The sequence below is a fragment of the Serratia sp. TMDUHS_CL genome (genome assembly GCF_037137105.1).
In the GTDB taxonomy this organism is placed as follows: domain Bacteria; phylum Pseudomonadota; class Gammaproteobacteria; order Enterobacterales; family Enterobacteriaceae; genus Serratia; species Serratia nevei.
The window spans coordinates 229,437-284,077 of the sequence record NZ_JBBBDV010000001.1; the positions used below are offsets into that span (position 1 = coordinate 229,437).

60 protein-coding genes and 1 riboswitch (1 of these 61 only partly in view) are annotated in these 54,641 nt (G+C 59.7%); of the genes, 38 read left to right on the top strand and 22 right to left on the bottom strand.

All coding sequences use genetic code 11. From position 1 onward, the window contains the following. From WCL58_RS01100 to WCL58_RS01135, 8 genes are all read left to right on the top strand, one after another. On the top strand, positions 1-236 hold the 3' portion of the coding sequence (locus WCL58_RS01100; protein ID WP_060439745.1) for an NAD-dependent epimerase/dehydratase family protein. The gene continues 781 nt to the left of window position 1, outside the view; only the last 236 of its 1,017 coding nucleotides appear in the window; its start codon lies beyond the left edge, outside the window; the stop codon is at positions 234-236. Then, entirely contained in the window at positions 229-1,035 is an 807-nt protein-coding gene (locus WCL58_RS01105) for an MBL fold metallo-hydrolase (RefSeq protein WP_060439746.1), read from the top strand. The genes WCL58_RS01100 and WCL58_RS01105 overlap by 8 nt, the downstream gene beginning before the upstream one ends. Further along, positions 1,032-2,318, top strand: a complete 1,287-nt coding sequence (locus WCL58_RS01110) for a F390 synthetase-related protein (RefSeq protein WP_070914686.1) — start codon at positions 1,032-1,034, stop codon at positions 2,316-2,318. The genes WCL58_RS01105 and WCL58_RS01110 overlap by 4 nt, the downstream gene beginning before the upstream one ends. Further along, positions 2,315-2,932 (top strand): phosphatase PAP2 family protein, encoded by a 618-nt coding sequence (locus tag WCL58_RS01115; protein ID WP_084827675.1) that lies wholly within the window; start codon positions 2,315-2,317, stop codon positions 2,930-2,932. The genes WCL58_RS01110 and WCL58_RS01115 overlap by 4 nt, the downstream gene beginning before the upstream one ends. Next, positions 2,929-4,068: a sterol desaturase family protein gene (locus tag WCL58_RS01120; RefSeq protein WP_336850338.1), complete on the top strand. Its 1,140-nt coding sequence runs from the start codon at positions 2,929-2,931 to the stop codon at positions 4,066-4,068. Before WCL58_RS01115 ends, WCL58_RS01120 begins: the two co-directional genes overlap by 4 nt. Next, a complete protein-coding gene (locus WCL58_RS01125; RefSeq protein WP_060439749.1) occupies positions 4,061-5,143 on the top strand; it encodes a fatty acid desaturase family protein in 1,083 nt (360 codons plus the stop codon). The genes WCL58_RS01120 and WCL58_RS01125 overlap by 8 nt, the downstream gene beginning before the upstream one ends. Further along, complete coding sequence (locus WCL58_RS01130; protein ID WP_060424024.1) at positions 5,140-6,225, top strand: acyl-CoA desaturase; 1,086 nt, start codon at positions 5,140-5,142, stop codon at positions 6,223-6,225. The genes WCL58_RS01125 and WCL58_RS01130 overlap by 4 nt, the downstream gene beginning before the upstream one ends. Before the next feature lie 106 nt (positions 6,226-6,331). Further along, a complete protein-coding gene (locus WCL58_RS01135; protein ID WP_025303190.1) occupies positions 6,332-6,556 on the top strand; it encodes a hypothetical protein in 225 nt (74 codons plus the stop codon). A gap of 192 nt (positions 6,557-6,748) precedes the next feature. Here the strand turns inward: WCL58_RS01135 and WCL58_RS01140 are convergent, their stop codons facing one another. From WCL58_RS01140 to WCL58_RS01150, 3 genes are read right to left on the bottom strand one after another with little or no spacing between them, the layout of a single operon-like run. Next, a complete protein-coding gene (locus WCL58_RS01140; RefSeq protein WP_071605360.1) occupies positions 6,749-6,901 on the bottom strand; it encodes a DUF2474 domain-containing protein in 153 nt (50 codons plus the stop codon). Between the two features lie 14 nt (positions 6,902-6,915). Beyond that, positions 6,916-7,923, bottom strand: coding sequence for a cytochrome d ubiquinol oxidase subunit II (gene cydB / locus WCL58_RS01145; RefSeq protein WP_336850340.1), 1,008 nt, complete (start codon positions 7,921-7,923; stop codon positions 6,916-6,918). A gap of 2 nt (positions 7,924-7,925) precedes the next feature. Further along, complete coding sequence (locus WCL58_RS01150; RefSeq protein WP_004934615.1) at positions 7,926-9,326, bottom strand: cytochrome ubiquinol oxidase subunit I; 1,401 nt, start codon at positions 9,324-9,326, stop codon at positions 7,926-7,928. Positions 9,327-9,470: 144 nt separating this feature from the next. On the opposite strand from WCL58_RS01150, the gene WCL58_RS01155 reads away from it, so the two are divergent. The 6 genes from WCL58_RS01155 (at position 9,471) to WCL58_RS01180 (ending at position 16,633) form a co-directional block, all read left to right on the top strand. Further along, positions 9,471-10,889, top strand: a complete 1,419-nt coding sequence (locus WCL58_RS01155; RefSeq protein ID WP_060424120.1) for an aminotransferase-like domain-containing protein — start codon at positions 9,471-9,473, stop codon at positions 10,887-10,889. Positions 10,890-11,076: 187 nt separating this feature from the next. Continuing rightward, positions 11,077-12,732 (top strand): ABC transporter substrate-binding protein, encoded by a 1,656-nt coding sequence (locus tag WCL58_RS01160; RefSeq protein WP_084827677.1) that lies wholly within the window; start codon positions 11,077-11,079, stop codon positions 12,730-12,732. 48 nt (positions 12,733-12,780) lie between these two features. After that, positions 12,781-13,737, top strand: coding sequence for an ABC transporter permease (locus WCL58_RS01165; protein ID WP_048234726.1), 957 nt, complete (start codon positions 12,781-12,783; stop codon positions 13,735-13,737). A 4-nt stretch (positions 13,738-13,741) separates the two neighbouring features. Further along, positions 13,742-14,692, top strand: a complete 951-nt coding sequence (gene opp4C / locus WCL58_RS01170) for an oligopeptide ABC transporter permease (RefSeq protein WP_336850341.1) — start codon at positions 13,742-13,744, stop codon at positions 14,690-14,692. Continuing rightward, positions 14,689-15,675 carry an ABC transporter ATP-binding protein gene (locus WCL58_RS01175; RefSeq protein WP_060424013.1) on the top strand — a complete coding sequence of 329 codons (987 nt, stop codon included), beginning with the start codon at positions 14,689-14,691 and terminating at the stop codon, positions 15,673-15,675. The genes opp4C and WCL58_RS01175 overlap by 4 nt, the downstream gene beginning before the upstream one ends. Then, positions 15,665-16,633 (top strand): ABC transporter ATP-binding protein, encoded by a 969-nt coding sequence (locus WCL58_RS01180; protein ID WP_060424011.1) that lies wholly within the window; start codon positions 15,665-15,667, stop codon positions 16,631-16,633. Before WCL58_RS01175 ends, WCL58_RS01180 begins: the two co-directional genes overlap by 11 nt. A 2-nt stretch (positions 16,634-16,635) precedes the next feature. On the opposite strand, the gene WCL58_RS01185 is transcribed toward WCL58_RS01180, so the two are convergent. Beyond that, entirely contained in the window at positions 16,636-17,610 is a 975-nt protein-coding gene (locus WCL58_RS01185) for an alpha/beta hydrolase (protein ID WP_084827680.1), read from the bottom strand. 665 nt (positions 17,611-18,275) lie between these two features. On the opposite strand from WCL58_RS01185, the gene WCL58_RS01190 reads away from it, so the two are divergent. The 6 genes from WCL58_RS01190 to ompC all read left to right on the top strand — a co-directional run bounded on the left by WCL58_RS01190 (position 18,276) and on the right by ompC (position 26,087). Continuing rightward, a complete protein-coding gene (locus WCL58_RS01190) occupies positions 18,276-19,490 on the top strand; it encodes an aspartate aminotransferase family protein (protein ID WP_070914693.1) in 1,215 nt (404 codons plus the stop codon). Between the two features lie 52 nt (positions 19,491-19,542). Beyond that, the gene (gene astA / locus WCL58_RS01195; RefSeq protein ID WP_038877029.1) at positions 19,543-20,577 is read left to right on the top strand and encodes an arginine N-succinyltransferase; all 1,035 of its coding nucleotides are present in this window, start codon (positions 19,543-19,545) and stop codon (positions 20,575-20,577) included. Then, a complete protein-coding gene (gene astD, locus WCL58_RS01200) occupies positions 20,577-22,049 on the top strand; it encodes a succinylglutamate-semialdehyde dehydrogenase (RefSeq protein WP_060424118.1) in 1,473 nt (490 codons plus the stop codon). Before astA ends, astD begins: the two co-directional genes overlap by 1 nt. A gap of 52 nt (positions 22,050-22,101) precedes the next feature. Continuing rightward, positions 22,102-23,442, top strand: coding sequence for an N-succinylarginine dihydrolase (astB, locus tag WCL58_RS01205; protein ID WP_038877031.1), 1,341 nt, complete (start codon positions 22,102-22,104; stop codon positions 23,440-23,442). Positions 23,443-23,452: 10 nt separating this feature from the next. Further along, positions 23,453-24,436 carry a succinylglutamate desuccinylase gene (gene astE, locus WCL58_RS01210; protein ID WP_087763053.1) on the top strand — a complete coding sequence of 328 codons (984 nt, stop codon included), beginning with the start codon at positions 23,453-23,455 and terminating at the stop codon, positions 24,434-24,436. Between the two features lie 568 nt (positions 24,437-25,004). Continuing rightward, on the top strand, positions 25,005-26,087 hold the full coding sequence (gene ompC, locus WCL58_RS01215; RefSeq protein ID WP_336850344.1) for a porin OmpC: 1,083 nt from the start codon (positions 25,005-25,007) through the stop codon (positions 26,085-26,087). A gap of 79 nt (positions 26,088-26,166) precedes the next feature. Here the strand turns inward: ompC and WCL58_RS01220 are convergent, their stop codons facing one another. Next, on the bottom strand, positions 26,167-26,391 hold the full coding sequence (locus tag WCL58_RS01220) for a biofilm development regulator YmgB/AriR family protein (protein WP_060423997.1): 225 nt from the start codon (positions 26,389-26,391) through the stop codon (positions 26,167-26,169). Positions 26,392-26,512: 121 nt separating this feature from the next. Further along, a complete protein-coding gene (locus WCL58_RS01225; RefSeq protein ID WP_038877040.1) occupies positions 26,513-26,704 on the bottom strand; it encodes a YebW family protein in 192 nt (63 codons plus the stop codon). Between the two features lie 228 nt (positions 26,705-26,932). Here WCL58_RS01225 and lysM point away from each other — a divergent pair, with 228 nt between their 5' ends. The 5 genes from lysM (at position 26,933) to WCL58_RS01250 (ending at position 29,817) form a co-directional block, all read left to right on the top strand. Then, a complete protein-coding gene (gene lysM / locus WCL58_RS01230) occupies positions 26,933-27,379 on the top strand; it encodes a peptidoglycan-binding protein LysM (RefSeq protein ID WP_016927389.1) in 447 nt (148 codons plus the stop codon). A gap of 264 nt (positions 27,380-27,643) precedes the next feature. Beyond that, positions 27,644-27,799, top strand: coding sequence for a hypothetical protein (locus WCL58_RS01235; RefSeq protein WP_016927390.1), 156 nt, complete (start codon positions 27,644-27,646; stop codon positions 27,797-27,799). A gap of 23 nt (positions 27,800-27,822) precedes the next feature. After that, positions 27,823-27,987: a hypothetical protein gene (locus WCL58_RS01240; RefSeq protein ID WP_164491940.1), complete on the top strand. Its 165-nt coding sequence runs from the start codon at positions 27,823-27,825 to the stop codon at positions 27,985-27,987. A 107-nt stretch (positions 27,988-28,094) separates the two neighbouring features. Next, positions 28,095-29,036 (top strand): pirin family protein, encoded by a 942-nt coding sequence (locus WCL58_RS01245; protein WP_060423995.1) that lies wholly within the window; start codon positions 28,095-28,097, stop codon positions 29,034-29,036. A gap of 433 nt (positions 29,037-29,469) precedes the next feature. Beyond that, complete coding sequence (locus WCL58_RS01250) at positions 29,470-29,817, top strand: DUF1304 domain-containing protein (RefSeq protein WP_225529049.1); 348 nt, start codon at positions 29,470-29,472, stop codon at positions 29,815-29,817. A gap of 21 nt (positions 29,818-29,838) precedes the next feature. On the opposite strand, the gene WCL58_RS01255 is transcribed toward WCL58_RS01250, so the two are convergent. Together WCL58_RS01255 and WCL58_RS01260 are read right to left on the bottom strand one after the other, a co-directional pair. Then, complete coding sequence (locus WCL58_RS01255; protein ID WP_063990191.1) at positions 29,839-30,225, bottom strand: helix-turn-helix domain-containing protein; 387 nt, start codon at positions 30,223-30,225, stop codon at positions 29,839-29,841. Between the two features lie 447 nt (positions 30,226-30,672). After that, complete coding sequence (locus WCL58_RS01260; RefSeq protein WP_004927694.1) at positions 30,673-30,885, bottom strand: YccJ family protein; 213 nt, start codon at positions 30,883-30,885, stop codon at positions 30,673-30,675. 183 nt (positions 30,886-31,068) lie between these two features. Here WCL58_RS01260 and WCL58_RS01265 point away from each other — a divergent pair, with 183 nt between their 5' ends. Beyond that, positions 31,069-31,308, top strand: coding sequence for a DUF2766 family protein (locus tag WCL58_RS01265; RefSeq protein ID WP_025303170.1), 240 nt, complete (start codon positions 31,069-31,071; stop codon positions 31,306-31,308). 40 nt (positions 31,309-31,348) lie between these two features. On the opposite strand, the gene WCL58_RS01270 is transcribed toward WCL58_RS01265, so the two are convergent. Beyond that, a complete protein-coding gene (locus WCL58_RS01270; RefSeq protein WP_038877047.1) occupies positions 31,349-31,582 on the bottom strand; it encodes a YobH family protein in 234 nt (77 codons plus the stop codon). A gap of 161 nt (positions 31,583-31,743) precedes the next feature. On the opposite strand from WCL58_RS01270, the gene WCL58_RS01275 reads away from it, so the two are divergent. Beyond that, positions 31,744-31,902, top strand: coding sequence for a PhoP/PhoQ regulator MgrB (locus WCL58_RS01275; RefSeq protein ID WP_004927688.1), 159 nt, complete (start codon positions 31,744-31,746; stop codon positions 31,900-31,902). Positions 31,903-31,983: 81 nt separating this feature from the next. Next, a complete protein-coding gene (locus tag WCL58_RS01280) occupies positions 31,984-32,262 on the top strand; it encodes a YebO family protein (protein WP_060423990.1) in 279 nt (92 codons plus the stop codon). A 39-nt stretch (positions 32,263-32,301) separates the two neighbouring features. Here the strand turns inward: WCL58_RS01280 and fos are convergent, their stop codons facing one another. After that, on the bottom strand, positions 32,302-32,709 hold the full coding sequence (fos, locus tag WCL58_RS01285; RefSeq protein WP_038877053.1) for a fosfomycin resistance glutathione transferase: 408 nt from the start codon (positions 32,707-32,709) through the stop codon (positions 32,302-32,304). 170 nt (positions 32,710-32,879) lie between these two features. On the opposite strand from fos, the gene WCL58_RS01290 reads away from it, so the two are divergent. The 3 genes from WCL58_RS01290 (at position 32,880) to WCL58_RS01300 (ending at position 35,030) form a co-directional block, all read left to right on the top strand. Beyond that, complete coding sequence (locus tag WCL58_RS01290) at positions 32,880-33,182, top strand: phage protein NinX family protein (protein ID WP_038877055.1); 303 nt, start codon at positions 32,880-32,882, stop codon at positions 33,180-33,182. Positions 33,183-33,256: 74 nt separating this feature from the next. Beyond that, positions 33,257-33,493, top strand: coding sequence for a DUF4060 family protein (locus WCL58_RS01295; protein WP_004927680.1), 237 nt, complete (start codon positions 33,257-33,259; stop codon positions 33,491-33,493). 175 nt (positions 33,494-33,668) lie between these two features. Beyond that, the gene (locus WCL58_RS01300) at positions 33,669-35,030 is read left to right on the top strand and encodes an amino acid permease (RefSeq protein WP_038877059.1); all 1,362 of its coding nucleotides are present in this window, start codon (positions 33,669-33,671) and stop codon (positions 35,028-35,030) included. 47 nt (positions 35,031-35,077) lie between these two features. On the opposite strand, the gene WCL58_RS01305 is transcribed toward WCL58_RS01300, so the two are convergent. Next, complete coding sequence (locus tag WCL58_RS01305; protein WP_044031054.1) at positions 35,078-35,368, bottom strand: hypothetical protein; 291 nt, start codon at positions 35,366-35,368, stop codon at positions 35,078-35,080. A gap of 222 nt (positions 35,369-35,590) precedes the next feature. Here WCL58_RS01305 and WCL58_RS01310 point away from each other — a divergent pair, with 222 nt between their 5' ends. The 3 genes from WCL58_RS01310 (at position 35,591) to cspE (ending at position 37,675) form a co-directional block, all read left to right on the top strand. Continuing rightward, positions 35,591-36,625: an MBL fold metallo-hydrolase gene (locus tag WCL58_RS01310; protein WP_100395667.1), complete on the top strand. Its 1,035-nt coding sequence runs from the start codon at positions 35,591-35,593 to the stop codon at positions 36,623-36,625. A 682-nt stretch (positions 36,626-37,307) separates the two neighbouring features. Then, positions 37,308-37,424, top strand: a complete 117-nt coding sequence (locus WCL58_RS01315) for a DUF2627 domain-containing protein (protein ID WP_002211058.1) — start codon at positions 37,308-37,310, stop codon at positions 37,422-37,424. Between the two features lie 41 nt (positions 37,425-37,465). Next, positions 37,466-37,675, top strand: a complete 210-nt coding sequence (cspE, locus tag WCL58_RS01320) for a transcription antiterminator/RNA stability regulator CspE (RefSeq protein WP_002221949.1) — start codon at positions 37,466-37,468, stop codon at positions 37,673-37,675. Between the two features lie 52 nt (positions 37,676-37,727). Here the strand turns inward: cspE and WCL58_RS01325 are convergent, their stop codons facing one another. Continuing rightward, on the bottom strand, positions 37,728-38,444 hold the full coding sequence (locus WCL58_RS01325; protein WP_060439762.1) for a polyphenol oxidase family protein: 717 nt from the start codon (positions 38,442-38,444) through the stop codon (positions 37,728-37,730). Positions 38,445-38,606: 162 nt separating this feature from the next. Between WCL58_RS01325 and rlmA the strand changes: the two genes are divergently transcribed. Beyond that, on the top strand, positions 38,607-39,425 hold the full coding sequence (gene rlmA / locus WCL58_RS01330) for a 23S rRNA (guanine(745)-N(1))-methyltransferase (RefSeq protein WP_197757018.1): 819 nt from the start codon (positions 38,607-38,609) through the stop codon (positions 39,423-39,425). Between the two features lie 64 nt (positions 39,426-39,489). Here rlmA and mntP read toward each other — a convergent pair whose 3' ends face one another. The 5 genes from mntP to manX form a co-directional block, all read right to left on the bottom strand. Next, complete coding sequence (gene mntP, locus WCL58_RS01335) at positions 39,490-40,059, bottom strand: manganese efflux pump MntP (protein WP_004927615.1); 570 nt, start codon at positions 40,057-40,059, stop codon at positions 39,490-39,492. Between the two features lie 11 nt (positions 40,060-40,070). Further along, positions 40,071-40,254: riboswitch (yybP-ykoY riboswitch) on the bottom strand. A 218-nt stretch (positions 40,255-40,472) separates the two neighbouring features. Continuing rightward, on the bottom strand, positions 40,473-40,931 hold the full coding sequence (locus WCL58_RS01340; protein ID WP_336850346.1) for a DUF986 family protein: 459 nt from the start codon (positions 40,929-40,931) through the stop codon (positions 40,473-40,475). A gap of 54 nt (positions 40,932-40,985) precedes the next feature. Then, positions 40,986-41,828, bottom strand: a complete 843-nt coding sequence (locus WCL58_RS01345) for a PTS mannose transporter subunit IID (RefSeq protein WP_033634889.1) — start codon at positions 41,826-41,828, stop codon at positions 40,986-40,988. 15 nt (positions 41,829-41,843) lie between these two features. Continuing rightward, positions 41,844-42,644 carry a PTS mannose/fructose/sorbose transporter subunit IIC gene (locus WCL58_RS01350; protein WP_033634888.1) on the bottom strand — a complete coding sequence of 267 codons (801 nt, stop codon included), beginning with the start codon at positions 42,642-42,644 and terminating at the stop codon, positions 41,844-41,846. 55 nt (positions 42,645-42,699) lie between these two features. Next, positions 42,700-43,659, bottom strand: a complete 960-nt coding sequence (gene manX / locus WCL58_RS01355) for a PTS mannose transporter subunit IIAB (protein WP_033654424.1) — start codon at positions 43,657-43,659, stop codon at positions 42,700-42,702. Positions 43,660-44,221: 562 nt separating this feature from the next. On the opposite strand from manX, the gene WCL58_RS01360 reads away from it, so the two are divergent. Then, on the top strand, positions 44,222-45,766 hold the full coding sequence (locus tag WCL58_RS01360) for a TerC family protein (protein WP_049195011.1): 1,545 nt from the start codon (positions 44,222-44,224) through the stop codon (positions 45,764-45,766). A gap of 16 nt (positions 45,767-45,782) precedes the next feature. Here WCL58_RS01360 and WCL58_RS01365 read toward each other — a convergent pair whose 3' ends face one another. From WCL58_RS01365 to pabB, 4 genes are all read right to left on the bottom strand, one after another. After that, positions 45,783-47,369: an EAL domain-containing protein gene (locus tag WCL58_RS01365; protein WP_336850347.1), complete on the bottom strand. Its 1,587-nt coding sequence runs from the start codon at positions 47,367-47,369 to the stop codon at positions 45,783-45,785. A 268-nt stretch (positions 47,370-47,637) separates the two neighbouring features. Beyond that, the gene (sdaA, locus tag WCL58_RS01370; RefSeq protein WP_060423975.1) at positions 47,638-49,002 is read right to left on the bottom strand and encodes an L-serine ammonia-lyase; all 1,365 of its coding nucleotides are present in this window, start codon (positions 49,000-49,002) and stop codon (positions 47,638-47,640) included. Positions 49,003-49,448: 446 nt separating this feature from the next. Next, positions 49,449-50,027 (bottom strand): CoA pyrophosphatase, encoded by a 579-nt coding sequence (locus tag WCL58_RS01375; protein WP_060423972.1) that lies wholly within the window; start codon positions 50,025-50,027, stop codon positions 49,449-49,451. Continuing rightward, positions 50,024-51,397: an aminodeoxychorismate synthase component 1 gene (gene pabB, locus WCL58_RS01380; protein ID WP_336850348.1), complete on the bottom strand. Its 1,374-nt coding sequence runs from the start codon at positions 51,395-51,397 to the stop codon at positions 50,024-50,026. The genes WCL58_RS01375 and pabB overlap by 4 nt, the downstream gene beginning before the upstream one ends. Before the next feature lie 530 nt (positions 51,398-51,927). Between pabB and WCL58_RS01385 the strand changes: the two genes are divergently transcribed. Together WCL58_RS01385 and WCL58_RS01390 are read left to right on the top strand one after the other, a co-directional pair. Further along, a complete protein-coding gene (locus WCL58_RS01385) occupies positions 51,928-52,929 on the top strand; it encodes a glycosyltransferase (RefSeq protein ID WP_336850349.1) in 1,002 nt (333 codons plus the stop codon). A 70-nt stretch (positions 52,930-52,999) separates the two neighbouring features. Then, positions 53,000-53,245: a YoaH family protein gene (locus WCL58_RS01390; protein WP_185742284.1), complete on the top strand. Its 246-nt coding sequence runs from the start codon at positions 53,000-53,002 to the stop codon at positions 53,243-53,245. Positions 53,246-53,279: 34 nt separating this feature from the next. Here WCL58_RS01390 and purT read toward each other — a convergent pair whose 3' ends face one another. Then, positions 53,280-54,458 (bottom strand): formate-dependent phosphoribosylglycinamide formyltransferase, encoded by a 1,179-nt coding sequence (purT, locus tag WCL58_RS01395; protein WP_102984519.1) that lies wholly within the window; start codon positions 54,456-54,458, stop codon positions 53,280-53,282. Positions 54,459-54,641 lie beyond the last annotated feature (183 nt).

The following is a 54,641-nucleotide window of genomic DNA, read 5'->3' on the forward strand; positions in this document are numbered from 1 at the left end:
CCGTGCCGTATCCGCTGCTGCAGGCGCTGGCCGGCGGCATGGAGCTGTGGGCAAGCCTGAGCGGCAAGGAACCGCTGCTGACGCGCTATAGCGTGGCGGCGGTGCATTTTGACATGACCCTGAGCCAGACCCTCGCGATCGAAGAGCTGGGCTATCGGCCGCGTTACTCGATGGAGGAGGGGATCCGCCTGACCGGCGAGTGGCTGCGGCAGCAAGGAGGCATACCGCATGGCTAAGGTCACCGTATTTGAAGTGGGCTATTGCACGCATATCGGCTGTATGGCGCTGCGCGGCGCCGGGTTCCGGGTGTGTAAATTCCCGGCGCGCGCCTATCTGCTGGAGGTGGGGCAGCGCCGCTGGCTGTGGGATACCGGCTACGCGCATTATTTTCAGCAGCACACGCAGTCGGGGGTATTCAGCCTTTACCGCCGCATGACGCCGGTCTATTTCGATCCCGCCGAGTCGTTGGCGCATCAGCTGCGCGAAGCCGGTTACGCCGAAGGCGACATCCAGGCGCTGATCGTCTCGCACTTTCACGCGGATCACATCGCCGGGCTGCAGGATTTCAGCCACCTCGACTTTATTTGCTCCGGCGAAGGCTGGCAGCAAACCCGTGGGCTGCGCGGTTTCGCGGCACTCAAGCGCGCCTTTATTCCCGGCCTGATCCCGGCGGATTTCGAGAGTCGTCTGCAGTTTATGGAGGCTTTTCCCTCGGTGGCGTTGCCCGCGCTGCTGGCGCCGTTCGATCGCGGTTACGCGCTGCCGGGCAGCGAGGGGCAGATCGTGCTGGTGCCGCTGCCGGGGCATGCGGCCGGCCATATCGGCGCCTTTATTCTCACCGACGCCGGCTGGACGCTATTGGCCAGCGACGCCGCCTGGTCGCCGCAGAGCTACCAGACGCTGCGCGGGCCTTCGCGCCTGGCCAATCTGGTGATGGACGATGCGGCGGCGTACACCCGCACGCTGGAACGGCTCAACCAGCTGTGGGCGGGCGGCCAGGTTAACATTTTGCTGTGCCACGAGGGGGACCTGTGATCCCCTTCATGACCTTGTGGCACTATTTCCGCGCCCGGCGCCTGCGCTTTGGCGATCGTGCGGCGCTGGAGGCGCATCAGGCCCGGCAGCTCGCGGGCTTTGCCCGCCGGGTGCTGAGCAAGAGCCCCTATTTTCAGCGCTTCAGCCGCCGCCCGTTCGCCGAATGGCCGCAGATGGACAAGGCGCTGATGATGGCGCAGTTTGACCGGATGAATACCGCCGGGCTGAGCCGAGAGGCGGTGCTGGCCTGCGCGCAGCGCAGCGAGGCGGATCGCGATTTCACGCCGAAGATCGGGCGCTACAGCGTCGGGTTGTCGTCTGGCACCTCCGGGCAGCGCGGCGTGTTTGTCGTCAGCCCGCGCGAACAGCAGGTGTGGGCCGGTGGCATGCTGGCGAAGATGCTGCCGGACGGGCTGTTGGCCGGCGAGCGCGTCGCCCTGTTTCTGCGGGCGGACAATAATCTCTATCACAGCGTAAACAACCGTTGGCTGAGCCTGGCGTTTTACGATCTGCTCGCGCCGTTCAGCGAGCATCTGCCCGCACTGGAACGGCAGGCGCCCAGCATCATCGTGGCCCCGGCGCAGGTGCTGCGTGCCCTGGCGCTGGCGGTGCTGGCCGGGCAGGTGAAGCTGCCGGTCAAAAAAGCGATCTCGGTCGCCGAGGTGTTGGAAGAGCAGGATCGCCGCCTGCTGATGCAGGTGTTTCCGGCGGTCGGCGAAGTGTATCAGGCCACCGAGGGGTTTCTTGCCGCCACCTGCGCGCACGGCACGCTGCATCTGAACGAAGAGTTTTTGCATATCGAACCGCAGTGGATCGACGAGCAGCGTTTTACGCCGCTGATCACTGATTTCACCCGCAGCACGCAGCCGATCGTGCGTTATCGGCTGGACGATGTGCTGGTGCTGCGCAAGGAACCCTGCCCGTGCGGGCAACCGACGCGGGCGATTGCGCGTATCGAAGGGCGGCGCGACGATCAGCTGATGTTACCCGATGCGCAGCGCCAGCCGCAGGCGGTGTTCGCCGATGCCTGCAGCCGGACGATCGCCAATGCGTTGCCGCTGACCAGCGATTACCGCCTGATCCAGCGCGGCGAGCACCGGCTGGAGCTGATCGCCGATTGCAGCCCGGCGGCGTTGGCGCACTGCCAGGCGCAGCTGATCGCGCTGTTCGCTCGCCAGGGCATCGCCACCGATCGGCTCGAATGGCGGTTGACGGCGCAGGCGGTGTTACCGCAGTTCGATCGCAAGCGGCGGCGCATCGTGCGCCAGGCGGAGGAAGCATGAAAAAGATGCTGTTCAGGCTAGGGCACATGTTGCTCGGCTGGGGGACGGTCGGGGTGGTGTATAGCCTGACCGATCGCCTGCAGGGGGCGGGAACCCTGCTGCCGCCATCGGCGCTTGACCGGGCGATCCCGTTTAATCCGGCGGCCATTTGGCTCTATCTGTCGTTCTTCCTCATCGTCCCGGCGGGCTATTTGCTGGCGCCGCTGCAGCGAATCAAATGGCTGACGCTGGCGATGCAGTTGACGGCGCTGGGCGCCGGGGCAGTTTACCTGCTGTGGCCGACCACCATGGCCTATCCGCAGAACGAGGGCGTTGGGCTCAGCGCGCAGCTGCTGGCGGCGTTAACGCAGGTGGATTCGCCGCAAAACTGCCTGCCGTCGTTGCACATGGCGCTGACGGTGCTGGCGGTGTGGGCGCTGAGCGACGGCGAGCGCAAAGTGCGGACGGCGCTGTGGATGCTGTGGGGCGTGGCGATCGCGTTCTCCATCCTGCAGCTGCGCCGCCATTTGTTTGTCGATCTGGCCGGCGGTGCGCTGCTGGCGCTGTTCGCCGGCTGGCTGGCCCTGCGCATAGAGGCCCTACGCCGGCGCGTGGTTAAAGGAGAAGTAGGATGAGCGATCTGGCGTTGCCGATAGTGTTCATGCTGTTCATCGTGGTGGCCGAGGCGGTGGCGCTGCAGTGGGGGCGCCGTGAGCCGGTCAACTGGCACGATCTGGTGTTCAACCTGAACTCCGGCCATATTATGCTGTGGCTGTTCCGCGGCCTGGAGATCACCTGTTACGGCTACGTGGCCGCGCATTTCAGCCTGGGGCTGCTGGACGCCTGGCCGCCGCTGCTGATGTGGCTGTTCGCCCTGCTGGCGTGGGACTTCGGTTTCTACTGGCTGCATCGCCTGCACCACCGCTTCCGCGTGCTGTGGGCGGTACACGTGGTGCACCACCAGGGGGAGCACTTCAACCTGTCGCTGGGGGTGCGCAACTCCTGGTATTCGTCGTTGACGTCGATCCCGTTCTTTTTGCTGCTGGCGCTGGCGGGCGTGCCGCTGTCGGTGTTCGTCACGGTGTCGATTTTTCACTACAGCATTCAGCTGTTTAACCACAATGCGCTGACGCCGAAGCTGGGCGTACTGGAAAAAATCCTGGTCACGCCGGCGCACCACCGGGTGCACCACGTCAAGGACATGGCGTATTCCAATAAGAACTTCGGCGGCAGCTTTATCTTTTGGGACAAGCTGTTCGGCACGTTCTGCCCGGCGCTACCGACCACGCCGTTCAGCTACGGCGTCAGCGGCGATCGGCCGTCCGCCAATCCATTTTGGGCGAGTAATCTGCCGTTCCTGCGCTATTTCCGTCTGGCCTGGCGCCCGGCGCCGGGCCGGCCGCGCGACCGCCGTTCGGCGCTCAGCGTCTTCAGCGGCGCCATGCTGTTGTTCTCGCTGGTGGTCGGTTACGTCTACCAATACGGTTACGGTTACGGTTACGGCGACATCAGCTGGCCGCAAATGGCGCTGCTGGTGCTGCTGGCGTTGGGCTCGGTGGCGCTGGGCGGCATGACGGAAGGGCGGCCGTGGGCGAGCGCCGTTTGGCTGCTGATCGCGCTGGGCATGCCGCTGCTGTTTATCGGCTATCTTGGCTGGCCGCAGCGCTATTGGCATATCGCCATGGCCGCCGTGGCGCTGCATGCCCTGTGCGTGGCGCTGGGCTGGGGGCGAGTGGCCGCACCGGCCGCCGTGGAGGAACCGCATGGCTGACTTATTACCGCCGCTGCGTTTCCCCACCGATGGCGAGCAGGCGTTTCACCGCGATCTCAAGCGCGCGGCGCACGCCTGCCTGGCGGGCGATCATCGCTATGCCGATACCGCGCGGCTGGCCAAGGCCACGCTGTTGCTGGCGCTGTGCGTCGGGTTTTATGCCCTGAGCCTGATGCAGCATCAGCCCTGGGCGTTTTTCCTCTGCTATTTCCTGTTCGTGGCCATGGGCATGCTGCTCAACGTCAACGTCAATCACGATGCTTCGCATAACGCCTTCTTGCGCGCGCCCTGGGCCAATCGCCTGGTGGGGCGGTTGGTGACGCTGCCGCTGGGCGTCGATCCGGACTATTGGCGCACGCGGCACGTGGATTACCACCACGTTTACGCCAACGTCGAACACTACGATCTGGACACCGAAGAGAACGGCTTTTTCCGCCAGACGCCGTTCCAGCGCTGGCGGCCGCATATGCGCTATCAGCATCTGTACTGGCCGCTGATCGCCGCGCTCTCGCTACCCTACATCGCGTGGATTTTCGATTGGTCCGATCGGCTCAATAAAACGCCGCTGCGGGAAAAACGCGTGCTGGCGGGGCGCGGCGGTTGGGCGCTGTTCGTGCTGTGCAAATTGCTCCATGTGGCGCTGGTGCTGGTGGTGCCGCTGATCCTGTGCCATCTGCACGGCATCGGTTGGGGCTGGGTGCTGTTGGCTTACGCGCTCAGCCAGATGTTTGCCTCGCTGCTGGTGGTGTTCCTGCTGCTGGGCACCCACTGGGCGCAGGCCGAGTTTTACCCGGCGCCGGCGGGCGACAGCATGCCGCACGGTTGGTACCGGCACAATTTCGCCACCGCCTGCGATTGGCAGCCTGAGCCGCGCTGGCTGGAACACCTGACCGGCGGGCTGAACTATCACCTCACCCACCACCTGTTTCCCGGCTGGAATCACCGCCACTATCCGGCACTGGCCGCCGCGGTGGCGGAAGTGGCTCAGCGGCACGGCATGGCATATCGCTGCATCGGCTATCGCGAACTGCTCGCGCAGCAACAGCGCTTCTTGCGCCTTATGGGGCAGCCATGAAACCGCTGCGCCCGTTAGCCTATCGGCGCGATGACGGCGGGCTACATCGCGCGCTGATGCAGGCCGCCCAGCATTATTTGGCGGCCAACGGCGATCACCGCTTCGCCGACGGCGGCATGCTGGCGAAGGTGGCGCTGCTGTTGGCGCTGTGCGGCCTGTGTTACGGGTTGAGCCTGCAGCAGCAAAACGGCTGGGCGTTTTTCGCCTGTTATTTCGGCTTTATCTTTATCGGCATGTTCCTGACGGTGAACGTGGTGCACGACGCCTCGCATAACGCGTTTTTCCGTCGGCCCTGGGCCAACCGCTGGCTGAACGCCCTGGTGAGCGTCCCGCTGGGGCTGGATCCCGACTGCTGGCGCGTGCGCCACGTGTTGTTTCACCATGCCCATAACAATATCGAACATTACGACCCCGACATCGACGCCAATGGCGTGCTGCGGCAAACGCCGTTCCAGCGCTGGCGACCCTTTATGCGCGCCCAGCGTTACTATTGGCCGCTGGTGGCGGCGCTGACGTTCCCGTACTACATCTGGCTGTTCGACTGGCTGGACCGGGCGGGCCGCACCCGCGTGGCGGCGCGCATGGCGCAGCAGGGCGTGCGCGGCTGGTGCGGATTTCTGGCGGGCAAGGCGGCGCACCTGCTGCTGGCGCTGGCGATCCCGTGCTGGCTGCTGCCGCCGGCCATCGGCATCGGGCAAATTCTGCTGGTCTATTTGCTGAGCCAGATGCTTTCTTCATTGCTGTTCGTAATGTTGATCATCGGCACCCACTGGGCCAAAGCCAATTTTTATCAGGCGCCGGCGCAGGGTGCGATGCCGCACGGCTGGTATCACCATGTGTTCGCCACGACCTTCGACTGGCTGACCCGGCCGCGCTGGCTGGGATACTGGCTCGGCGGGGCGAACCTGCATTTGACGCATCATCTGTTCCCGCACTGGAGCCACCGCCATTACCCGGCGCTGAGCCGCATCATCGGCGAGGTGGCGCCGCGTTTCGGCATCGATTACCGCCTGCTGGAGCTGGAGGAGCTGTTGCGCCTGCAGCAGCGCTTCCTCAGCGCGATGGGGCGCAAACCGCATTAGCGTTGCATGTGGATTGTGCGAGGCGTTACGCAGTTCACTAATTGAACGATATTTGCCCTTCCAGTAGACTTTCCCCCTGTGAATCAACGGCCACAGGAGGTGGACTATGCGCAGCTTGCCGATTCGGTTATCGAACAAAATTGATGATGATCTGAACGATATTGCCCGGCGTCACGGGATGGAAAAAACCGAGGTAATCAAAATGGCGTTTGCACTGATTACCCTTGCCGATAAGTACTGGATGAAACAGGATGGTACTTCTCTTGGCATTGTACGGGAGAAGGGTGAACAGCTTGAAGCGGTGGGGCGGGTCGTGGAGATCTTCCCATGAACATCGAAAGCCGTAATTTGCACGATGAGGCCAGCCAGGTTTATCTGGAGCAGGTCTTGGTCTTCGACGAAATGGAGCGGCTGCGCCTGGCGCGCCAGGTGCTGTGCGGGATATTCGCGGTTAGCGTGGGCGTATTCGCCGCCCACGCCGCTCCTCTAAATTCCCAACAGCGCGGCCAGATAAGGCGCCGCGTCAATGCGACTTCATGCCCGCCGCGGTCATCAGCAGGCGGAACAGCGAGGCGACCACGAACAGCCCCAGCACGCTGGCGCTCCAGATGATCACCAGCCAACCGATGCGTTTCCACCAGGGCGCCGGCGCGGCGGTTGCCGTTTTATCTTGCATAGCGTCCTCCCTTCTCAGTGATAGCCGTGTTCATGGCTGATCTTGCCGCGGAACACGTAGTAGCTCCAGAAGGTGTAGACCAGAATGATCGGGATGATGAACAGCGCGCCTACCAGCATAAAGCCGAGGCTCTGCGGCGGGGCGGCGGCGTCCCACAGGCTGATGGCCGGCGGGATCAGGTGCGGCCAGATGCTGATGCCAAGCCCGCTCAGGCCGAGAAATACCAGCAGCAGCGTCAGCATGAACGGCGAGTAGTGCGCGCCGCGTTTCACCCCGCGTTGAATCCCCCAGGCGCTGAGCAGCACCAGCACCGGCACCGGCAGCAGCCAGAACAGGTTCGGCAGCGTAAACCAGCGGGCGGCGATTTCCGGATGCGCGATCGGCGTCCAAATACTGACCGCGGCCAGCACCAGCAACAGGATCGCCAGCAGCGGCGTCGTCAGGTGATACATGCGCGCCTGCAGGTCACCGGCGGTTTTCATCACCAGCCAGGTACAGCCGAGCAGGGCGTAGGTCACCACCAGCCCCAGCCCGCAGAACAGCGCAAACGGCGTCAGCCAGTCCAGCGCGCCGCCGGCGTAGGTGCGGCCTTCGACCGGGAAGCCGTTGATCACGGCGCCTACCACCACACCCTGGCTGAAGGTGGCGAAGATTGAGCCCCAGATGAACGCCTTGTCCCAGATATGGCGTTTCTCCGGCTTCGCCTTGAAGCGAAACTCGAAGGCCACGCCGCGGAAAATCAGCCCGATCAGCATCAGCGTCAGCGGGATCGCCAGCGCGTCGAGGATCACCGAGTAGGCCAGCGGGAAGGCGCCGAACAGCGCCGCACCGCCCAGCACCAGCCAGGTTTCATTGCCGTCCCACACCGGGGCGACGGTGTTCATCATCAGATCGCGGTCGCCGCTCTCTTTCACCCACGGAAACAGGATGCCGATGCCCAAGTCAAAACCGTCCATCACCACGTACATCATGGTGCTGAACACGATGATCACAAACCAAATCAGCGGAAGATCGATGCCCATGTTCAGCTCCTGTCGTCCAGAGTGTCGTTGACCGCGGACAGCGGACGTGCCGGGCGGCCCTCGGTATTGTCTTCTTGGTGTTCATGCGGCTGCGGCCCTTTGCGGATCAGGCGCATCATGTAGGAATACCCCACGCCGAACACCGAGCAGTAGACGATGATGAACGCCAGCAGGCTGATGCTCATGTGCAGGTCGCCGTGCGCGGAGACCGCGTCCTTGGTGCGCAGCAGGCCGTACACCACCCACGGCTGGCGGCCGATCTCGGTGGTGAACCAGCCCGCCAGCAGCGCCAGCAATCCGGAAGGCCCCATCCACAGAATGAAGTACAGGAACGGACGCGACTGATACAGCCCGCCGCGCCAGCGCAGCCACAGGCTCCACACCCCGGCGAGTATCATCAGCATGCCCAGCCCGACCATGATGCGGAACGACCAGAACACCACGGTGGAGTTGGGGCGATCTTCCGGCGGGAAGGATTTGAGCGCCGGTACCTGTTCGGTCAGGCTGTGGGTCAGGATCAGGCTGCCGAGGTACGGCACCTCCAGCTTGAAGCGGGTCTCTTCGCGCTGCATGTCCGGCCAACCGACCAGGATCAGCGGCGTGGCTTCGCCCGGCGGGTTTTCCCAGTGGCCTTCGATGGCGGCGATCTTCGCCGGCTGGTGTTTCAGCGTATTCAGGCCGTGCGCATCACCGATCAGCGCCTGCACCGGCGCGACGATCAGCGCCATCCACATCGCCATCGACAGCATCTTGCGCATCGCCGGGGTATCGCGGCCGCGCAGCAGGTGCCAGGCGGCGGAGGCGCCGACGAAGAACGCCGAGGAGAGGAAGGCGGCGGTGGACATGTGCAACAGGCGGTACGGGAAGGACGGGTTGAAGATCACCTTCAGCCAGTCGACCGGTACCACCTGGCCGTTGATGATTTCATGCCCCTGCGGCGTCTGCATCCAGCTGTTGGAGGCCAGGATCCAGAAGGTGGAGATCAGCGTGCCGAGCGCCACCATGCAGGTGGCGAAGAAGTGCAGCCCCGGGCCGACGCGGTTCCAGCCGAACAGCATCACGCCGAGGAAACCGGCTTCGAGGAAGAAGGCGGTCAGCACTTCATAGGTCAGCAGCGGCCCGGTAATGCTGCCGGCGAACTCGGAGAAGAAGCTCCAGTTGGTGCCGAACTGATAGGCCATCACCAGCCCGGACACCACGCCCATGCCGAAGTTAACGGCGAAAATCTTTGACCAGAAATGGTAAAGCTCGCGGTAGGCTTCATTGTGCGTTTTCAACCATAACCCTTCCAGCACCGCCAGATAGCTGGCTAAACCGATGGTGATGGCGGGGAAGATGATATGGAAAGACACGGTGAAGGCGAACTGTATTCTGGCGAGTTCCAGTGCATCAAGACCCAGCATGGCGCCTCCTAGGGTTGAACATAAATTAACCTCTTGAGTATAGCTGTCATTTTTATGTGAAATACTTGGCGTTAAGTTAAGCACGGAGTACAGTGACTATAATAGTGACAGTTATTTTACTTTTTCATATAACAGTTAATGGTTATGACCCGATACGAGCAGCTTGCGCAACAGATTAGAGAACAGATCCAGAACCGGGTGTGGCGGGCGGGCGACAAGCTGCCTTCGCTGCGCGAGAGCGGCAAGCGCGCCGGGTTGAGCCTGATGACGGTGGTGCAGTCTTACCAACTGCTGGAGAGCCAGGGGTGGATCGTCGCCCGGCCGCAGTCGGGCTACTACGTGGCGGCGCGTCCGCAGCCGCTGCCTCAGCCTTCGCGCGGCGAGAAGCTGTTGCTGAGCGAGCAGGTGGACATCAACGCCTTTATTTTCGACGTGCTGCAGGCCTGCAAGGATCCGGATATCGTGCCTTTCGGTTCGGCCTTTCCCGACGCCACGCTGTTCGCCCAGCCGAAGCTGGCGCGGGCGCTGAGCAGCGTAGCGCGCAAGTTCACGCCGCACAGTTCGCTGGCCAACCTGCCGCCGGGCAACGACGCGCTGCGGCGGCACATCGCCCAACGCTATGCGCTGAGCGGCATGCAGGTCGCGCCGGACGAAATCGTCATCACCGCCGGGGCGATGGAGTCGCTCAGCCTCAGCCTGCAGGCGGTGACCCAGCCGGGCGACTATGTGGCGATCGAGTCGCCGGCGTTTTACGGCGCGCTGCAGGCGCTGGAACGGCTGCGGTTAAAGGCGGTGGCGATCGCCACCCATCCGCAGGACGGCATCGATCTGGACGCGCTGCAGCAGGCGGTGGAACAGTATCCGATCAAAGCCTGCTGGCTGATGACCCACTTCCAGAACCCGCAGGGCGCCACCCTGCCGGAGGCCAACAAGCAGCGTCTGGTGGCGCTGTTGCGCGACCGACAGATTTCGTTGATTGAAGATGACGTTTACGGTGAGCTGTACTTCAGCGCGGAACGGCCGCTGCCGGCCAAGGCGCTCGACAGCGGCGGCCAGATCCTGCATTGCTCGTCGTTTTCCAAATGCCTGGCGCCGGGCTTTCGCGTCGGCTGGGTGGCGGCGGGGCGTTATGCGCAGCAGATCCAGCGTTTGCAGCTGATGAGCACCGTTTCCACCAGCGTGCCGACCCAAATGGCGCTGGCGGATTATCTGCTGCACGGTGGCTACGATACCCATCTGCGGCGGCTGCGGCGCCTGCTGGCCCAGCGCCAAAGCGCGATGCGTCAGGCGATCGCCCATCATTTCCCGCCGACGGTGAAGGTCAGCCAGCCCGACGGCGGATACTTCCTGTGGCTGGAGCTGGATCCGGCGCTGTCGTCGATGGAACTGTACCGGCAGGCCCTTTCCCGGGGGATCAGCATCGCGCCGGGGCGCATGTTCACGACCGGCGACCATTTCAACCACTGCTTCCGCCTCAACGCCTCTTTTGAATGGAACGATCGGTTTGAAGAGGCGATCAAAACCTTAGCCAAACTTATCCGGGGGCTGGCGGCGGCAGGTTGAATCGCATTTTGCACGGCGCTTCGCCCCAGAAAAATTCATAATGCTTTTTTCGGCAATGGAATGCCGGTTTCGTTGTTAGACAGCCCTCCAGCCGCCCATTACTCTGCGATAAATTTTGTCACATTTTTATCAACGGGAAGACGAGGGGCTGTGGGTGAGTGGAATAAAAAATAGGCTAAACAAACTGTTGCGTTATCGGCTGACGCCGCTGGCGCTGGTCTGCGCGCTGGGGCTGAGCGCCGGCGTGCAGGCGGAAACGCTGGCCGAAGGCATCACGCCGGCCAGCGACGCCGCTCGGGTGCCGGCCGCCGCCAAGCTGCGTAAAGACACCGTGGTGGCGGGCATCTCGGAGCCGCAGGGGATTTTCAACCCGTATCTGTTCACCAACGGCTGGGACGAGAACGTGACCGACGTGATCTTCAGCCGCCTGATCGGCCTGGACAGCCAGGGCAAGCCGGAAGGGCGGTTGGCGGAGTCCTGGCAGGTCAGCCCCGATAATCTGACCTACACCATCAAGCTGCGGCCGAATCTGGTCTACAGCGACGGTTCGCCGCTGAAGGCCGACGATATCGCCTTTACCCTGACGCTGCTGCACGATCCGGCCTATGACGGCGACACCGACATCACGCCGGCGCACATCCAGGGTGGCGCCGAGTATAAAAACGGCACCGCCGCCGGCATCAGCGGCCTGAAGGTGATCGACGATCGCACCATTCAGATCGTCACCACCCAACCGGGCGCGACTACGCTGCAACTGATCGGCGGCCCGGTGCTGTCGCGGGCTTACTACGGCAAAGACTATCAGCGCGGCAAGCTCGACGGCGTGCGCGCCTTCAACGGCAAGCCGCTCGGCAACGGCCCCTATATTTACGACAAGTACGTGCCGGGGCAGGAGATCCGCTTCCACGCCAACCCGAACTTCTATCTCGGTGCGCCGCCGATGGCGCGCTTTATCTACCGCGTCACCAACCCGGCCACCAACTTCCAGCTGTTCCAGACCGGTGAGACCGACTACGACGCCTTTACCGCCAAGCCGGACGATATCGAACAGCTCAAGCTGCTCGGCTTCGCCAATATCAACCTCTACAGCTCAAGCGATTACAGCCGCATCGACTTCAATCTCAAGCGCCCGGCGCTGCAGGACAAACGGGTGCGTCAGGCGCTGATCTACGGCCTGGATCGGCAAAGGCTGATCGCCGTGGTGTACCAGGGGTATGGCAAGGTCGCCAACCAGCCGATCTCGCCTATCTCCTGGGCCTATGACGCGAACGGCATCAATCCCTACGCTTACGATCTCGACAAGGCTGGGAAGCTGTTGGACGAGGCCGGCTGGCGAGTGGGCGCGGACGGCATTCGGCAAAAAGACGGTAAGAAGCTGGAGCTGACGCTGCTGGTGACCAAAAAGCTGATCAACGATGCGCTGGTGCCGATCGCCAAGGACAACTACCGCCGGCTCGGCGTGGTGCTGAAACCGCAGGTATTGGACTTCAACGCGCTGCTGGCGCAGCGCAAGGCGGGCAATTACGACCTGGTGTCGCTCAGCACCAGCACGTTGAACGATCCGCACGATGGCGTGCGCGATTTCATCAGTCGCGAGAGCGAGACCGGTTATCACAATCCGCAGGTAGACGCGCTGATCGCCAGGGCCAATGCCACGCTGGATATCGCGCAGCGCAAGCCGCTTTACCATCAGCTGTATCAGGCGCTGGCGGACGATCCACCGGTGATCCTGCTCGGCAACCGCGAGATTTTGAGCGCCAGCAGCGCGCGCGTCACCGGCTTTAAACCGGATATCTACAACGGCTTGGTCGGCAGCCTGCCGAACGTCAAACCGGCGCCGTAACGCCCTGACGCCGCCGCGCCACTCCGGGCGGCGGCGATGGAATTCGCGATGAGAAATTTTATCCTGCGCCGTCTGTTGCAGACGATCCCGATGCTGCTGTTGGCTTCCTTACTGATTTTTTGCATCTTCGCCCTGGCGCCCGGTGACTTTATCGACGGCAACATCAACCTGACCGCGCAACGCGCCGCCGAGCTGCGGGCGCTGTACGGGTTGGATCAGCCGTTGTTCAGCCGCTACCTGCACTGGCTCGGCCGGCTGCTGCAGGGCGATCTCGGTTTTTCGCTGCAGTATCAGATCCCGGTCAGCACGCTGCTGAACCAATACATCTGGAACTCGTTCCTGCTGGCGGCGGTGGCGATGGTGCTGTATTGGGGCATCGCGCTGGCGGTGGGGGTGATCTCGGCGATGAAACCCTATTCGCTGTTCGATCATCTGATCACCGTGGCGGTGTTCGCCGCCATGTCGTTTCCGACGTTCTTCCTGTGTCTGCTGCTGATCAAATGGTTCGCCGTCGATCTGCACTGGCTACCGGCGGGCGGCATGCTGCGCACCGGAAGCGAAGCGAGCGGGCTGGCGTGGGCGCTGGAAGTGGCGGCGCACCTGCTGCTGCCGGTGCTGGCGCTGGTGATGCTGCAGGCCGGCAGCCTGACGCGCTATTTCCGCGCCAGCATGCTGGACGTGATCCGCATGGACTATATCCGCACCGCGCGCGCCAAGGGGCTCAGGGAGAAAACGGTGATCCTCAAACACGCGCTGCGCAATGCGCTGTTGCCGATCGTCACCCTGCTGGGGTTCGAGCTGCCGGGATTGTTCTCCGGCGCGCTGATCACCGAAAAAATCTTCAACTGGCCGGGCGCCGGGCATATCCATATCGATTCGCTGGCGGCGCGTGATTACCCGGTACTGATGGGATTCACGCTGTTTCTGGCAGCCTTGACCATTCTCGGCAATCTGCTGGCGGACATTCTGTACGCCTATGCCGATCCGCGCATTCGTTTGAGGTAACGCTATGTTGGCTACGTTGTTTTTCGGCCGCCGCCGCCGCTGGCGTCAGGCCCAACTGCCCGCGCTGGCGCAACTGTCGCCGCCGCCCGCCGCGCAGGCCTGGCGACGACTGCGTCGCCACCGGCCGGCGATGATCTCGCTGGCGTTGCTGGTGCTGTTGGCGTTGCTGTGCCTGATTGGGCCGTCGCTGTCGCCGTGGCGCGACGACGCCGGCGATGTGCTGAATATCAATCAGGCGCCGAGCGGCGCGCACTGGTTGGGCACCGACTTTCTCGGCCGCGATATCTGCACCCGGCTGCTGCTGGCGGGGCGGATATCGCTGACCATCGGCCTGGTGTCGATGCTGCTGTCGGTGACGCTGGGCTATGTGCTGGGGGCGCTCGCCGGTTATTTGGGCGGCGTGGCGGACAGGCTGATCATGCGCTTCGCCGATCTGCTGATGACCATTCCCGGCCTGCCGCTGCTGATCATCATGGGGGCGATGCTGACCGAGCTCGACGTCTCGCCGGACTACCGCATCTACATGGTGATGATCATGCTGAGCCTGCTGGGCTGGCCGTCGCTGGCGCGGCTGGTGCGCGGCCAGATCCTGTCGCTGCGCGAGCGGGATTTCATGCTGGCCACCGAGGTGCTGGGGCTCTCCACCCGGCGGCGTCTGTTCGGCCATCTGCTGCCCAACACCGTGCCGATTTTGGTGGTGGTGGCCACCATGGCGGTGGCTAACGCCATTCTCAGCGAATCGGCGTTGAGCTACCTCGGGCTGGGCGTGGTGCCGCCGACGCCATCGTGGGGCAACATGATGGATGCCGCCAACAACCTGATCGACTTTCAGCGCCGCCCCTGGCTGTGGATGCCGCCGGGGCTGGCGATCTTCGTCACCGTGGTGGCGATCAATATCTTGGGCGACGGTCTGCGGGACGCGCTCGATCCGAAAATGAACGGGGTAACACGATGAGCCAACCGCTGGTGGCGTTCGATCGACTGTCGGTGTCGTTTCAGGGAGAGCAAGGGCCGGTGCGGGCGGTGCAGCAGGTCAGCCTTGAGCTGCAGGCCGGGCAAACGCTGGGGATCGTCGGCGAGTCGGGCTGCGGCAAAAGCGTGACCGCCATGGCGCTGATGGGGCTGCTGCCGCAGCCGTTGGCGCAGGTAGACGGCGGTGAAATTCGCTTTGAAGGGCAGAACCTGCTGTCGCTACGGGCATCAAAGATGGCCGATCTGCGCGGCAACCGGCTGGCGATGATCTTTCAGGAGCCGATGAGTGCGCTCAATCCGGTGTTGACCCTCGGCGAACAGCTGGTGGAGCCGCTGATTCGCCACCTGGCTCTGTCGCCGAAAGCGGCCTGGGGTCAGGCGATTCAACTCTTGACGGAAGTGGGGTTGGCGCGCGCGGAGGCGCTGATGCGCTGCTACCCGCATCAACTGTCCGGTGGCATGCTGCAGCGCGTGATGATCGCCATGGCGATCGGATGCCGCCCGGCGCTGCTGATCGCCGATGAGCCGACCACGGCGCTCGACGTCACGGTACAGGCGCAGATCCTGGCGTTGCTGCGCGAGCAGAGCCGGCGACACAACATGGCGATGATCTTGATCACCCACGATCTCGGGGTGATCGCCCAGATGACGGACCGGCTGGCGGTGATGTACGCCGGGCGCGTCGTCGAGCAGGGCACGACCCGGGAAGTGTTGGCCGAGCCGCGGCATCCTTATACTCAGGGGCTGATCGCCTCGCGGCCGGTGCCGGGCCAGCGGCTCCGCCGTCTGTATTCCATTCCCGGCCAGGTGCCGGATCTGGCGCGCTTGCCTGAACACTGTGCGTTTGCCGAGCGCTGTGCGCAGGCCTCCGCTCGCTGCCGCGATGGCATTCCGCCGCTGTACGGCACACCGCAGCGCCAGTCCGCCTGTTTCCTCAACGCGGGAGGGCGCCCGCATGTCGATTGAACCTCTGGTGGAAGTGAAAGGATTAAAGAAATATTTCCCGCTGCGCGACGGGCTGTTCGGGCGAACCACCGGCCAGCTGAAGGCGGTGGACGACGTCAGCTTCAGCATTCGCAAGGGCCGCATTTTCGGGCTGGTGGGCGAGTCCGGCAGCGGCAAAACCACCGTTGGCCGCACGCTGCTCGGCCTGCACGACAAAACCGCCGGCGAGGTGATGTTCAAAGGGCAGGCGTTGGATAGCCTGAGCAAAGAGGCGTTGCGCGCCCTGCGGCCGAAAATGCAGCTGGTGTTTCAGGATCCGTACAGCTCGCTGAATCCGCGCCTGCGCGTGGGCGACGCCATCGGCGAAGCGCTGTTGCAGCACGGCCTGGCGAGCAAGGCGGAACTGCGCGAGCGGGTGCTCGATACCCTGTCGATCTGCGGGCTGTCTCCACAGCATTACGGGCGGTTTCCGCATGAGTTTTCCGGCGGCCAGCGCCAGCGCATCGGCATCGCGCGCGCGCTGATCCTGCAGCCGGAGTTTATCGTCGCCGACGAACCGATATCGGCGCTCGACGTGTCGATTCAGGCGCAGATCATCAATCTGTTTTCCGATTTGCAGGAACGGCAGGGGGTGACGCTGCTGTTTATTTCGCACGATCTCGGCGTGGTAGAGCACCTGTGTCAGGACGTGGCGGTGATGTACCTGGGGCAGATCGTCGAGAGTGCCGACCGCGATGCGTTATTTCGCCGGCCGCTGCATCCCTACACGCAGGCCTTGCTGGCGGCGGTGCCGACGCTGGATGTGCATCGCTCGCTGCCGCGGGCAGCAAGCGGCGAGCCGCCCAATCCCGCCAACCCGCCGCACGGCTGCCGTTTTCATCCGCGCTGCCCGCAGGCCACGGCGCAGTGCCGTGAACAGGCGCCGCGCCTGCGCAGCGTGGCGCCCGGTCATCAGGTGGCGTGCCATGTGGTCGGCTAGCGTCAGGACAGGTAGTGCTTCAACGCGCGCCCGGCCTGATGGATCGCCGAATGCACCGCCGGGACGTGGGCGAGCGGATTCAACAGGCCGTAGTCGTGGATCAGCCCGTTATAGCGGGTGGAGGTGACCTCGACGCCGGCGGCATCGAGCAGACGCGCGTAGGCTTCGCCCTCATCGCGCAGCACGTCCAGCTCGGCGGTTTGCACCAGCGCCGGCGGCAAACCCCGCAGCTGTTCCGGCGTGGCGTTGAGTGGTGAGGCGTAGATGTCTTTGCGCTGCGCCTTATCGGGCGCGTAACTGTCCCAAAACCACTTCATCATGTTGCGAGTCAGGAAATGGCCTTCGGCGAACTGATGATAGGAGTCGGTATCAAACTGGGCGCGGGTGACGGGCCACAGCAGGATCTGGCAACGCAGCGCCGGTATGCCTTTCTCTTTGGCCATCAGGCTGACCACCGCCGCCATATTGCCGCCGGCGCTGTTGCCGACCACCGCCAGCCGCGAACCGTCGACGTTGATCTTCTCGCCGTACTCGGCCACCCATTCGGTGGCGGCGTAAGCCAGGTTGATCGCCTCAGGGTAGCGCACCTCCGGTGAACGGGGATAGTTGACGAACACCGCCGCCGCGCCTGAGCTGTGCACCAGATCGCGCACCAGCCGTTCATGGGTGGGGAAATCGCCCAGCACCCAGCCACCGCCGTGAAAGAACATGAATACCGGCAACGCCTCTTTGACCCTGGCCGGCCGCACCAGCTGCAACAGAATATCCTGACCTTCTACGTGAATGGTTTTCTCGCTGATCTCGACCTCGCGCAGCGGCACCTCGACGCTGCGCTGCGCGTCCTCCAAGACCCTGCGCGCCTCTTTGGGCTTCATCTGTTCCATGGGTTTACCGCCGCCGGCATTCAGCGCGTCGAGAAACGCGCGGATGTCGTGCTGGGCGTGCGGCTGGCTGAGATCGACGGTTTTCTTGGGCATGGTGACTCCTTGTGCGCAGAAGAGAAGGGGCGGTCAGGATCACAGTGTAGACGCTGGCGCACAAAGCAGGAGCCACGGTCAGCGCGGCCCTGTTTCGGGAGCATGGCGGGGGAGATCTCTGCGTCGCTGCCGCGTTGCACAATTTTGGCGCACCGCTGCACCCGATGGGGGCAAAAAGCGTGATAGCGAGCAAAGGGGGGGAAATTATTTTTGCGAGCCCGATCAGAAATCCTGAAGTTTTTCGTAATTGAATAGGATTTCGCGCGCAATGATGATTTTAGGCCTTATTTTTTAATTTATGCATTACCAATGCATAGAAAATGAATAAATATTCATTATAAGCCGTTGTTTTAACGTAAAAAATAGCAAAATACGGCAAAAATCCCGTTTTGGCACGATAGCTGCTCTACACTCTTTATCAAACGACATGTATTTTAACTGCTCGTTAACATTTACTCCCCGCTCAGGGACCGGATATACGCCATAAATAGTGAAAAACCGATTTTATGTAACAGATTTGTTTCTAAATCAGCGGTAAGGGACAGCATTTTCTCCGTCGGGAAAGTCGGTTTTGAACAACGGTTTTTTTGCATTGTGGCGGCCTAGCCGGGCTTGAGCGGTCCTTACAGTCAAAATTCAGCCTTTGCTGAGATTATGAGGTCACTATGGAACAGCCAATCGCAGTTACCCGCCAGTCTTTCGATGACTGGATGGTCCCGGTTTATGCCCCTGCCGATTTTATTCTGGTGCGGGGAGAAGGATCGCAGGTGTGGGATCAGCAGGGTAAGTCTTACATCGATTTCGCCGGCGGCATCGCGGTTAACGCGTTGGGGCATGCGCACCCGGCGGTCAAGGCGGCGCTGGTGGAGCAGGCGGGCAAACTGTGGCATCTGGGCAATGGCTATACCAACGAACCGGTGCTGCGCCTGGCCAAAAAGCTGATCGACGCCACCTTCGCCGACAAGGTGTTCTTCTGTAACTCGGGCGCCGAAGCCAACGAAGCGGCGCTGAAACTGGCGCGCAAGCATGCGCACGACCAGCACGGCGCCGGTAAAGATCAGATTGTGGCGTTCAACAACGCGTTCCACGGCCGTACGCTGTTTACGGTGTCCGCCGGTGGCCAGCCAAAATATTCGCAGGACTTTGCACCGCTGCCAGGCGGCATCACCCATACGCCGTATAACGATCTGGCCGCGGCGGCCGAGCTTATCAACGATCGCACCTGTGCGGTGATCGTCGAGCCTATCCAGGGCGAAGGCGGCGTGCTACCGGCGGAAGCCAGTTTCCTGCAGGGGCTGCGTGAACTGTGCGATCGCCATAATGCGCTGCTGATCTTCGACGAAGTGCAGACCGGCGTCGGCCGCACCGGCCACCTGTATGCCTACATGCAGTACGGCGTGGTGCCTGATGTGCTGACCACGGCCAAAGCGCTGGGCGGCGGCTTCCCGATCGGCGCCATGCTGACCACCGATGCGCTGGCGAAAACGCTGGGCGTCGGCACCCACGGCACGACCTACGGCGGCAACCCGCTGGCGACGGCGGTGGCGGGGGCGGTGTTCTCCATCATCAACACCCCGGAAGTGCTGGAAGGCGTCAAACAGCGTCACCAGTGGTTTATCGACGGGTTGAACGACATCAACCGCCAGTATCCGATTTTCGCCGAGATTCGCGGCGGCGGTTTGCTGATCGGCTGCCAATTGACGAAAGACTATGCCGGCAAAGCGAAGCAGATCACCCAGCTGGCCAATGAAGAAGGCGTTATCGCGCTGATCGCCGGCCCGGACGTGGTGCGTTTCACGCCGTCGCTGATCATCCCTGAGCAGGATGTGAAAGAGGGGCTGGCGCGATTCGCGCGCGCCGTGGCGCGCATTTGCAGCTAATCAGCGGGCTGCGCCTTCACCGGCGCAGCCTGATTCAGAAGAGGTTCGCATTATGATGATTATTCGCCCTATAGAGCGTCGCGATCTGGCGGATTTACTGACGCTTGCCGGTAAATCCGGCATTGGTCTCACTTCACTGCCGCAAAATGAAGATACCCTGTCGGCACGCATTGAGCGGGCGTTAAAAACCTGGCAAGGCGAACTTCCGCAAAGTGACCAGTGTTATTTGTTCGTGTTGGAGGACAGCGAGCGCCGGCAGGCGGTGGGTGTCTGTGCGATCGAAGTGGCCGTCGGCCTGGCGGAACCCTGGTACAGCTTCCGCGTCGGCACGCAGGTGCACGCTTCCAAACAGCTGAACGTCTATAAATCGGTGCCGACGCTGTTCCTCAGCAACGACCATACCGGCCATTCGGAGCTGTGCACGCTGTTCCTCGATCCGGATTATCGTCACGGCGAGAACGGCAAGCTGCTGTCGAAGGTGCGTTTCCTGTTTATTGCCGCGTTCCGCGAGCGTTTCTCACGGCGCCTGATCGCCGAGATGCGCGGTTTCTCCGATGAAAACGGCCGTTCGCCGTTCTGGGAGAGCGTCGGCCACCATTTCTTCTCCATCGAGTTCGCCAAGGCGGACTACCTGAGCGGCACCGGGCAGAAGGCGTTTATCGCCGAGCTGATGCCGAAACACCCGTTATATGTCGATTTCCTGGCCGAAGATGCGCAGAAGGTGATCGGCGAGGTGCACCCGCAAACCCTGCCGGCGCGCCGCTTGCTGGAGGCGGAAGGCCTGAGCTATCAGGGCTACGTCGATATCTTCGACGGTGGCCCGACGCTGGAAGCCGAGATCGATCACATCCGCGCGGTGAAGCAGAGCCGCCTGGTGAAAGTGGTGCTGGATGACACGCCGATGCGCGCCGATGCGCCGGTGCATCTGGTGGCCAACGACAACTATCAGAACTACCGCGCACTGTTGGTCAATGCCGATCTGTATGACGACCGCCTGCATATCAACGCCGCCACCGCCGCGGCGCTGGGCGTCGAGCAGGGCAGCCCGGTGCGGGTGCTCCCCCTTATTGCACAGGAGAAAGCATGATGTCCCATCCAGCACTGTTGATTAACGGCGTCTGGCGGCAGGGCCGCGGCGCCGAGTTCGGCAAAGCCGATCCGGTCGGCAACCAGCCGCTGTGGCGAGCCAACGCCGCCGATGCCGGTGACGTTGCCGCCGCCTGCGAAGCCGCGCGTGCCGCGTTCCCTGCCTGGGCACGTACGCCGTTCGAGCAGCGTGAACAGCTGGTAAAACGCTTCGCCGCCTTGCTGGAAGAACACAAGCAGTCGCTGGCGGAAACCATCAGCCGCGAGACCGGCAAACCGCGCTGGGAAACGCTGACCGAAATTCAGGCGATGATCGGCAAGGTGGGCATTTCGCTGCAGGCCTATCAGACGCGCACCGGCTTTAGCCAGACGGCGATGGCCGACGGCGCTTCGGTGCTGCGCCATCGTCCGCACGGCGTGCTGGCGGTGTTCGGGCCTTACAACTTCCCCGGCCATCTGCCGAACGGCCATATCGTGCCGGCGCTGTTGGCCGGTAACTGCGTGGTATTCAAACCGAGCGAGCTGACGCCCCTGACCGCCGAGGAGACCCTCAAGCTGTGGCTGCAGGCCGGTCTGCCGGACGGGGTGATCAACCTGGTGCAAGGCGGCCGCGAGACCGGCGAAGCGCTGGCGGCCAGCGCGGATATCGACGGCCTGCTGTTCACCGGCAGCGCCGGCACCGGCTATCACCTGCATCGCCAACTGGCGGGGCAGCCGGAGAAGATCCTGGCGCTGGAGATGGGCGGCAACAACGCGCTGATCGTCGACGGTTTCGACGATCGCGATGCGGCGGTCAACCTGGCTATCCAATCGGCGTTTATCTCCGCCGGCCAACGCTGCACCTGTTCACGCCGTATTCTGGTGAAGCAGGGGGCCGAAGGCGATGCCTTTATCGCGCGTCTGGTCCAGGTGGCGGGCGAACTGCGGGTCGGCCGCTGGGATGCCGAACCGCAGCCGTTCATGGGCGGGGTGGTGTCGGCAGCCGCAGCGGAAAACATGCTGAAAGCGCAGCAGCACTTGCTGGCGCTAGGCGGCAAATCGCTGCTGACCATGCGCCTGCTGGAGCCGGGCAGCTCGCTGCTCAGCCCGGGCATCGTCGATCTGACCGGCGTGGCCGGCGTACCGGACGAAGAGTATTTCGGGCCGTTGACCACCATCGTGCGTTACCGCGATTTCGACGAGGCGCTGCAGCTGGCCAACCGGACGCGCTACGGCCTGTCGGTGGGGCTGGTATCGCCGCAGCGCGAGCTGTTCGAGCGATTGCTGCTGGAAGCGCGCGCCGGCATCGTCAACTGGAACAAGCCGCTGACCGGGGCGTCCAGCGCGGCGCCGTTCGGTGGCGTGGGGGCCTCCGGCAACCATCGCCCAAGCGCCTTCTATGCGGCGGACTATTGCGCCTGGCCGATGGCTTCGCTGGAAAGTGAAAGCCTGTCGCTGCCGACGACGCTCTCGCCGGGCTTGGCGTTCCGTTAATCGTCTGCGGCGGCGCGCCGGCGTCGCCGCACGCTATCCCCAGGGGATGAACATGTCAGGATATGAAGTCAATTTCGACGGTTTGGTGGGGCCGACGCACCACTATGCCGGGTTGTCGTTCGGCAACGAGGCGTCGACGCAGCATCAAAACAGCGTATCGAACCCGAAGCTGGCGGCGAAACAAGGCTTGCTGAAAATGAAGGCGTTGGCCGATCTCGGTTTCCAGCAAGGGGTATTGCCGCCGCAGGAACGCCCGCATTTGCCGATGCTGCGTCGCCTGGGCTTCAGCGGCAGCGATGAGGCGGTGCTGGCGCAGGCGATGCGTCAGTCGCCGCGCCTGCTGTCGGCGCTCAGTTCGGCATCGTGTATGTGGACCGCCAATGCGGCCACCGTGTCGCCCTCGGCGGACAGCGCCGACGGCAAGGTGCATTTCACCGCCGCCAACCTGAATAACAAATTCCATCGCGCCATCGAAGCGGAAACCACCACCGCCGTATTGCGGGCGATGTTCAGCGACGATCGGCATTTCGCCCACCATGAAGCGCTGCCGCAGGTGGCGTTGTTCGGTGACGAAGGGGCGGCCAACCACAACCGTTTGGGCGGCGACTATGCCAAACGCAGCGTGCAGGTGTTCGTCTACGGTCGGCAGGAGTTCGGCGGCGAAACGGCGCCGGCGCGTTATCCGGCGCGCCAGACGCGCGAAGCCGGCGAGGCGATCGCTCGCCTGCACCAGCTGGACGAACAGCATACGGTCTTCGTGCAGCAAAATCCGGCGGTGATCGATCAGGGCGTGTTCCATAACGACGTGATTGCGGTCAGCAACCAGAACGTGCTGTTCCACCACCAGCAGGCGTTTTACCGCCAGCAGCAGGCGCTGGATGAAGTGCGCCGCAAGATGGCGACGCTGGACAGCGAGCTGGTGGCGATCGAAGTGCCGACGGAGCGCGTCTCGGTGGCGGACGCGGTGGCGACCTACCTGTTCAACAGCCAAATTCTTACCAAGCCGAACGGCAAGATGATGATCGTCGTGCCGGAGGAGTCGCGTCAGCACGCCGGCGTGTGGCGTTATCTCAACGACATGGTCGGCAGCGGCGGCCCGATCGATGAAATTCGCGTGTTCGACCTGCGTGAAAGCATGCGCAACGGCGGCGGCCCGGCCTGCCTGCGGCTGCGGGTAGCGCTTAACGAGCAGGAGCTGCGGGCGGTTAACCCGCGCGTGATGATGAACGAGCGGCTGTTCGCGACGCTGAACGAATGGGTCGACCGCCATTATCGCGATCGCCTGACGCAGGATGACCTGGCCGACCCGCTGCTGCTGCGCGAAGGGCGCGAGGCGCTGGATTCGCTGACGTCGATCCTCGGTCTCGGCTCTATCTATCCATTCCAACGCTAAGGGAGGCGGCATGATCGATCTACTGCCCCTGACGCTGGAAGGGAACGAACCCGTCGAATGGCAAGGTGAAACACCGCAGCTGCGCTGGCGCTGGCAGGGGGAAGGGGTGCTGGAGCTCACGCCGCGGCAGCCCTACCGCCAGGCGATGGTGATGTCGGCGGGGGTGCACGGCAACGAAACTGCGCCGATCGAACTGCTCAATCAGCTGGTCGGCGACCTGCTGGCCGGCCGGTTGCCGCTGAGGGTGCGGCTGTTGGTGGTGTTGGGTAACCCGGCGGCGATGCGGGCCGGCAAGCGTTATCTGCACAGCGATATGAACCGCATGTTCGGCGGCCGCTACCGCAACTTCGCCGCCAGCGGCGAAACCGTGCGTGCGCAGCAGCTGGAGCGTGCGCTCGCCGCCTTTTTCGATGGGGAACAGGCGGCGCGTTTCCATTACGATTTGCACACCGCCATCCGTGAATCGCGTTTGCCGCGCTTTGGCATTCTGCCTTTCCAGAAACGCCCGTACAGCGAGCCGATGTTGAAGCTGCTGGATGCGGCCGATCTGGATGCGCTGGTGGTACACAGCGCGCCGGGCGGCACTTTTAGCCATTATTCCAGCGAACATCTCAATGCGGCGAGCTGTACGCTCGAGTTGGGCAAGGCGCGGCCGTTCGGCAGCAACGATCTGCAGCAGTTCGCCGCCATCGATCTCGCTCTGCGGGCGGCGGTCAGTGAAGGGCCCCTGCCGGCGCGTGCGGCCGATGAGATTCGGGTTTTCCGCGTGATGCACTCGTTGATCAAGCACAGCGAAGATTTCAAGCTGCACCTGGGCGATGACACGGCCAACTTCACCGAACTGAAACCGGGCATGTTGCTGTGCGAGCAGCCGCAGGAGGACTATCGCGTGGGCCAGGAGGGCGCGTGGATACTGTTCCCTAACCCCAATGTGGCGTTGGGCCTGCGTGCCGGTATGTTGTTGAACGAAGTGCCCCGCTCTACGCTGTATTGATTTATCCACGGCGGCGCCGTCAGCGCGCCGCCGTTATTCCCTTCATTATTTTATTCTGCTATTTCCCGCTATTTTAATTGGCGTAAGGCGAATTTTATTCGTTCCGAAGAGATTCCCTTATGTGAATGAATAAAAGGCGGTGTCAGATGATTAGCTGAAAGTCTTAATTGCCTGGTGAATTTGTTAAGATAAAAATGTGAAATAAGTAACGTTTTTAATAACCATGCTAATTTTGTTGTTACTTTGGGATCGTGCAGAAAGCACACAAAACGAAACCAAAATGCACTACATTGGTGCATTGCACCATTTTGGTTATAACTTATGTGATAAAATATTCTTATATTCAATGAGTTGTGCAATTCCTTTGTTGTAATATTTAGTTACAAATAAACATGCTTTCTCCTCGTTGTTTCATGAACTTTTTGATTTTAAGTTTTGATTCATGATGCTAATGTCACATCACCCCCGCATTAGGGGAGCTCATAAAATACCAAAAGATAAAATCACAGCCCAAAATATAAATTGGGCGTGACGGGCAGGGTTCTAATTATAATATCTAGGAAAATAAATGATGAAACGCAGTGTATTAGCCTTAGCTGTCGCCCTCGGGGCGGTCACCTCCTTCGCCAACGCGGCTGAAATCTATAATAAGGATGGCAATAAACTCGACCTGTACGGCCGCGTTGCTGCCAAACACGTTTTCAGTAAAGACAAGGGTGAAGACGGCGACAAAACTTACGTTCGTCTGGGCTTTAAAGGCGAAACCCAAATCAACGATCAGTTGACCGGTTACGGCCAGTGGGAATACCAGGTTGCTTCCAACCACGACGAAGCGCAGGGCACCACCGGCACCAAAACGCGTCTGGGCTTCGCCGGCCTGAAGTTCGCCAACTACGGTTCATTCGACTACGGCCGTAACTACGGCGTGGTGTACGACGCCGAAGCCTACACCGACATGCTGCCGGAATTCGGCGGCGACTCCTACAGCTACACCGACAACTACATGACCGCGCGCTCCAACGGCCTGGCAACCTACCGCAACCGTGACTTCTTCGGTTTGGTGGAAGGCCTGAACCTGGCGTTGCAGTACCAGGGTAAAAACGACGGTGACGGCCGCAGCGTCAGCAAGCAAAACGGCGACGGCTACGGCATGTCTCTGGACTATCAGGACATCGGCGGCAGCGGCATCGGCGTAGCGGCGGCGTTCTCTGATTCCAACCGTACCAGCGACCAGAAAGCGCTGAAGTATGGTAAAGGGGATAAGGCTACCGCCTGGACCACCGCAATCAAATATGACGCCAACCAGGTGTACCTGGCGGCCATGTATGCCGATACGCGCAACATGACGCCGATCAGCGGCAACGGCGTTTCAGGCTTCGCCAATAAAACGCAAAACTTCGAAGTTGTGGCTCAGTACCAGTTCGAAAACGGCCTGCGTCCGTCCGTGGCCTACGTACAGTCCAAAGGCAAGGACATTGAAGGGATTGGCGATGTCGATCTGGTGAAATACGTGGAAGTGGGCGCGACTTACTACTTCAACAAAAACATGTACACCTACGTCGACTACAAGATCAACCAGTTGAACGACGGCAACAAACTGAAGCTGAGCACCGACGACATTGTTGCTGTCAACCTGACCTACCGCTTCTAAGTTTCCATCATTACCTTCATCCTGTGTCGGGATCGGTAATCAGGCAGGGCGCAAGCCCTGCCTTCGTTTTTTCAGGCGCTCAGCCTTTTGGCGCCAATCCCACCAGTTCGATGGCAGAACGCAGCGCGGCGAAACGTTGCTGATCCTGCTCGCGTTCTATCTCCGTGACCAACTGTGAAAGAATATTGCTGCCGGAGACCTTTTTATGGTTTTTGATTAACTGCAACACCGCATCGCCCAACGCCAGGCTGACGTTGCGCAGCAGAATTTCATAATGCTCGTTGGAATGAGCTGATGCTGACATGACCTTTCTCTGTCTCTCTTCTTCGGGAGCCGCAATTTAGCAAAACAGCGGCCTAAAGCCTCGGAGGCAGACGAAGTTTCCGATGAAATCAGAAATTCCTCAGCACCGGACGGGGAAGGCGTTAAAAATCCGAATATTCGCTGGCCGGTAACCAAAAGCCGTCGATAAACTCTTCCATGGGATAACAACCGGCGTGGCGCAGGTTCTGTTCCTTCATCGCGATCAGGCATTGCGGTTCGTCGCGCAATATATCGACCACCATTTCACTGCAGCCGCCATCCAGATAACAGACAAACATCACCAATGCGTACATCGTTGCATGCCTCCTTCGTCGAACCGCCCTGTAGGCAACAGTGTAGGTAAAAAAGCGCGATTTTTCAGCATCATTGCGTGATAAATCGCCATCGAGACGCCGCTGACGGCACTTTCGGAATTCTCTAACCATTTCTGACGCCGGGAGCGGATGGCATATCCTTTTGACGATGCTAAGCTTAACAAGCCTTACTTCAATGCATCAGTGCAACCATCAAAAGGAGTGAATATGGGCTTGTTTAACTTCGTCAAAGAAGCGGGCGAAAAACTGTGGGATACAGTCACCGGCAATGCCTCCGCCGAAGATCAAAGCGCCAAACTCAAGGAGCATCTCGATAAGAGCGGCCTGCCAGGCACCGACAAAGTCGATGTGCAGGTGGTCGATGGTAAAGCCGTAGTGACCGGCGATGCCGTCAGCCAGGAGCTGAAAGAGAAGATTCTGGTGGCGATCGGCAACGTGGCCGGCATCAGCGGCGTGGAAGACAAGGTGGCGGTGGCGCAATCCGACGCCGAGAGCCGTTTCTACACCGTGAAGAAGGGCGATACGCTGAGCGCGATCTCCAAAGAGATGTACGGCAACGCCAATCTGTACAACAAGATTTTCGAAGCCAACAAGCCGATGCTGTCGAGCCCGGACAAGATCTATCCGGGGCAGGTATTGCGTATCCCGCAATAATCTGTCGCTCTGCCAGAGCCCGGTTGCGTACCGGGCTTTTTTTTGTCCTCTGTAATCGCCGTCTCTTATTCCCTTGCTATATCAATGTCGGTTACATCTACCCTGTGTACCCGCTCGCTCGCCGGCAGGTGCGGTGTTGACCCTGATGGGGAAAGTTGATAGCGTCATGCCCCGGTTGAGGCCGGAACGCCCAAGGCGGCAACGTTAACGCCTTATATTGAGGGGCCTTTTGCCCCGCCAAACAGCAATGCAGCAGTTGAACGAGTGAAAACCGATTTAGTGAAACAACAGCGTAACGCCTCAACGGATAAAAACTATCGAGAAACCTTGGGTGATGCGCAATTTGCTATCGTCGTGTTGGCGGTGGCGTCCTGCTCACTGATTATCTTTACGCTGGCGGTCACGCTGTGGGTGACCTGACGCGATTAACTAGGGGAGATAAAATGGAGCCTAATCTCCATGATGAAACCAAACTGCTGGCGATTATCGGCCTGTTGGTTTCCGTGCTGCTGGTGGTATCAATTCTCTTTGGCGTGACCTATTTCTCCGATCTCAGGCACGCGCACGACGATGTTGACATCAAAAGCTGCTATATCAAAGCGTCCTAATCCGCGCGAATGCGCCTGAGCGCCGCCGATCTGTGAGGTGAGCTGTCCTGTGTTAAGCTGGGACGGTTATCCCTTGGCGAATCGGCGCCATTCAGGAGGTCTTTGCGATGAGTCAGTCCCGTCCTACGCTCTCTTCACCCTCACGCGAGTGCCCCGTCGTTGACGGCGTGCGCCAGATCCAGCGTATTGCCGTGCGTAACGCCGAAGTGGGGGGCATTCCGATCAACCGCGCGCTGCCAACCCGGGAAAGGCGCACCGTCGGTGCCTGGTGCTTTCTCGATCACGCCGGGCCGACGGTATTCAACGGTACCTCGCCCGGCATGGATGTGGGGCCACATCCGCACATCGGTCTGCAAACGTTCACCTGGATGATCGAAGGCGAAGTGCTGCACCGCGACAGCCTCGGCAGCGAGCAGGTGATCCGTCCGGGCCAGGTCAATCTGATGACCGCTGGGCACGGGATCGCACATACTGAACAGTCGGTGGGCGAACCGAGGCGATTGCATGCTGCACAATTATGGATAGCGTTGCCGGCCGAACATGCCGACATGGCACCGCGTTTCGATCATTATCCTGACTTGCCGCAGTGGCAGAATAACGGCGTGAATCACCGTTTGCTGGTCGGCGAATTTGACGCTTATCGTTCGCCGGTATTTACCCTTTCGCCATTAATCGCCATAGATATGGAATGGCAGGAAGCGGCGACGGTGCAATTGCCGCTGCGCGATGACTATGAAATCGGCTTCTTGCCGCTGATGGGAGAATTCGAACTTAATGGTGAAACCTTTTCACCTGACGAGTTTGCCTATTTGGGCATGAAGAATAACTCTATCGAGTTAAATGCACGGAAAGGCAGCCGGGGATTATTAATTGGTGGCGCGCCGTTAAACGAAGAGATTCTTATCTGGTGGAATTTCGTTGGTCATACCAAGGCTGAAATTACTCGGGCCCAGCATGATTGGGAACAAGGGGCGCCGCGTTTTCCGCCGGTGAGCGGTTATTCCGGCGAGCGGATGACCGCGCCGCGCCTGCCTTGGGGCGATGTTTGATAGCGTTAGGATATAATCGCCGCGATTATTCGGCTTATTTCGCTCTAATAAGGCGAAATTACTGTGATCGCGGCTCCAGCTTTACCACAGAATAAGGTTTATCGGCAGAACAGTGATCTGGCGCATATAATGACAATGAGAAGAAGTTTAGGATAATCCTCAGGAAGTCAGGTTGTCTCCCGTTAGTCAGATGTCAGTGAGGTCATTATGAGCCAGGTACTCTATCGTGCAAGACTGTCCCATGTCGTGATTGCCACGGCGCTGTTTTGGGTCTCTGTCGCGGCATTGTTGGTCGCCGTATTAAACTAACCTCAAAAAATGACTCCTGCATAAACCCGCTTCGGCGGGTTTTTTTATCGCCGTTGTCTGGCGATAGAGGCTACGCGATTATACTTAATGACATCTTCAATAAGCGATAGGGACACTCATGAAGCTGTTTGCCGATATTTTGCTGTTGCTCATCGCGGTGCTCCATCTTTATATCCTGGTGCTGGAAATGTTCCTGTGGCGTGCGCCGCTCGGCAGACGCGCCTTCGGTACAACGGCGGAGTTTGCCGCGGCCACGCGGGTATTGGCCGCCAATCAGGGGCTGTACAACGGTTTTCTGGCGCTGGGGCTGGCATGGGGCTACTGGCGTGAGGACATGGCGCTGCAGCTGTTCTTTCTCGGGTGCGTGTTAGCGGCCGGGGTGTTCGGCGGGCTGACCGCCAGCCGCAAGATCCTGTGGGTGCAGGCGCTGCCGGCCTTGATCGCGATGCTGGCGGTATGGGGGGCGCGTTAACCCGCCGGTTTACGGCGGGCGTCAGGCGGATTTTTGGTGAATGACGTGCAACGGCGGGGCGATGTGCAGATCGACGCTCAAATCCTGACGGAAATCATAAGGCGTGATATTAAAACGCTTTCTGAACATGTAGGTGAAGTGGGACTGTGAGCCGAAGCCAAAGTCCAGGGCGATATCGAAGATCGACGCTTCACTGCTGCGCAGTTGGTAAACCGCGCCGGCCAGACGGCGTTCGCGAATGTATTTGCCCAGCGAAATCCCTGTCGCTTCTTTGAACAGCTTCTGCATGTGCCACAGCGAGTAGCCGGAGTACTCGGCCAGCTCTTCGAGATGGATCACTCGTCCAAGGTGAGTTTCGACCCATTTGCTGAGGGCGCAGACCAATGAGAGATGGTGTTCTTGTATCATCAGTGCGTCAGTGTGAGATCTACATAGCGGTGAAGTATACACAACTTGCCGCCGCGGACAAAAACGCCGCCGGTGACGGGGGGCAATTATTCGGAAAAACCGTTCAACCACAGCTTGTCAGTAGAAAGGAAAAACGGCTAATCTGAGACTGTCGCCGCCGCGGTGGGTTACGCGGAAAAGGCCACAGCAAGTAACCGCCAAAACAGAGTCAGCCGTAACAACTCAACGTTGATGGGGTGATCGCATGTTAATGACAGTGATTATTACTCTGGTTGTAATCGTGGGCGTCGGTGCTTTTATGGCGATGCCGGTGATGAGCATGAAAAATGCGGAAGGTGTGGGAGGTGAAGAACCGTGAGAGCAAGAGACATTGCACGCCGCTGAGCGGGACGATCGCGAATCGGGAAAGCCTGGGTCAGAAACCCGGGCTTTTTGTTGCGTAGCCGCTCAAACGTTTTTCCGCTCGACGGTTTCCTCTCCCCAATAAAGCTGATCGGCGGTGGTTTTGGCAAAGGCCTTCTCCAACGCTTCGTCGCTGCCTTCTTCCCAGATCTTCTGTGCCAACACTTCGTCGTTCCCTGCCAGTTCAAAAATAGCTTCGGCGATTTCCACCGAAGTTTCACGCACTGTCGCCCAGGATTTCACATTGTGATTCGCCATAACTTTCTCCTGTTGGTTGTGGCTTACGGGTGGTTTTTGCCACCGTCATGCTGCAAGTATAGGCTAATCCGCCGCGGGCTTTTGCCCGGCGGTGCGCAGAAGGGGGAAAAAGGCGGGGAGAGCGGGCAATGGTGCAGGCGGCGTGCTATTCTGTGCGGCGTTTGAATCAAGAGGAAAATTATTATGTCTGACATGCTGAGCAACGAGCAGGAACTGGCTTCCGATCTGGTCGCTTGCCAACTGGTCATCAAACAGATTCTGGACGTTATCGACGTGATTGCGCCTACCGAAGTGCGTGACAAGATGGCGGGTCAGCTTAAAAGCATCGATTTCTCCACGCATCCTGCAGGCGCCGATCCGGTGACTCGCCGCGCGATTGACAAGGCGATTGCGCTGATCGAGATGAAGTTCACCCGCAGCTGAGGAGGGGCCGCCGCAGGGCGGCGGCGTCGGGCGGTGGCGGTTAATCCACCACCGTTTCGATTTTCTTGAACAGCGGGCAGTCGGCTACGCCGATGAAACCGTTGTCGCCATTGACGTACTGGGCGATCGCCACGTTGCGCGCCGTCAGGTATTTGCACTGCAATCCCAACCCGCCAACGTTTTTGTTGCTGCCTATCAGCACGCCGTAACCCGAGATCAAAAAGCCGCCGTAAATGACCGCCAACACCAGTACCCACTTAATCAATCTGCTCATTGTGCTTCCTCATTGTCCCTGAGGGCCCATCTAGCCACGGCAACGGCATGACGGCAAGGGTAACAGTCTGAAAATCGGGCGATGGCCAGAAATCTAAACGACAAGTTAAACTTCGTTTAACTTCGCTGTGATAACATGCGCGATAGATTACCCAGATAACAATGAGGCTGCTAAATTTGTTGCGAAAAAAAATCCTCGTGATAATGACGGCCGTCGCTGCCTGCCTGTTTTTCTACCTGTTGGCGCTGGACAGTTATTGCGACGATGGCGGAAACTTTGCGCTGGGCATCTGCTCGGTAACGCGCTTCGTGCCCTGGTAAGCAATTTTTGGCAGGGATGTTCGCACGGCCGCCGCGAGTGTTAAGATGGCGGCCTGAATGTCGCAGTAGATAGGGTTGTCCATGTACGATTTAGGTTTTGGCCAGAACGGCCTGTTGTCGCTGGCCCTCGCCGCCGTGGCGTTGCTGGTTGGGCTGTGGGTTTGGTTTCTGGTGAACCGCGCCAGCGTGCGCGCCAACGAGCAGATTCGTCTGCTGCAGGAGATTGCCGAGCAACAACGCCAACAAACGGCGCTGTTGAAACGCCTGGCGCACCGTGCACGCGCTGATGGCGGCGATGCTGCTGACGACGACGATCTCAGCCCCGCGCTGGATTTCAAAGGTTTTATCCCCGAACGTTAAGCTTGATGCTCCGGCCGGCGGCAGCGCCGCCGGGGCGCCTCAGTAAAACACCATGCCCTGATACGGCTTTTCCCGGCATGCCGCCAGGCGGCTGGCCAGATCGCCGGCATGGATCTCCAACTGGTGCCCGTCAGGATCGAGAAAATAGAGCGATTCGCCTTCGCTGCGATTGCTCTTCCACTCTTTGACGCCGTTCTGGCGCAGCCGCTCGCTGACCTGCTCAATGTGTTCCGGCGCTACGCTGAAGGCGTAATGGGTGTAATCGCGCGCGCTTTGTTGCGCCCGGGCCTCATCCCGCGACAGACACAGCCACAACGCCCCCAACGAGAGATAAGCGCCGCCCTGCCAGCGGGCGTGCGGGGTAAACCCCAACAGATGACGATAAAATTCGAAGCTGCGATCGAGATCGCTGACGGCGAGCGTCAGGTGATTGAGGCCGGTCAACATGCATGCATTTCCTGGGCGCTGAACAGAGGGAAAAGTGTACGCAGGCGCTAAGGAAAGATAAAGGGGGCAAAGCATTAGTAGAGATAATGTGAAAACCGGCGGCGCTGTCATAAAACTGTCGTACAGACATCGTAATGTAGCGCGAACCTTACGAAAGATGGATAAAGCCGATGATTAAATGGTACGAAGAAAGCGATGCCGAAGTGAACCGCAGCATCGCGCTGCTGACCGGGGAGAACCCGGACAAGTGGTATCCCTACGGTGGTGTGAAAGGTAAAGATTACTGCAAGAATCCCTCCGATGCCTGGCCGATCATTTGCGCCAACAAAATCAGTCTGAACCCCGATAACCAAAGCGACAGCCCGCAATGGCAGGCGCGCATGAGCACCCAGGGCGGTGAATGGCAGGCGGACAGCGTCAGCCCGCTGCGCGCGGCGATGATCTGCTTCCTGATGAGCCGGCAGGCTAACTGATTCGAACAATACCGGTGATTGGTAAGAGTTTCTCCTTTTTCTAATAACAGAGCTGTCGTTGGCGGAGGCTGTTTATGAAGCGCATTATCAAAGGTGATAAAAACTTGTCTCATCTGGTGATTGCCCATGCGGCGATCGATCGTCATGCCGAAAGCTTCGGCCAGCGCCGTCAGGGCTGGCCCTCGACCTACCTGATAAAATATCAAAACGATCGCGTGGCGGTGGAAGTGGTCACGCGTAGCCAATCTTATGTCGCCACGCTGATGATCGGCGCGCGCAACCTGACCAAACTGTGCGGAATGCCGGGCTAAACGCCGCCCTTATCCGCTTTCTCACGGTAAAAAAATCGCGCTCCGGCCCGCCGTCTCGGGGCGCTTCTCCTTGATGCTCACGGGGTTAAATGTTAAAAAGCCGCCCGCAGATACATTTATTGATTGGTGAAATCTTGGCCGATAACGGCAAGGGTGTACGCCATATGAGGATAAGATGGGCGGTCAGCATCAGGACACTCCGCTAAAACGCGGTTTAAAAAACAGACACATACAGCTTATTGCCCTCGGGGGCGCCATCGGTACCGGTTTATTTCTCGGCATTGCGCAAACCATTAAAATGGCCGGCCCCGCCGTGCTGTTGGGCTACGCCATCGGCGGTTTTATCGCGTTTTTAATCATGCGCCAGCTGGGTGAAATGGTGGTGGAGGAGCCGGTCGCCGGATCTTTCAGCCACTTTGCCTATAAATATTGGGGCGACTTCGCCGGCTTCCTTTCCGGCTGGAACTACTGGGCAATGTTCATTCTGGTCGGCATGGCGGAATTGACCGCCGTCGGCATCTACATTCAGTACTGGTGGCCGGAAATCCCCACCTGGGCCTCCGCCGCGCTGTTTTTCGTGCTGATCAACCTGATTAATCTGGTGAACGTGCGTCTGTACGGCGAAACCGAGTTCTGGTTCGCCATCATCAAAGTGGTGGCGATTGTCGGCATGATCGTGTTCGGCGCCTGGCTGTTGGTCAGCGGGAACGGCGGCCCGCAGGCCAGCATCACCAACCTGTGGCAGCAGGGCGGCTTTATGCCGCATGGCTTCTCCGGACTGGTGATGGCGATGGCGGTCATCATGTTCTCGTTCGGCGGGCTGGAAATGGTCGGCATCACCGCGGCGGAAGCCGCCGATCCGCGCCGCAGCATTCCCAAAGCCACCAATCAGGTGGTGTACCGCATTCTGATCTTCTATATCGGCTCGCTGACCGTGCTGCTGTCGCTCTATCCATGGGGGCAAGTGGTGGAGGGCGGTAGCCCGTTCGTACTGATCTTCCATGCGCTGAACAGCAATCTGGTGGCGACCGTGCTCAACGTGGTGGTGTTGACCGCCGCGCTGTCGGTCTACAACAGCGGCGTTTACGCCAACAGCCGCATGCTGTTCGGGCTGGCCAGCCAGGGCAATGCGCCGCAGGCGCTGACGCGCGTGAATAAACGCGGCGTGCCGGTATTGTCCATCGCGCTGTCGGCGTTGATTACCTCGATTGGCGTGCTGATCAACTACCTGATGCCCGGCAAGGCGTTTGAGCTGCTGATGGCGCTGGTGGTGTCAACGTTGGTGATCAACTGGGTGATGATTTGCCTGGCGCACCTGAAATTCCGCGCCGCCAAGAATCGCCAGGGCGTCATTCCCAGCTTTAAGGCGCTGTGGTATCCGTTCGGCAACTACCTGTGCCTGGCGTTCCTCGGCCTGATTCTGGTGATTATGTATTTCAGCGAAGGGATCCGCATTTCGGTGTTGCTGATGCCGGTGTGGATTGCGGTGCTGTGGTGCGGGTTTATGCTGACGCGCCGTAAAGGCGCCAAGCGCTAATCGGTATGCGGCGGAGGCGTAGTCTGCGCCTCCGCTTCTTTTCTACGTCAGCCGCGCGGCATAAAGGCGCGCCCCTCACCGTGACCCCGCCCCAGCAGTTTCCGGCAGAGCAGCAGCAGAGTGCTGATCACGTCGATGGCGACCACGCTGAGCATCAGCAGGGTCAGCATGAAAAACCCGAGCAGCGAACCGCCCAGCAGAACCAGTGGCGCCGGTACGCGCAGACGGCGCAGCTTCATGGCGAAATACATTTTCCAGTATTGCTTCTGCGCCAGCAGCGCGCTGCGAATACGGCGCCCCAGGCCGATGCCTGATTTGCGGGATGTAGAACGACTCATAACTTCTCCTTTTCTGTATGCCCTACAAGTCAATCACAAAGATCTTAAGAGAGTCTTAACGGGCTCTTGGCGGCCCTGGCTGTCTCACCGGAGTGAGACAACAGCATACGGCAAAAGGTCCCGCAATGCAGCGCACGGCTGACGAAGTGCGAGTCTCGTCGGGTTTGTTACACTGAAAGTCACGCCCATGCAGGGGGCGCAGCGGTCAGGAGAAGGGGCTGGATGAAGAGAATCAATCGTTACTACGATGCGGCCAAGGCGCATCACACGCCGGAGGGATTTCGCAACCCGGAACCCTCTCAGCGCCAGGAGGGCGACCTGCAGCGTTGGCAGGATGAGCGCAAGCGGCAGGGGCTGCCCAGGCCGCCGCAGCAGGGCTACGCGCAATTTACCGAACGCTGGTGGCAACCCGCCGATCTCAGCGGCAGCGATGACAGCATCTGGTGGCTGGGGCATGCATCCATGCTATTGCGGCTGGGTGGCCGCTATATCCTGATCGACCCGGTGTTGTCCGAACGCGCCTCGCCGCTGAGCTTCTACGGGCCGAAGCGCAGAACGCCGGCGCCGCTGACGGTGGAGCAATTGCCGGCGGTGGATGCCGTGCTGATCTCCCATAATCATTATGACCATCTCGACAGGCGCACGGTACGGCAGCTGGCGCGGCGCTTCCCACAGGCCGAGTTTATCGTGCCGCTCGGCTTGAAGCGTTGGTTCCGCCGTTATCGGCTGAAGGTGCATGAGCTGGACTGGTGGCAGAGCCTGTCGTTAGGTGGGCTGACGGTCTACGCCACGCCGGCGCGGCACTGGAGCATGCGCACGTTGTGGGATCGCAATCGCTCGCTGTGGTGCGGTTGGGTGATCCATCATCCGGCGCTGCGGTTCTATTTTTCCGGCGACAGCGGCTATTCGGCGCGGTTGGCGGAAATCGGTCAACGGCTGGGCCCGTTCGACGTGGCGGCACTGCCCATTGGCGCCTATGCGCCGCGCTGGTTCATGCAGGAGCAGCATATGGATCCGCAGCAGTCGGTGGCGCTGTATCGCGAGCTGAATCAGCCGCGAGCCATTCCCATCCATTGGGGGGTATTCGAACTGGCGGATGAATCGCTGGACGAACCGCCGCAGCAACTGAACCTGGCGCTGAGCGAGGCGGGGCTGGAACAGCATCAATTCCATCCGCTGAAGATTGGCGAGCGCATCGCGTTGCAGGACTCGCAGCAGGCGTTGTCTATCCACCCGGTGGTACAGAGGAAAGAATAAGATCAACGGTTTGAAAGCGTGGCAGTAATTAGCAAAATTGATAAGTGCGGGGTGGGATTCAAATAACCACCCGATTTTCCGGATTTAATTCAATGCCGCACTTTCGCTATTCATAAGGTTATTCCGGTTATTCAGATTTAGGGTTTTCGGATTATTTAGGATGAAGCCACCGGCCAGCGGGGGAGGCGTCAGGACGTTGCATGCTTATGCAGCCGTTGGTCGGCGTGTCAGCGCGGTTGCCGGCTCTCGTCACGCTCTGGCGCATGCCGTGCGGTGACAGGGCTGAAGGCCGATGGTGAATGCGCTTTCCGACGGTAAAGGGGCGGAGGAGCATTGAATAAATTGGCCCCCGTTCATCGATATTCAAATGTTGCATATGACATTCCATAAAGATTCAAATTTTTTAACGCTATAAGCGACGAAAAAGCGAAAACGTCGAGAAGGAGATGCGTCAAAACGATGAAAGTTTTGTTAAAACGCTATCAGAATGCGGGGTCTGGCGCAGCCAGTTTGGCAAGCAGAAAATAGCCGATGCTTCAACATCTTTTGGCCTATTTAAGCAAATGTGGCTCTCGACCGTTTCAAATATGTGCGACATGTCGTTCAGTGATTAAAAATGGCTTGCCATCGCATACAGAGTATGTGATAACGCATCTGGGTAAAACGAGGTACAGTTCTGTATATGTGTGGCATTTTCAGTAAAGAAGTTCTGAGTAAAGACGTTAGCGTTGAATACCGCTTCTCTGCCGATCCTTATCTTAGTGCCTCAAGCAGTAACGACTCTAGTTTGTCTATGTAACGCCCTCGGGCGGTTTAAACAATCCAAAGGAAATACTCAAGATGGCAAAGATCAAAGGTCAAGTTAAGTGGTTCAACGAGTCTAAAGGTTTCGGTTTCATCACCCCGGCTGACGGCAGCAAAGACGTGTTCGTACACTTCTCTGCAATCCAGGGTAACGGCTTCAAAACCCTGGCTGAAGGCCAGAACGTTGAGTTCGAAATCCAAGATGGCCAGAAAGGCCCATCTGCAGTAAACGTTACTGCTATCTAATCAGCGTCAGCTGTACAAAAAGCCCGCCTTCGAGCGGGCTTTTTCGTTTCCGTCATCCGGCGGCGATGATGATGCCGGCGTACTGGTTGCGGCCTTTGATCCCCGGATGCGTCGGATCCTGCGCGCGCCGGTGGCTGTTGCGGCGATAGCTGGTGTATTTGAAGCGCTGTGGCCGCTGTGGGTCGACGTCCGGCGTGCAGATGGTGCAGCTGCCTGCGCGGTCAACGGCGGCGAAGCCGAGCGCCGCCAGCTTGTATTCGGCAATCGCGGCCAGATCCAGATGCCGGTAATGTGGGCTGATCAGCGTGGCGGGCAGCGGCAGGCGCTGTTTAAAATTTTCCACCAGCGCTTCATCGACTTCGTAGCAGCACGGGCCGGCGGCAGGGCCGATAGAGGCCACCCAATCGGCGGTGTCGCCGTCCTGGCGAATGCGCGCTGCCATCTGTTCCAGAATGCCGTCCAGTAGCCCGCGCCAGCCGGCATGAACCGCGGCGATGGCGCCCCCGTCGCGGCGGCTGAACAGCACCGGCAGACAGTCCGCCGTCAGTACGCTGAGCAGAATGCCGGGCTGGCGGGTATAGAAACCATCGGCCTCGCCGCACGCCTGCGCCGGTTGCAGCACGTCGACGATACGGATGCCGTGCACCTGCTTCTTTTCCGGTAGCGTGGCGCTGTAGGGCAGCAGATGCCCGGGCAGCAGCGCGAGTTTGCTGCCGAAGCCGTGCTGAATGTGGGGCACCGCATCGAGCAGCGCGGAACGATCGCTCATAAGTTATTTTCACCTGCGTGAGAAAACAGACTCTCAGTGTAGCCAGCTTTTTCCCCGCTTGACCAGGCGTTGTTGGCGGCGAAAGCGAGCGGGGATGCGCCTTGCATCGAGCCGACGCCTTCTTTAGACTAGCCGCGCCCTGTCTTTCTGGAAGCCCATTTCATGTCTTATCAATGCCCTCTGTGTCATCAACCGCTGCATTTTTCATCGCAACACTGGCGTTGCGACGGCAATCATCAGTTCGATCAAGCCAAAGAAGGCTACGTCAATCTGCTGCCGGTGCAGCACAAACGATCGAAGCAGCCGGGAGACAGCGCGGAAATGATGCAGGCACGGCGCGCGTTTCTCGACGGCGGTTATTATCAACCGCTGCAGCAGCAGGTGGCCGAGTGGCTGGATTTGGCACTGGCGGCCGATGCAGGCGCGTTGTTGGACATAGGCTGTGGGGAAGGGTATTACACCGCCGCCGTGGCCGCACGGCTGGCGCAGGCGCGCAATATGGCGGTCTATGGGCTGGACGTCGCCAAGGTAGCGATCCGCTACGCCGCCAAACGTTATCCTGCGGTCTCGTTCTGCGTCGCCTCCAGCCACCGTCTGCCGTTCGCCGACGCGGCGCTGGATGCGGTCTTGCGCATTTATGCGCCTTGCAAGGCAGAGGAGCTGGCGCGGGTGGTGAAGCCGGGCGGTGTGGTGGTGACGGTTTCTCCGGGCCCGCGTCATCTGTACCAGCTGAAAGAGCAGGTCTACCAGCAGGTGCAGCTGCATGCCGAGCAGGACGAACAGTTCGACGGTTTCGAGTGCGAGCGTAAAGAGGCGTTGGCCTATACGATGACCCTGCCGGGCGCGCAGGCCGCCAACCTGCTGCAGATGACACCGTTCGCCTGGCGTGCTACGCCGGAGGTGCAGCAGCGGTTGGCGGATGGCGGCGAGTTCGTGTGCGAAACGGATTTCGCGCTGGCGCTGTACCGACGCCGCGCTTAACAGGCGCACTGAGCCCAGAAACAAAAAAACCTGCCGCGGCAGGTTTTTTTGCAGAGTGAGCGCCTCAGGCCAGGTAGCCGAGGTGCTCCAGCAGAATGTTGACGCCGATACCGATCAGCACCACGCCGCCGAGGATCTCGGCGCGTTTGCCCAGCAGCGGGCCGATAAAGCGGCCAATCATCATGCCCAGCGTCGCCATGATCATGGTGGCGCAGCCGATGGCCATGGCGGTATGCACGATATTCACCTGCAGGAAGGCCAGGCCGACGCCGATAGCCATCGCGTCGAGGCTGGTGGCGATAGCGGTGGCCACCAAGATCCAGAAGCCGTGGCGTTTGACCTTCTCTTCCTCATCGGGCCTGTTGCGCACCCCTTCGACGATCATGCGCATGCCGAGAATGAACAGCAGAGAGAAGGCGACCCAGTGGTCCCATTCCATGATGTATTGGCTGGCGAACAGACCGATGGCCCAACCGATGAGCGGGGTGATCGCTTCGACCACGCCGAAGATCAGGCCGGTGCGGATCGCTTCGCGGAAACGGGGTTGATGCAGGCTGGCACCTTTGCCGATCGAAGCGGCGAAAGCATCCATGGACATGCCAAAAGCGAGAATGAGTGTTGCTGAAAGGTTCATGTGAAATAGCCTCGGCCGGGTGGCTCCATATACACGTAACCCACCCCCAACCAAACGACGGAGTTACGTGTCTATGGTCTCGCCAACCTTACCTGGCTGCCCGCACCACGTTTCATACGGCGAAACGAGTATGTTGATACGGGCGTTTCTGTCGTTTTATTCTCCAGAAACCGGCTACTCCCCAATGACGGCGCAACCATACCATATTATTTCTGCCATCGACAACTTTATTCTGGAGTCATGTTCGCTCTTAATTGAGACTCGTTTTCATTAATCTAAGTTCATGCGGGAATATAATGTAGACGTGGGTAACAATGTTGCGGAAATAATAGTCAGAGTAAAAATGGCGCTGCCGATTAATTATCCACAAGCAGCGCAAGGTTTGAGCGAAAGTAAAATGAGCTTTTCTTTATCTATTGATTATCAATGAAAAAGTGGTAAATCTTCTCCAGGTCATCCAGGTGCGTCACCTGAACCAACAGCCGGCGCTGTTCCAGGTCGACGGCCAGAATGCCATCCTCCGATAAATTCATGGCTTTAATGCGGTTATATTCGACAAACTCATTGGCGAAGAAAAATCCGTGCGCTTTAAACACCATCTTGGGAGCGCGAATATAAGAGATATAGATCGCGAGCAGCGCCAAAGAAATAAGCAAATAGGTGGTTAATACCGCACCGTTGGTGGTGACGTTGCGGTAAATCAGAATGGCGATCAGGCCGACGAAAATCAGGCTATCGAGGCGATGACGGCGTTTGAGCGCCACTTTCAGCCGCGTTTTACCTTTCAGCAGGTCCATGCCGAATTCGTCGTACAGCGAATACAGCAACAGCAGGGCGATAAACAGCATCAGTACGGCGTCGGTCAGTGACATCTCTTGCTCCACACATAAAAAAGCCGGGGGTTGCCCCCCGGCCGATTCGAACGATTACAGGCCCAGCAGGCCAATCCAATAGCCAAAGATACCGATGACGAAGAAGCCAATGATGATCCACAGCGCATTGACTTTTTTGCGCAGCAGCCACATACAGGCGAAGGTCAGCAGCAGCGGTACCAGGCCCGGCATCAGCTGGTCGAGGATGGTCTGCACCGTGGTGACGTTGGTATGCCCGGTCTGGTCGGTGATCTTGGACACCACCAGCGGGATATTCACGTGCGTCCACTTGTTGACCAAGGCGCCCATAACAAACAGGCCGAGAATAGACGCCCCTTCCGTCAGTTTTTGCAGGAAGCCGCCGCCCATGTCGTTGACGATATCCACCCCTTTACGGTAACCGTAGGCCACGCCGTAGTAGCGGGTCAGCAGGCGCACCAGGTTGAACAGCACGAAGAACAGGATCGGCCCGAGCAGGCTGCCACTCATGGCGATGCCGGCGCCGAGCGCGGCGAACACCGGCCGCACGGTGCCCCAGAAAATCGGGTCACCGACGCCCGCCAATGGCCCCATCAGACCGACCTTGATGCCGTTGATCGCACCGTCGTCGATCGGCGCGCCGTTGGCGCGTTGCTCTTCCATCGCCATGGTCACGCCGAGCACCGGCGCCGCCACGTAAGGGTGGGTGTTGAAGAACTCGAGGTGGCGCTTGATCGCCTGTTTGCGATCGTCATTGTTTTCCGGATACAGGCGACGGATCACCGGTACCATCGAGAAGCAAAAACCCAGCGCCTGCATGCGCTCGAAGTTCCACGACCCCTGGAACAGGTTGGAGCGCAGGAATACGCCGCGAATATCGGCCGGCGTGAGTTTCTTTTGAGCAGTTGTATCAACCATTTCTCTCACCTATTCCTAGTCGAGTTCGTTATCAAGATCGTTTGCATTAGCCGGGCCGGCCTGGACAACCTGAGACTTGTTGTATTTCGGGCTGAGCTGGATATACAGCACGGCCATCACCACGCCGATGACGCCGAGCGCCACCAGGTTGAAGTTGGTGAAGGCGGCGGTCACGAAACCGAGGTAGAAGAACGGCATCAGGTAGCCGGCGCGCATCATGTTAATCACCATCGCGTAACCGACCACCACGATCATGCCGCCGGCGATGTTCAGTCCGCTGGTGACCACTTCCGGGATCGAGTTGAGCAGGGCGTGTACCCCGGCGGTGCCAACCGAGATGGCGACGATGACCGCCGGAATGGCGATACGCATCGCCTGCAGCAGCAGGGCACCGATGTGGATCCAGGTGATGGCCCGCAGGCTGCCGCGCTCCGCCGCGCTGTCCGCCGCGTGCTGGAAGGCCACGGTGAGGGTACGTACGATGATGGTCAACACCTGGCCGGCCGCCGCCAGCGGAATGGCCAGGGCGATACCGGCGCCGACGCTTTGCCCGCCGGCGATGACCAGAATGGTCGAGATGATGGACGCCAGGGCGGCATCCGGCGCGACAGCCGCACCGATGTTCATCCAGCCCAGGGCGATCATTTCCAGCGTACCGCCGATAATGATGCCGGTTTTCATATCGCCGAGAATGAAGCCGATCAGGGTACAGGCGACCAGCGGACGGTGGAACTGAAACTCGTCGAGGACGGAACCCATCCCGGCGATACAGGCAACGATAAATATCAGCACAATCTGAAGAGTGGTGATCTCCATTGCACTTCTCCTATGACCAAAAAGCTCTGAGTAAAATAATCAGCGGCTGGCGCCACTAATTGAGTTTGTTAATCAGGTCCATCATTTTTAGCCGGCTGTCGGACGAGACCTTACGCACCTCCAGCTCGATACCGCGATCGTTCAGTTTCTTAAACGCTTCGATATCTTTTTCATCGACGGAAACGGCGTTGTTCACCTGGGTTTTCCCCTGGCGGAACGCCATGCCGCCGATATTGACGGATTGAATATCCACGCCGCCTTCCACCAGACGCAAGACGTCGGTCGGGTTGGTAAACAGCAGCATTACGCGGTCGTTGGCGTACTTCGGGTTGTTCCAAACGCGGATCGCCTTCGCCACGTCCACCACGTGAGCGGTGACGCCCGGCGGGGCGACCTGGGTCAGCAGGGTTTTGCGCACATGGTCGGCGGCGACTTCATCGCTGACGACGATAATGCGGCTGACGTTGGTTTCTTTGGTCCAGCGGGTGGCGACCTGGCCGTGAATCAAACGGTCATCGATGCGCGCCAGGCCGATTTTCATGTGGTCGTTCGGCCCCAGCGGCGCCTGAGGGGCAGCGGCTTTGGCGACGGGTGCTGCGGGTTTTGCGGGTTCTTCCTGCGGTTTTTTCAGCGCTTTCACGCCTTCGCGGCCGGTTTCCAACGCCAGCGCCACCAGTTCATCGAAGGCGGGGTTGTCGTCCCGCGCCATGAAGGTTTCCACCAGCATCGGAATGTTGACCCCGGTGACGACCTCATAGTTTTCTTTGTCGACCGCAATGCGGCTGGCGGCGTTGAACGGGCTGCCGCCCCAGGTATCCACCAGGAACAGCACGCCGCCGCTGGTATCCAACCCACTGATTTTTTCGTTGTACTTGACGATTAACGTTTCGGCATTCTCACCGGGAACGAAGTCTATAAAGGCGACGTTGTCCTGCTCGCCCAATAGCATCTCCGCCGTTTTCAGCAGTTGTTCCGCTGCAGCCCCGTGTGTGCCGATGATAATAGCTATTGCCACTCGCTACCTCCTCGTTGAACTCCAGGCGCGGTTTGTGTCGTTTCTCCGCGCCGTCTTGGCAGTCACTTCCGCGGTTCAGATACATTATGGTAGAAAAAAAGAAACGCACGCCTAACATTTCTCACGCAGTTTCAAATGCCTGTGCGTGATGCTTCACGAACGCGACATTTATTTTAGTGAGTGAAAAAATATTTTTTGTGACGCTGCTCCGTTATTGAATGCTCGGATAAATCTTAGCTGTCGCAGATGATACGGCGCGGCGCCATGCTAAACCGCCGTTGAAAAAGCCGCTTTGTCCCCCAGAAAAATCCTGATACAGTAATTTCCTCTTTCATCACTAAGGAGTGAAGGGCCTCAGCCCTCCCTATGGACTGTCACCGAAGTTACTGTTTTACCAGGTTTCACCCGCCACCTGCTGGCGTTGCATATGCTGTTCGGCCATTCGGCCATCTCCCGGTAACCCCATCCCGTCACTTTGCTATTGTCGACTGCGCCCATGCAGCGGCGGCATCGTCACGTCTGAGCGGCGTGCGCGCATTCCCACTTTTCTCTGGAGTCTGATATGGAATTTTTAATGGACCCCTCTATTTGGGCGGGGTTGCTTACGCTGGTGGTGCTGGAAATCGTGCTGGGCATCGACAACCTGGTGTTCATCGCCATTTTGGCCGACAAGCTGCCGCCGAAGCAGCGCGATAAGGCGCGCATCATTGGCCTGTCGCTGGCGTTGCTGATGCGTTTGGGCCTGCTGTCGGTGATCTCCTGGATGGTAACCCTGACTACGCCGCTGTTCAGCGTCGGCGATTTCAGCTTCTCCGGCCGCGATTTGATCCTGCTGTTCGGCGGGGTGTTCCTGTTGTTCAAGGCGACCATGGAGCTGCACGAACGGCTGGAAGGGCAGACGCACCAGGACGGCGCCAACCGCGGTTACGCCAAGTTCTGGGCGGTGGTGGTGCAGATCGTGATCCTTGACGCGGTGTTTTCGCTCGATGCGGTGATTACCGCCGTGGGTATGGTGAACGATCTGCCGGTGATGATGGCGGCGGTGGTGATCGCGATGGCGGTGATGCTGTTGGCGTCGAAGCCGTTGACCAACTTCGTCAACGCGCACCCGACCATCGTGGTGCTGTGCCTGAGTTTCCTGTTGATGATTGGCCTTAGCCTGATCGCCGAAGGCTTCGGTTTGCACATTCCTAAAGGCTACCTGTATGCGGCTATCGGCTTCTCGATCCTGATTGAATTGTTCAACCAGATCGCGCGTCGCAACTTCATCAAGCATCAAGCGCGTCGCCCGATGCGCGAGCGCACCGCGGAAGCGATCATGCGCCTGATGGGGCAGCAGCGTACACAGCAGACGGACGATGCGGTCGCCTTGCCGAGGGATGAAACCTTTGCGGCGGAAGAGCGCTATATGATCAGCGGCGTGTTGACGCTGGCCTCGCGTTCATTGCGCAGCGTGATGACGCCGCGCACCGACATTTCCTGGGTCGACTGCGAGCGCTCCCGCGAGGAGGTACGCGCACAGCTGCTGGATACGCCACACAGCCTGTTCCCGGTGTGTCGTGATTCGGTGGATGAGATCGTCGGCGTGGTACGCGCCAAGGATCTGCTGGTGGCGCTGGAGCAGGGTGAAGACATCGCCGAGTTCGCCGCCCGCACGCCGCCGATCGTGGTGCCGGAAACCATGGACGTCATCAAGCTGCTGGCGGTGCTGCGTCGCGCCAAAGGGCGTCTGGTGGTGGTCACCAATGAGTTCGGCGTCGTGCAGGGGCTGGTGACGCCGCTGGACGTGCTGGAAGCGATTGCCGGTGAATTCCCGGACGAGGACGAAACGCCGGACATCGTGGCGGAAGGCGACGGCTGGCTGGTGAAGGGCGGAACCGATCTGCACTCGCTGGAACAGGCGCTGGCCTGCGATGACCTGGTCAGCCCCACCGCCGACTACGCCACCCTGGCGGGGCTGCTGTTGGCCCACTACGGGCAGATGCCGGTGGCGGGAGATACCATCGAGCTGAACCACCTGCGTTTCGATATCGTTGAGGTGTCCGAATACCGTATCGAACTGGTGCGCGTTACCCGCGTCGCCCTGGACGATCCGGCGCACGCGTAACCCTCCCGCCGGGGGCTCAGGCCTCCGGCGGTTCCTCTTCCGCTTTCCTGACGCGCGATTCGTACTGCTGCAACCACAGCGGGAAAACATGAATCGGCATCGGCTTGGCGAAATAATACCCCTGCAGGGCATTGACCTCGCGTGAGCGCAGATAGTCGGCCTGTTCCTCCGTTTCCACCCCCTCTGCCACCAGTTTCAGCTTCAGGCGCTGCGCCAGCGTAATGATGGTGTCGGTCACCGTGGCGTTGACCGCATCGGTGCCGATGGCGGCGGTAAACCCGCGATCGATCTTCAAGACGTCCGGACTGAGGTTTTTCAGGTAGCTCAGCGAGCTGTGGCCGGTGCCGAAATCGTCGATGGCCAGCATGATCCCCATGTCTTTCAGCGTGCGGATCTGGTCATACTGGATCGCCGACAGCGCGGTGCGTTCGGTCAGCTCCAGCATCAATGAGGGCATCGGGTGCGCCGGCAGCCAAATCTGGCGGATATCGTCGATGATGTTGAGCGTTTTAAAGTGCTCGGCGGCGACGTTGATGCTGATGTAGAAGGACGGTCGTGGCGGGAACAGCTGCAGATTTTCCGTCACGGTGTTCATCAGATAGCGAGTGAGCGGAATGATGAGCTCATGCTGCTCGGCCAGCGGAATAAACACGTCAGGCGAGATCCATCCTTGTCGCTTCTTTTTCCAACGCAGCAGCATCTCGACGCCAGCGCAGCGCCCGGTGTCGCTGTGGATGATAGGCTGACAGTAGACGCGGAACTCCCGATGAGTGATGGCATGGCCGATGTGGTAAGACAGGCTCATGCGGTTGGCGGTGAGCAGATAGACCACATAGGCCGCCAGCAGGCTGATCAACAGCGCCAGCGGGATATGGCGCGGCAATGCGGACAGCGCCAGCATGCCGATCTGTGGGCCGAACAGTGAAATCGAGAACGGGTACAGCGCGGAGCCGGCGGTGTAGCGCAGGTCGTTGGTCAGGGTGTCGCGGCTCAGGATTTCGCGGCGGCCATATTCCAGGCTGCTGTCGTCCACGTTCAGGACCACTCGCTGAACGTAAGGCTCTTGCGGTTCGAGTAAAAAGTTGGACAGCAGCTCGATATTGAATACGTGTAGCACGCCGCTGGTTTTATCACGGGGGGATGGCGTCCACATCACCAGCGTGGGCAGGCCTTTGCTGACCGCCAGAGAGGGGCGCAGCGCCAGCCTGGCGTTGCTGTCGGCGAAGGTGGGCATCACCGCGGCCAGCTGATAATGACGGGCGCCAAACAGGCTGGAGCAGTAAATAACACCGTTTTTCACCAGCAACATGGCACGTAGCGCCTGATTTTGCGCGGCGCGAAAGCGCAGGGTCGATGAAACGTTTTCGCAGGGTTGGTCCAGCATGTCCATACTGCGTTCCGCCTGCATCTGCGCCGGCGTCAGCAACTGGTTGATCTTGCCGACGGTGCGGGTAGCCAACGTCTGCTGGCTCTGCTCGATGCTTTTGACCTCTTGATAGTAACGGGTATACAGCGATACCAACAGAATAGCCACGCCCACCGCTCCGGCCAGCAGCCAACGGTAGTAACGATATCGGGACGCGGCGAGGTGGGTCATCAACATCCGGTAAATCCTTGTTCGGTAATCCAGCTCCGAGTCACAGTCAGGCCATAGATCCTTAAGTTGCGCTCGGCTAATTCTAGCCTGAGGTTATACAAGATTGATGGTAACTCAGTAAATTATTTCAGTATGGTAAAACAGAAGGCCAATTTGCAGGCTAACCGCCCGATCGATGAGAAAAATGCAGGATATTTTCTGGTGACATTGTCACTAAAAGCGGTCAATGAATTGATTACCCATAAAAAACCCCGCCGGGCGGCGGGGTTGTCTGTCAGTCGCATTGCACCTTGATCGCCAGGCCGCCGCGTGACGTTTCGCGGTACTTGGCGTTCATGTCTTTGCCGGTTTCGTACATGGTCTCGATCACCTTATCCAGCGAAACGCGTGGCTCGCTGGTGCGGCGCAGGGCCATGCGGGCGGCGTTGATCGCCTTGACCGAAGCGATGGCGTTGCGCTCGATGCACGGCACCTGTACCTGGCCGGCGACCGGGTCGCAGGTCAGACCCAGGTTGTGTTCCATGCCGATCTCCGCCGCCACGCACACCTGTTCAGGGCTGCCGCCCAGCAGCTCGGCCAGACCGGCCGCCGCCATGGAGCAGGCCACGCCGACTTCACCCTGGCAGCCAACTTCGGCGCCGGAAATGGAAGCGTTCATCTTGTACAGCGCGCCGATGGCGCCTGCCGCCATAAAGTAGCGGATATAGATATCCGGGCTGACGGATTCGATGAAGTGATCGTAGTAAGCCAGCACCGCGGGCACGATGCCGCAGGCGCCGTTGGTCGGCGCGGTGACCACGCGGCCGCCGGCGGCGTTCTCTTCGTTCACCGCCAGCGCGAACATGTTGACCCAGTCGATTACGTTCATCGGATCGTTGGACAGTTTGTCCGACGCCACCAGCATGCGGCGCAGCGCGGAGGCACGGCGCGGCACGCGCAGCGGCCCCGGCAGCACGCCTTCGGTGTTCAGACCGCGATCGATACAGGCACGCATGGTTTGCCAGACGTTACCGAAGTAGGTGTCGATCTCTTGCTTGCTGTGCAGCGCCAGCTCGTTCTGCATCACCATGCCGGACAGCGACAGGCCGGTCTCGCGGCAGTGGTCGAGCATTTCGCGCGCGGAGTTGAACGGATAAGGCATTTTCAGCTCTTGCTCGCCGGCCTTGCCGAAGTTCTCCTCGTCGACGATGAAGCCGCCGCCGATGGAGTAGTAGGTCTTGCTGTACACTTCTTTCTCGCCGGCGAAGGCGTGGATCTGCATGCCGTTCTCATGCAGCGGCAGGTTGTCGCTGCGGAAGACCATGCCGCCGTCGCGCGGGAAATCGACTTCATGCAGGCCGTTGGCCAGCATCAGGCGTTGACGTTGCTCTACATCGCGAATAAAACCCGGAATGCTATCGATATCGACGGTGTCCGGCATATTGCCGGCCAGGCCGAGAATGATGGCGATATCGGTATGGTGACCTTTACCGGTCAATGAGAGTGAGCCGTAAACGTCTACGGCAACACGCGTGATAGAAGGCATCAGGCCTTTATTTACCAGATCGTCGACAAACTGTTTGCCGGCTTTCATCGGTCCAACCGTATGAGAGCTGGACGGGCCGATGCCGATCTTAAACATGTCGAAAACGCTAATCACGCTAAAACTCCTTAAAGAGACGTATTGTTATGGCTGCGGCGGTTAAAAACCGCGCAGGGAACAGCGATATTGTAAAAGGGCCGTACGGGTTCGGCTGCCTTTTTCGCATGAAATTAAATAATCCGTGGTGTCGCTTTTTTTGCTGATTACCCGGGGCGAACCCTTAAGCGGGGTATCCGCTTTCGCCTAAGCTCCATTAGCGGTAATCGCGCCAGCTTTCCGTGCTGAACGCCGCCGGCTTAATCCCTGTTTCTACAGTGGTTTATCTCGGACGGTGGTATTTTACAGGTATTTCGTAAGGTTTAAGAGAGGGTTTACAGTTTTTTTAAAACCATTCAATCGGAACGGTAGTTGAAAAAGCGATCAAATGAAGTGATTTCGATCGCTTTACCTGCAGCGGACGTCGACGGCCATGCCAGATTGCGAGTCAGATCACGCAATGCGGGTCAAATACTGACCTGCTGCGCCAGGCGGCGAATAATGGCGGCGGTCAGCCCCCAGATAAACTGGCTGTGATACCAGGAGAGGTAAAGGCGGTGCGTGTGGCCGGCGCGATGGATATCCAGCGGGTAGTAACGCGACAGGGTCAGCGCTTCCCGCAGGGGCATCTCGAACACGTCCGCCACTTCGCCCTCGTTGGCGTGGAACTGCACGTCCGGCGGGATGAGGCCGACGATGGGCGTGACCTGAAATCCGGTGCTGCTGTCGAGCGGCGCCATTTGGCCGAGGACGGTTACCGCGTGTGGCGGTATCGCCACTTCTTCCTGCGCTTCCCGCAGCGCCGTGACGATCGCCGACCCGTCTTCGGCATCGGTTTTCCCGCCGGGGAAGGCCACCTGGCCGGCATGTTTGCGCAGCGAATCGGCACGGCGGGTCAACAGCAAGGTGGGCTCGGCGCGGCAAACGATCGGGATCAGCACCGCCGCCGGGCGCACATTGTGCGAGATCTGCGCCGCCTGCGGTAACTGCAGTTGAAAACGGCTGATAAAGGCGTGCAGTGAGGCCGGTGAATTCGATGGGATCACGACAGGGAGCACTCCCCAAGCTGCGGCAGAATACGACCAACCTTGTCGAAGGTTTCCTGGTATTCCGCCTGTTCCTGGCTGTCTGCCACGATGCCGCCGCCGGCGGAGCAGTGGATGCGGCCGTTTTCGGTGACGAGCGTGCGGATGGTGATGTTGGTGTCCATGGTGCCGCAGGCGCTCAGGTAACCGATGCTGCCGCAATAGGCGTTGCGACGCTGCGGCTCCAGCTCTTCGATGATTTCCATCGCTCGCACCTTGGGCGCGCCGGTGATCGAACCGCCGGGGAAGCAGGCGCGCAGCAGCTCGGTGGCCGAGGTCTGCTCCGGCAGGGTGGCGGTAATGGTGCTCACCAGGTGATGTACCGCCGGGAACGGCTCCACGACGAACAGTTCCGGCACCCGTACGCTGCCGGGCTGGGCGACGCGGCCGATATCGTTGCGCAGCAGATCGACGATCATCAGATTTTCAGCGCGGTCCTTGGGCGAATCGGCCAAACGGCGAGCCTGTGCGGCGTCTTGTTCTGCGTCCGCCAGCCGCGGCAGCGTGCCCTTGATCGGGCGGGTTTGGATACGCTGCTGCTCCAGCCAGAGGAAGCGCTCGGGAGAGACGCTCAGCACGCTGTTGTGCGGCAACCGCAGGAAGGCTGAGAACGGCGCACGGTTGCAGGCGCTCAGTCGGCAAAACGCCTGCCATTCGTCCCCCTGGTAGTCGGCGGAGAATCGCTGTGCCAGATTAATCTGGTAACAGTCGCCGCTGCGCAGGTAGTGCTGAACACGTTGGAACTTCTCGCCGTATTGCCGCCGCGTCATATTGGCATGCCAGCCGCTACGCAGCGTGAAAGGGCGCTCCGCCGGCGCGGTTTGGCGAGTGAGCCAGCGCCAGCGCTGCTCCACATCGCCATAGCTGAGCAGCGTCAGGGTTTGCAATTGGTGGTCGGCGATCGCTGCCCAGTCGTAAATGCCCACCGCCATGTCCGGCAACGCGAGGTCGGCTTCGGCCAACTGCGGCAAGGTTTCCACCCGGCGCCCAAGATCGTAGCCGAACAGTCCCAGGGCACCGCCCTGAAACGGCAGATCCGGGTTAAAGGCCGGCTGCCAAGCTTGCGCCGCCAACTGCTGCTGCAGCAGGGAGAACGGATCTTCCTTCGAGTGAGTAGTGACGCCGTCACTTTCGATTTTCGTGCTGGCACCCTGGGTGGTGAGCGTAACGCGCGGCTGTGCGACCAGAATATCGAAGCGGTTATGCGAGTGATCGGCAAAGCTCGAATGCAGCAACATCGCCCAGGGCTGTGCTGAAAGCGGGGCGAAAAGCGTCATCAGGGCACTGCGGCTATAGGGCAAAGACTTTATGTTTGGGGCGGTTACGCTCATGAACGTCAAAAAACCTGGCTGTGAAGACGGCAATGTCTGGGCGTTAGTGTGCCATAGACGGCTACGGCATGCATGTTTTGCCATGCGAGACATGCAGCACAGTTCACATAAACGGCAGTTCAATAAACCTGAAATAAGGCATTTTTTGCGCCATTCATTATACTTCGGTATGTTAAAAATTTAACGTCAAATAAACTGGAAGCCTGCTTTATCGAGGGCGCAAGACCCGAGAAATATAAAAACGATTCGTTAATTTCATCAATTTATTGTTACCCATGGTTATTAACTGGGTGATGCGGGAAAGTTTTGTCTGTGTTTTGTCGCGCGGGCCACTCTGTGAAATGGATGCCTGATTCGACACTGTTTTTCTTGCTGAAAGCATGAAAAGACAAAACAAGATAAATCTTATTTAGCCTGTTGCGGAAATCTGAGCGCCTTAGGCCTATTTATTCCCTCTGGCGCTGAATGGATTGATATTTTTAAAAAAAATAAAATTATTATTTTGTTACATTATCATTGAAGAGCTGCCTATGTCGTTAATGCTGAGCGTCATCGTCCCGATGCACAATGCGGGAGAATTATTAGAGCCTTTCCTGGCTTCGTTGCTGGCCCAACGCGAACAACGCCTGGAGGTGATCATCGTCAACGATGGTTCTACCGACGGTTCAGGAGAGACCGCGCACCGTTACGCGGCGGCGCATCCGCATATTCGGGTCATCGATCAGGCCAACGCCGGCGTTTCTAACGCGCGTAATGCCGGGCTCGCCGTGGCCCGGGGAAAATACGTGGCGTTTCCCGATGCCGACGATCTGCTGGCGCCGGACATGTATTCCACGCTGCTGGAGCAGGCGGAGCTCCACCAATTAGACGTGATGCAATGCAATGGCGAGCGCTATTTCGCCAGTGAAGACGAATTACAGCCGATTTTTCCCGAGGCACGTTTACAGACCACCGACGTTATCGCCGGCGTACAGTGGTTCGAACGTGCATTGAAATCGAGAAAATTTATTCACGTTGTATGGTTGGCAATATATCGCCTCGATTTTATCCGCCGGCATCGGCTTTATTTTGAACCGGGATTACATCATCAGGATATTCCCTGGACGACTGAGGTCATGTTTAATGCCCAACGGGTCAAATATTTAAGCACGCCGCTGTACCGTCAACGGGTACACGACAAGTCGATCAGTAATCGTCGTCGCACCGGAAAAGCAAACGTGGATTATCAACGCCACTATATGAAAATCGTCGAAATGCTGGAGCGGCTCAACCGGCGCTATGCAGGCAGCATTGCCATTCGTCCGGCTTTCCATTGGCAAATCACCCGTGAAGCGTTGGGCATTTGCCACAGCATTCGCCGTGAGCCGGATCCGGTCGCCCAGAATCAGATTACCGAAGAGTTCTATCAGCGCGGCATCGACAGAGCGATGTTCGCTAATGCGCGCGGCGTGAAGCAGGGGTGGCATGTCATGCTGTGGCGGCATCGCCTGAAGCAGTGGCGCGGCGATAATGGCTGTTCGCAACCGGCCTGAGACACAAGGCGTTGGGATCCGCCGCGTTAGCGCGTATACTCCTTCTCCCTTTTGCCGGAGAGAACGACACATGCATGCAGGTATGCCATTACTGAGTCACGCGGAGCAGCAGGAAGCGGCGGATCGCATCCATCAACTGATGGAGCAGGGCATGAGCAGCGGCGAAGCCATTGCTCGCGTTGCGCAGGAAATTCGTGAGAAGCATCAGGGCGCTCAGGTTGCGGTACTGTTCGATGAGGATGATGAAGACGAGCAGCATGATGCCGCACCGGAGGCGTCGCGGAATGACGATGCTGAAGAAGACGAAGACTATTGATGTTATCGGGGCCGCGCAAGCGGCCCCGTCAGTTTCAGCCGTTGACCGCCACGGCGGCGGCGGCTTGTTTCGCCAGCTCCACCGCCTGTTCCGTCGTGCTCGCCGTCGCCAGCGCTACGCCCAGACGACGTTGCCCGGCGATCTCCGGTTTGCCGAACAGGCGCAGCTGATTGTGCCCGCTCAGCGCATTTTCCAATCCGCTGAAACGCACATCGCTGCTGGTGAGCTGCGGCAGGATCACTGCCGAAGCGGAAGGGCCGAACTGGCGGATGGCGCCGATCGGCAACCCGAGAAAAGCGCGAACGTGCAGGGCGAACTCAGACAGATCCTGTGAAATCAACGTGACCATGCCGGTATCGTGCGGGCGCGGTGACACCTCGCTGAAGATCACTTCGTCGCCACAGACGAACAGCTCCACGCCGAACAGCCCGAAACCGCCCAGGGCTTTCACCACTTTCTCCGCGATAGCCTGGGCCCGGCTCAGCGCCGTCGCCGACATCAGTTGCGGCTGCCAGGATTCGCGATAGTCCCCATCCTCCTGACGATGGCCGATCGGCTCGCAGAAGTGCACGCCGTCCACGGCGCTGATGGTCAGCAACGTAATTTCAAAATCGAATCTTACCAGCCCTTCGACGATCACCCGGCCGCCGCCGGCGCGGCCGCCCTGTTGGGCGTAATCCCAGGCGCTTTGCAGTTGTTCAGGCGTGCGGATCAGGCTTTGCCCCTTGCCGGAAGAACTCATCACCGGTTTGACGATGCACGGGTAGCCGATGTGTTCGACCGCCTGCCGGAAAGTCGCCTCGCTGTCGGCAAAGCGGTAGCTGGAGGTGGGCAGGCCAAGCTCTTCCGCCGCCAGGCGGCGGATGCCTTCACGGTTCATCGTCAGGCGGGTGGCTTCGGCGCAGGGCACTACGCGGTGGCCCTGGCGTTCAAGCTCGACCAGCATAGCGGTGGCGATTGCTTCGATTTCGGGAACGATATAGTCCGGCCGCTCTTGTTCGATAACGGCTTTCAGCGCGTCACCGTCCAGCATATTGATGACGTGGCTGCGGTGCGCCACATGCATGGCGGGGGCGTCGGGATAGCGATCGACGGCGATCACTTCCAGACCAAGGCGCTGGCATTCAATGGCGACTTCTTTACCCAGCTCCCCGGAGCCGAGCAACATAACGCGGGTGGCGGAAGGGCGCAGGGCGGTTCCAATCGTTAACATAGTTTCGTACCTGGATCGGTGAAAGTAAGCGGATTGATGATCGGCGGGCAGTATATACGAAAACGATTGCGTGCACAGCCGCAGCGCCAAGTTTGTTGCTAACTGACTGTTTTCATAACAAGCAGAAATATTTGCCCTGTATGAGGGATTATGCGTTAATAACCGACGGCGAAAGAAGGCCTA

Bases quoted from the DNA above. Each gene is read 5' to 3' on its own strand.
- WCL58_RS01105 (WP_060439746.1), top strand. From the start codon at position 229: ATGGCTAAGGTCACCGTATTTGAAGTGGGCTATTGCACGCATATCGGC.
- WCL58_RS01115 (WP_084827675.1), top strand. From the start codon at position 2,315: ATGAAAAAGATGCTGTTCAGGCTAGGGCACATGTTGCTCGGCTGGGGG.
- WCL58_RS01120 (WP_336850338.1), top strand. From the start codon at position 2,929: ATGAGCGATCTGGCGTTGCCGATAGTGTTCATGCTGTTCATCGTGGTG.
- WCL58_RS01125 (WP_060439749.1), top strand. From the start codon at position 4,061: ATGGCTGACTTATTACCGCCGCTGCGTTTCCCCACCGATGGCGAGCAG.
- WCL58_RS01130 (WP_060424024.1), top strand. From the start codon at position 5,140: ATGAAACCGCTGCGCCCGTTAGCCTATCGGCGCGATGACGGCGGGCTA.
- WCL58_RS01135 (WP_025303190.1), top strand. From the start codon at position 6,332: ATGCGCAGCTTGCCGATTCGGTTATCGAACAAAATTGATGATGATCTG.
- WCL58_RS01140 (WP_071605360.1), bottom strand. From the start codon at position 6,901: ATGCAAGATAAAACGGCAACCGCCGCGCCGGCGCCCTGGTGGAAACGC.
- cydB (WP_336850340.1), bottom strand. From the start codon at position 7,923: ATGGGCATCGATCTTCCGCTGATTTGGTTTGTGATCATCGTGTTCAGC.
- WCL58_RS01150 (WP_004934615.1), bottom strand. From the start codon at position 9,326: ATGCTGGGTCTTGATGCACTGGAACTCGCCAGAATACAGTTCGCCTTC.
- WCL58_RS01155 (WP_060424120.1), top strand. From the start codon at position 9,471: ATGACCCGATACGAGCAGCTTGCGCAACAGATTAGAGAACAGATCCAG.
- WCL58_RS01165 (WP_048234726.1), top strand. From the start codon at position 12,781: ATGAGAAATTTTATCCTGCGCCGTCTGTTGCAGACGATCCCGATGCTG.
- opp4C (WP_336850341.1), top strand. From the start codon at position 13,742: ATGTTGGCTACGTTGTTTTTCGGCCGCCGCCGCCGCTGGCGTCAGGCC.
- WCL58_RS01175 (WP_060424013.1), top strand. From the start codon at position 14,689: ATGAGCCAACCGCTGGTGGCGTTCGATCGACTGTCGGTGTCGTTTCAG.
- WCL58_RS01180 (WP_060424011.1), top strand. From the start codon at position 15,665: ATGTCGATTGAACCTCTGGTGGAAGTGAAAGGATTAAAGAAATATTTC.
- WCL58_RS01185 (WP_084827680.1), bottom strand. From the start codon at position 17,610: ATGCCCAAGAAAACCGTCGATCTCAGCCAGCCGCACGCCCAGCACGAC.
- WCL58_RS01190 (WP_070914693.1), top strand. From the start codon at position 18,276: ATGGAACAGCCAATCGCAGTTACCCGCCAGTCTTTCGATGACTGGATG.
- astA (WP_038877029.1), top strand. From the start codon at position 19,543: ATGATGATTATTCGCCCTATAGAGCGTCGCGATCTGGCGGATTTACTG.
- astD (WP_060424118.1), top strand. From the start codon at position 20,577: ATGTCCCATCCAGCACTGTTGATTAACGGCGTCTGGCGGCAGGGCCGC.
- astB (WP_038877031.1), top strand. From the start codon at position 22,102: ATGTCAGGATATGAAGTCAATTTCGACGGTTTGGTGGGGCCGACGCAC.
- astE (WP_087763053.1), top strand. From the start codon at position 23,453: ATGATCGATCTACTGCCCCTGACGCTGGAAGGGAACGAACCCGTCGAA.
- ompC (WP_336850344.1), top strand. From the start codon at position 25,005: ATGATGAAACGCAGTGTATTAGCCTTAGCTGTCGCCCTCGGGGCGGTC.
- WCL58_RS01220 (WP_060423997.1), bottom strand. From the start codon at position 26,391: ATGTCAGCATCAGCTCATTCCAACGAGCATTATGAAATTCTGCTGCGC.
- WCL58_RS01225 (WP_038877040.1), bottom strand. From the start codon at position 26,704: ATGTACGCATTGGTGATGTTTGTCTGTTATCTGGATGGCGGCTGCAGT.
- lysM (WP_016927389.1), top strand. From the start codon at position 26,933: ATGGGCTTGTTTAACTTCGTCAAAGAAGCGGGCGAAAAACTGTGGGAT.
- WCL58_RS01240 (WP_164491940.1), top strand. From the start codon at position 27,823: ATGGAGCCTAATCTCCATGATGAAACCAAACTGCTGGCGATTATCGGC.
- WCL58_RS01245 (WP_060423995.1), top strand. From the start codon at position 28,095: ATGAGTCAGTCCCGTCCTACGCTCTCTTCACCCTCACGCGAGTGCCCC.
- WCL58_RS01255 (WP_063990191.1), bottom strand. From the start codon at position 30,225: ATGATACAAGAACACCATCTCTCATTGGTCTGCGCCCTCAGCAAATGG.
- WCL58_RS01260 (WP_004927694.1), bottom strand. From the start codon at position 30,885: ATGGCGAATCACAATGTGAAATCCTGGGCGACAGTGCGTGAAACTTCG.
- WCL58_RS01265 (WP_025303170.1), top strand. From the start codon at position 31,069: ATGTCTGACATGCTGAGCAACGAGCAGGAACTGGCTTCCGATCTGGTC.
- WCL58_RS01270 (WP_038877047.1), bottom strand. From the start codon at position 31,582: ATGAGCAGATTGATTAAGTGGGTACTGGTGTTGGCGGTCATTTACGGC.
- WCL58_RS01275 (WP_004927688.1), top strand. From the start codon at position 31,744: ATGAGGCTGCTAAATTTGTTGCGAAAAAAAATCCTCGTGATAATGACG.
- WCL58_RS01280 (WP_060423990.1), top strand. From the start codon at position 31,984: ATGTACGATTTAGGTTTTGGCCAGAACGGCCTGTTGTCGCTGGCCCTC.
- fos (WP_038877053.1), bottom strand. From the start codon at position 32,709: ATGTTGACCGGCCTCAATCACCTGACGCTCGCCGTCAGCGATCTCGAT.
- WCL58_RS01290 (WP_038877055.1), top strand. From the start codon at position 32,880: ATGATTAAATGGTACGAAGAAAGCGATGCCGAAGTGAACCGCAGCATC.
- WCL58_RS01295 (WP_004927680.1), top strand. From the start codon at position 33,257: ATGAAGCGCATTATCAAAGGTGATAAAAACTTGTCTCATCTGGTGATT.
- WCL58_RS01300 (WP_038877059.1), top strand. From the start codon at position 33,669: ATGGGCGGTCAGCATCAGGACACTCCGCTAAAACGCGGTTTAAAAAAC.
- WCL58_RS01305 (WP_044031054.1), bottom strand. From the start codon at position 35,368: ATGAGTCGTTCTACATCCCGCAAATCAGGCATCGGCCTGGGGCGCCGT.
- WCL58_RS01310 (WP_100395667.1), top strand. From the start codon at position 35,591: ATGAAGAGAATCAATCGTTACTACGATGCGGCCAAGGCGCATCACACG.
- WCL58_RS01315 (WP_002211058.1), top strand. From the start codon at position 37,308: ATGTGTGGCATTTTCAGTAAAGAAGTTCTGAGTAAAGACGTTAGCGTT.
- cspE (WP_002221949.1), top strand. From the start codon at position 37,466: ATGGCAAAGATCAAAGGTCAAGTTAAGTGGTTCAACGAGTCTAAAGGT.
- WCL58_RS01325 (WP_060439762.1), bottom strand. From the start codon at position 38,444: ATGAGCGATCGTTCCGCGCTGCTCGATGCGGTGCCCCACATTCAGCAC.
- rlmA (WP_197757018.1), top strand. From the start codon at position 38,607: ATGTCTTATCAATGCCCTCTGTGTCATCAACCGCTGCATTTTTCATCG.
- mntP (WP_004927615.1), bottom strand. From the start codon at position 40,059: ATGAACCTTTCAGCAACACTCATTCTCGCTTTTGGCATGTCCATGGAT.
- WCL58_RS01340 (WP_336850346.1), bottom strand. From the start codon at position 40,931: ATGTCACTGACCGACGCCGTACTGATGCTGTTTATCGCCCTGCTGTTG.
- WCL58_RS01345 (WP_033634889.1), bottom strand. From the start codon at position 41,828: ATGGTTGATACAACTGCTCAAAAGAAACTCACGCCGGCCGATATTCGC.
- WCL58_RS01350 (WP_033634888.1), bottom strand. From the start codon at position 42,644: ATGGAGATCACCACTCTTCAGATTGTGCTGATATTTATCGTTGCCTGT.
- WCL58_RS01360 (WP_049195011.1), top strand. From the start codon at position 44,222: ATGGAATTTTTAATGGACCCCTCTATTTGGGCGGGGTTGCTTACGCTG.
- WCL58_RS01365 (WP_336850347.1), bottom strand. From the start codon at position 47,369: ATGTTGATGACCCACCTCGCCGCGTCCCGATATCGTTACTACCGTTGG.
- pabB (WP_336850348.1), bottom strand. From the start codon at position 51,397: ATGAGCGTAACCGCCCCAAACATAAAGTCTTTGCCCTATAGCCGCAGT.
- WCL58_RS01385 (WP_336850349.1), top strand. From the start codon at position 51,928: ATGTCGTTAATGCTGAGCGTCATCGTCCCGATGCACAATGCGGGAGAA.
- WCL58_RS01390 (WP_185742284.1), top strand. From the start codon at position 53,000: ATGCATGCAGGTATGCCATTACTGAGTCACGCGGAGCAGCAGGAAGCG.
- purT (WP_102984519.1), bottom strand. From the start codon at position 54,458: ATGTTAACGATTGGAACCGCCCTGCGCCCTTCCGCCACCCGCGTTATG.